Annotated in this window: 53 protein-coding genes, 1 tRNA gene and 1 pseudogene (2 of these 55 only partly in view); 34 read left to right on the forward strand and 21 right to left on the reverse strand. The window is 67.9% G+C overall.

The annotated features are described in order from the left end of the window. From H7X47_RS26415 to H7X47_RS03030, 11 genes and pseudogenes are all read right to left on the reverse strand, one after another. Nucleotides 1-82, reverse strand: partial view of a hypothetical protein gene (locus H7X47_RS26415; protein ID WP_322096444.1) — the 5' portion only. It extends 65 nt beyond the left edge of the window; only the first 82 of its 147 coding nucleotides appear in the window; it begins with the start codon at nt 80-82; its stop codon lies off the left edge, out of view. Continuing rightward, nucleotides 34-852, reverse strand: coding sequence for an ABC transporter permease subunit (locus tag H7X47_RS02985; protein ID WP_322096445.1), 819 nt, complete (start codon nt 850-852; stop codon nt 34-36). Before H7X47_RS02985 ends, H7X47_RS26415 begins: the two co-directional genes overlap by 49 nt. Before the next feature lie 9 nt (nt 853-861). Further along, nucleotides 862-1,875 carry an ABC transporter permease subunit gene (locus H7X47_RS02990; protein WP_193367108.1) on the reverse strand — a complete coding sequence of 338 codons (1,014 nt, stop codon included), beginning with the start codon at nt 1,873-1,875 and terminating at the stop codon, nt 862-864. Between the two features lie 94 nt (nt 1,876-1,969). Continuing rightward, on the reverse strand, nt 1,970-3,547 hold the full coding sequence (locus H7X47_RS02995) for an ABC transporter substrate-binding protein (RefSeq protein WP_319633512.1): 1,578 nt from the start codon (nt 3,545-3,547) through the stop codon (nt 1,970-1,972). 202 nt (nt 3,548-3,749) lie between these two features. Then, nucleotides 3,750-5,033 carry a glutamate-5-semialdehyde dehydrogenase gene (locus H7X47_RS03000; protein ID WP_193367110.1) on the reverse strand — a complete coding sequence of 428 codons (1,284 nt, stop codon included), beginning with the start codon at nt 5,031-5,033 and terminating at the stop codon, nt 3,750-3,752. A 39-nt stretch (nt 5,034-5,072) separates the two neighbouring features. Next, nucleotides 5,073-6,209, reverse strand: coding sequence for a glutamate 5-kinase (gene proB / locus H7X47_RS03005; RefSeq protein ID WP_193367111.1), 1,137 nt, complete (start codon nt 6,207-6,209; stop codon nt 5,073-5,075). After that, nucleotides 6,206-7,255, reverse strand: a complete 1,050-nt coding sequence (obgE, locus tag H7X47_RS03010; protein WP_193367112.1) for a GTPase ObgE — start codon at nt 7,253-7,255, stop codon at nt 6,206-6,208. The genes proB and obgE overlap by 4 nt, the downstream gene beginning before the upstream one ends. Then, the gene (locus H7X47_RS03015; protein WP_193367113.1) at nt 7,252-7,839 is read right to left on the reverse strand and encodes a GNAT family N-acetyltransferase; all 588 of its coding nucleotides are present in this window, start codon (nt 7,837-7,839) and stop codon (nt 7,252-7,254) included. Before H7X47_RS03015 ends, obgE begins: the two co-directional genes overlap by 4 nt. 125 nt (nt 7,840-7,964) lie before the next feature. Then, on the reverse strand, nt 7,965-8,246 hold the full coding sequence (rpmA, locus tag H7X47_RS03020) for a 50S ribosomal protein L27 (protein ID WP_193367114.1): 282 nt from the start codon (nt 8,244-8,246) through the stop codon (nt 7,965-7,967). A gap of 255 nt (nt 8,247-8,501) precedes the next feature. Further along, nucleotides 8,502-8,804, reverse strand: a pseudogene (rplU, locus tag H7X47_RS26420) (50S ribosomal protein L21); the annotation flags it as partial. Nucleotides 8,805-9,054: 250 nt separating this feature from the next. Further along, complete coding sequence (locus H7X47_RS03030) at nt 9,055-10,083, reverse strand: C45 family peptidase (RefSeq protein ID WP_193367116.1); 1,029 nt, start codon at nt 10,081-10,083, stop codon at nt 9,055-9,057. A 138-nt stretch (nt 10,084-10,221) separates the two neighbouring features. Between H7X47_RS03030 and H7X47_RS03035 the strand changes: the two genes are divergently transcribed. From H7X47_RS03035 to H7X47_RS03045, 3 genes are all read left to right on the forward strand, one after another. Continuing rightward, nucleotides 10,222-10,311 (forward strand) — tRNA-Ser (locus tag H7X47_RS03035). A 289-nt stretch (nt 10,312-10,600) separates the two neighbouring features. Then, a complete protein-coding gene (locus tag H7X47_RS03040) occupies nt 10,601-11,296 on the forward strand; it encodes a hypothetical protein (protein WP_193367117.1) in 696 nt (231 codons plus the stop codon). Further along, nucleotides 11,293-11,997 carry an ankyrin repeat domain-containing protein gene (locus tag H7X47_RS03045; protein WP_193367118.1) on the forward strand — a complete coding sequence of 235 codons (705 nt, stop codon included), beginning with the start codon at nt 11,293-11,295 and terminating at the stop codon, nt 11,995-11,997. Before H7X47_RS03040 ends, H7X47_RS03045 begins: the two co-directional genes overlap by 4 nt. 154 nt (nt 11,998-12,151) lie before the next feature. Here the strand turns inward: H7X47_RS03045 and H7X47_RS03050 are convergent, their stop codons facing one another. Beyond that, the gene (locus H7X47_RS03050) at nt 12,152-12,493 is read right to left on the reverse strand and encodes an META domain-containing protein (RefSeq protein ID WP_193367119.1); all 342 of its coding nucleotides are present in this window, start codon (nt 12,491-12,493) and stop codon (nt 12,152-12,154) included. A gap of 107 nt (nt 12,494-12,600) precedes the next feature. Continuing rightward, nucleotides 12,601-12,900 carry a zinc ribbon domain-containing protein YjdM gene (locus H7X47_RS03055; protein ID WP_193367120.1) on the reverse strand — a complete coding sequence of 100 codons (300 nt, stop codon included), beginning with the start codon at nt 12,898-12,900 and terminating at the stop codon, nt 12,601-12,603. A gap of 178 nt (nt 12,901-13,078) precedes the next feature. On the opposite strand from H7X47_RS03055, the gene H7X47_RS03060 reads away from it, so the two are divergent. Together H7X47_RS03060 and H7X47_RS03065 are read left to right on the forward strand one after the other, a co-directional pair. Continuing rightward, nucleotides 13,079-13,465 (forward strand): VOC family protein, encoded by a 387-nt coding sequence (locus H7X47_RS03060; protein ID WP_193367121.1) that lies wholly within the window; start codon nt 13,079-13,081, stop codon nt 13,463-13,465. 51 nt (nt 13,466-13,516) lie between these two features. Beyond that, the gene (locus H7X47_RS03065) at nt 13,517-13,993 is read left to right on the forward strand and encodes an aminoacyl-tRNA deacylase (protein ID WP_193367122.1); all 477 of its coding nucleotides are present in this window, start codon (nt 13,517-13,519) and stop codon (nt 13,991-13,993) included. An 18-nt stretch (nt 13,994-14,011) separates the two neighbouring features. Here H7X47_RS03065 and H7X47_RS03070 read toward each other — a convergent pair whose 3' ends face one another. Then, a complete protein-coding gene (locus tag H7X47_RS03070) occupies nt 14,012-14,917 on the reverse strand; it encodes a CmcJ/NvfI family oxidoreductase (RefSeq protein WP_227010129.1) in 906 nt (301 codons plus the stop codon). Nucleotides 14,918-15,130: 213 nt separating this feature from the next. On the opposite strand from H7X47_RS03070, the gene H7X47_RS03075 reads away from it, so the two are divergent. Together H7X47_RS03075 and H7X47_RS03080 are read left to right on the forward strand one after the other, a co-directional pair. Then, the gene (locus H7X47_RS03075) at nt 15,131-16,504 is read left to right on the forward strand and encodes a S8 family serine peptidase (RefSeq protein WP_193367123.1); all 1,374 of its coding nucleotides are present in this window, start codon (nt 15,131-15,133) and stop codon (nt 16,502-16,504) included. Between the two features lie 195 nt (nt 16,505-16,699). Next, complete coding sequence (locus H7X47_RS03080) at nt 16,700-19,918, forward strand: efflux RND transporter permease subunit (RefSeq protein ID WP_193367124.1); 3,219 nt, start codon at nt 16,700-16,702, stop codon at nt 19,916-19,918. A gap of 78 nt (nt 19,919-19,996) precedes the next feature. Here the strand turns inward: H7X47_RS03080 and H7X47_RS03085 are convergent, their stop codons facing one another. Continuing rightward, nucleotides 19,997-20,524 carry a GrpB family protein gene (locus tag H7X47_RS03085; protein WP_193367125.1) on the reverse strand — a complete coding sequence of 176 codons (528 nt, stop codon included), beginning with the start codon at nt 20,522-20,524 and terminating at the stop codon, nt 19,997-19,999. A 131-nt stretch (nt 20,525-20,655) separates the two neighbouring features. Then, nucleotides 20,656-21,192, reverse strand: a complete 537-nt coding sequence (locus H7X47_RS03090; protein ID WP_193367126.1) for a GNAT family N-acetyltransferase — start codon at nt 21,190-21,192, stop codon at nt 20,656-20,658. 203 nt (nt 21,193-21,395) lie between these two features. Between H7X47_RS03090 and H7X47_RS03095 the strand changes: the two genes are divergently transcribed. Continuing rightward, a complete protein-coding gene (locus tag H7X47_RS03095) occupies nt 21,396-22,166 on the forward strand; it encodes an SDR family NAD(P)-dependent oxidoreductase (RefSeq protein WP_193367127.1) in 771 nt (256 codons plus the stop codon). Nucleotides 22,167-22,250: 84 nt separating this feature from the next. Continuing rightward, nucleotides 22,251-22,835, forward strand: coding sequence for a glutathione peroxidase (locus H7X47_RS03100; protein WP_193367533.1), 585 nt, complete (start codon nt 22,251-22,253; stop codon nt 22,833-22,835). Between the two features lie 20 nt (nt 22,836-22,855). On the opposite strand, the gene H7X47_RS03105 is transcribed toward H7X47_RS03100, so the two are convergent. Further along, nucleotides 22,856-23,422, reverse strand: a complete 567-nt coding sequence (locus H7X47_RS03105) for a TetR/AcrR family transcriptional regulator (protein ID WP_193367128.1) — start codon at nt 23,420-23,422, stop codon at nt 22,856-22,858. A 171-nt stretch (nt 23,423-23,593) separates the two neighbouring features. Here H7X47_RS03105 and H7X47_RS03110 point away from each other — a divergent pair, with 171 nt between their 5' ends. Both H7X47_RS03110 and H7X47_RS03115 read left to right on the forward strand, forming a co-directional pair. Beyond that, nucleotides 23,594-24,064, forward strand: coding sequence for a nuclear transport factor 2 family protein (locus H7X47_RS03110; protein ID WP_193367129.1), 471 nt, complete (start codon nt 23,594-23,596; stop codon nt 24,062-24,064). Nucleotides 24,065-24,109: 45 nt separating this feature from the next. After that, nucleotides 24,110-24,901 (forward strand): HugZ family pyridoxamine 5'-phosphate oxidase, encoded by a 792-nt coding sequence (locus H7X47_RS03115; protein ID WP_319633514.1) that lies wholly within the window; start codon nt 24,110-24,112, stop codon nt 24,899-24,901. A 38-nt stretch (nt 24,902-24,939) separates the two neighbouring features. Here H7X47_RS03115 and H7X47_RS03120 read toward each other — a convergent pair whose 3' ends face one another. From H7X47_RS03120 to H7X47_RS03130, 3 genes are all read right to left on the reverse strand, one after another. Beyond that, entirely contained in the window at nt 24,940-26,316 is a 1,377-nt protein-coding gene (locus H7X47_RS03120; protein WP_193367130.1) for a TRAP transporter large permease, read from the reverse strand. A gap of 36 nt (nt 26,317-26,352) precedes the next feature. Further along, complete coding sequence (locus tag H7X47_RS03125; protein WP_193367131.1) at nt 26,353-26,892, reverse strand: TRAP transporter small permease subunit; 540 nt, start codon at nt 26,890-26,892, stop codon at nt 26,353-26,355. A 132-nt stretch (nt 26,893-27,024) separates the two neighbouring features. Next, complete coding sequence (locus tag H7X47_RS03130; protein ID WP_193367132.1) at nt 27,025-28,041, reverse strand: TRAP transporter substrate-binding protein; 1,017 nt, start codon at nt 28,039-28,041, stop codon at nt 27,025-27,027. 511 nt (nt 28,042-28,552) lie between these two features. On the opposite strand from H7X47_RS03130, the gene H7X47_RS03135 reads away from it, so the two are divergent. Genes H7X47_RS03135 through H7X47_RS03150 form a run of 4 tightly spaced genes read left to right on the forward strand, consistent with a single transcriptional unit; the run spans nt 28,553 to nt 31,197 of the window. Beyond that, on the forward strand, nt 28,553-29,272 hold the full coding sequence (locus H7X47_RS03135) for a MotA/TolQ/ExbB proton channel family protein (protein ID WP_193367133.1): 720 nt from the start codon (nt 28,553-28,555) through the stop codon (nt 29,270-29,272). Then, nucleotides 29,235-29,714 carry an ExbD/TolR family protein gene (locus H7X47_RS03140; protein ID WP_193367134.1) on the forward strand — a complete coding sequence of 160 codons (480 nt, stop codon included), beginning with the start codon at nt 29,235-29,237 and terminating at the stop codon, nt 29,712-29,714. The genes H7X47_RS03135 and H7X47_RS03140 overlap by 38 nt, the downstream gene beginning before the upstream one ends. Before the next feature lie 11 nt (nt 29,715-29,725). After that, the gene (locus H7X47_RS03145; protein WP_193367135.1) at nt 29,726-30,184 is read left to right on the forward strand and encodes an ExbD/TolR family protein; all 459 of its coding nucleotides are present in this window, start codon (nt 29,726-29,728) and stop codon (nt 30,182-30,184) included. Further along, nucleotides 30,181-31,197 carry an energy transducer TonB family protein gene (locus H7X47_RS03150; protein ID WP_193367136.1) on the forward strand — a complete coding sequence of 339 codons (1,017 nt, stop codon included), beginning with the start codon at nt 30,181-30,183 and terminating at the stop codon, nt 31,195-31,197. Before H7X47_RS03145 ends, H7X47_RS03150 begins: the two co-directional genes overlap by 4 nt. A gap of 36 nt (nt 31,198-31,233) precedes the next feature. Here the strand turns inward: H7X47_RS03150 and H7X47_RS03155 are convergent, their stop codons facing one another. Continuing rightward, a complete protein-coding gene (locus H7X47_RS03155; RefSeq protein WP_193367137.1) occupies nt 31,234-32,841 on the reverse strand; it encodes a sensor histidine kinase in 1,608 nt (535 codons plus the stop codon). Between the two features lie 353 nt (nt 32,842-33,194). Between H7X47_RS03155 and H7X47_RS03160 the strand changes: the two genes are divergently transcribed. The 19 genes from H7X47_RS03160 to H7X47_RS03250 all read left to right on the forward strand — a co-directional run. Then, a complete protein-coding gene (locus H7X47_RS03160) occupies nt 33,195-34,073 on the forward strand; it encodes a lysophospholipid acyltransferase family protein (RefSeq protein WP_193367138.1) in 879 nt (292 codons plus the stop codon). Between the two features lie 50 nt (nt 34,074-34,123). Further along, on the forward strand, nt 34,124-34,336 hold the full coding sequence (locus H7X47_RS03165) for a hypothetical protein (RefSeq protein ID WP_193367139.1): 213 nt from the start codon (nt 34,124-34,126) through the stop codon (nt 34,334-34,336). 127 nt (nt 34,337-34,463) lie between these two features. Then, the gene (locus H7X47_RS03170) at nt 34,464-35,678 is read left to right on the forward strand and encodes an RtcB family protein (RefSeq protein ID WP_193367140.1); all 1,215 of its coding nucleotides are present in this window, start codon (nt 34,464-34,466) and stop codon (nt 35,676-35,678) included. A gap of 108 nt (nt 35,679-35,786) precedes the next feature. Further along, nucleotides 35,787-36,590: a nucleotidyltransferase domain-containing protein gene (locus H7X47_RS03175; protein WP_193367141.1), complete on the forward strand. Its 804-nt coding sequence runs from the start codon at nt 35,787-35,789 to the stop codon at nt 36,588-36,590. After that, nucleotides 36,590-37,990, forward strand: coding sequence for a 3' terminal RNA ribose 2'-O-methyltransferase Hen1 (locus tag H7X47_RS03180; RefSeq protein ID WP_193367142.1), 1,401 nt, complete (start codon nt 36,590-36,592; stop codon nt 37,988-37,990). The genes H7X47_RS03175 and H7X47_RS03180 overlap by 1 nt, the downstream gene beginning before the upstream one ends. Then, nucleotides 37,987-40,551 carry a polynucleotide kinase-phosphatase gene (locus H7X47_RS03185; protein WP_193367143.1) on the forward strand — a complete coding sequence of 855 codons (2,565 nt, stop codon included), beginning with the start codon at nt 37,987-37,989 and terminating at the stop codon, nt 40,549-40,551. The genes H7X47_RS03180 and H7X47_RS03185 overlap by 4 nt, the downstream gene beginning before the upstream one ends. 121 nt (nt 40,552-40,672) lie before the next feature. After that, nucleotides 40,673-42,625 (forward strand): C1 family peptidase, encoded by a 1,953-nt coding sequence (locus H7X47_RS03190; protein ID WP_193367144.1) that lies wholly within the window; start codon nt 40,673-40,675, stop codon nt 42,623-42,625. Nucleotides 42,626-43,002: 377 nt separating this feature from the next. Then, nucleotides 43,003-43,593: a DUF2589 domain-containing protein gene (locus H7X47_RS03195; RefSeq protein WP_193367145.1), complete on the forward strand. Its 591-nt coding sequence runs from the start codon at nt 43,003-43,005 to the stop codon at nt 43,591-43,593. 197 nt (nt 43,594-43,790) lie between these two features. After that, nucleotides 43,791-44,609: a hypothetical protein gene (locus tag H7X47_RS03200; protein ID WP_193367146.1), complete on the forward strand. Its 819-nt coding sequence runs from the start codon at nt 43,791-43,793 to the stop codon at nt 44,607-44,609. Nucleotides 44,610-44,662: 53 nt separating this feature from the next. After that, nucleotides 44,663-45,442, forward strand: a complete 780-nt coding sequence (locus H7X47_RS03205) for a DUF2589 domain-containing protein (protein ID WP_193367147.1) — start codon at nt 44,663-44,665, stop codon at nt 45,440-45,442. Beyond that, nucleotides 45,435-45,692 carry a hypothetical protein gene (locus H7X47_RS03210; protein WP_193367148.1) on the forward strand — a complete coding sequence of 86 codons (258 nt, stop codon included), beginning with the start codon at nt 45,435-45,437 and terminating at the stop codon, nt 45,690-45,692. The genes H7X47_RS03205 and H7X47_RS03210 overlap by 8 nt, the downstream gene beginning before the upstream one ends. A gap of 2 nt (nt 45,693-45,694) precedes the next feature. After that, nucleotides 45,695-46,687 (forward strand): hypothetical protein, encoded by a 993-nt coding sequence (locus tag H7X47_RS03215; RefSeq protein WP_193367149.1) that lies wholly within the window; start codon nt 45,695-45,697, stop codon nt 46,685-46,687. Between the two features lie 156 nt (nt 46,688-46,843). Then, nucleotides 46,844-48,025 carry an AGE family epimerase/isomerase gene (locus tag H7X47_RS03220; RefSeq protein ID WP_193367150.1) on the forward strand — a complete coding sequence of 394 codons (1,182 nt, stop codon included), beginning with the start codon at nt 46,844-46,846 and terminating at the stop codon, nt 48,023-48,025. A gap of 52 nt (nt 48,026-48,077) precedes the next feature. Continuing rightward, complete coding sequence (locus tag H7X47_RS03225) at nt 48,078-49,355, forward strand: acetylornithine deacetylase/succinyl-diaminopimelate desuccinylase family protein (RefSeq protein ID WP_193367151.1); 1,278 nt, start codon at nt 48,078-48,080, stop codon at nt 49,353-49,355. 146 nt (nt 49,356-49,501) lie between these two features. Then, nucleotides 49,502-50,920 carry an ABC transporter substrate-binding protein gene (locus tag H7X47_RS03230; protein WP_322096446.1) on the forward strand — a complete coding sequence of 473 codons (1,419 nt, stop codon included), beginning with the start codon at nt 49,502-49,504 and terminating at the stop codon, nt 50,918-50,920. Between the two features lie 176 nt (nt 50,921-51,096). Next, nucleotides 51,097-52,053, forward strand: a complete 957-nt coding sequence (locus H7X47_RS03235; protein WP_193367153.1) for an ABC transporter permease — start codon at nt 51,097-51,099, stop codon at nt 52,051-52,053. After that, nucleotides 52,046-52,918, forward strand: coding sequence for an ABC transporter permease (locus tag H7X47_RS03240; protein ID WP_193367154.1), 873 nt, complete (start codon nt 52,046-52,048; stop codon nt 52,916-52,918). Before H7X47_RS03235 ends, H7X47_RS03240 begins: the two co-directional genes overlap by 8 nt. Further along, nucleotides 52,915-53,904: an ABC transporter ATP-binding protein gene (locus H7X47_RS03245; protein WP_193367155.1), complete on the forward strand. Its 990-nt coding sequence runs from the start codon at nt 52,915-52,917 to the stop codon at nt 53,902-53,904. The genes H7X47_RS03240 and H7X47_RS03245 overlap by 4 nt, the downstream gene beginning before the upstream one ends. Beyond that, nucleotides 53,901-54,616: the 5' portion of an ATP-binding cassette domain-containing protein gene (locus tag H7X47_RS03250; RefSeq protein ID WP_193367156.1), read on the forward strand. The gene runs 103 nt beyond the window's last position; 716 of the gene's 819 nt are visible here — the first part of the coding sequence; its start codon is at nt 53,901-53,903; the stop codon falls past the right edge of the window. Before H7X47_RS03245 ends, H7X47_RS03250 begins: the two co-directional genes overlap by 4 nt.

The following is a 54,616-nucleotide window of genomic DNA, read 5'->3' on the forward strand; positions in this document are numbered from 1 at the left end:
GAACGGTGATGAGAATGGCCAGGCCCGGGAAGGTCACCACCCACCAGGCGCTGGTGATGAACTCGCGGGCGTCCGACAGCATGGCGCCCCACTCCGGCGTGGGGGGGTGGGCGCCCCGGGCCCGGGAACCCGGCGCCGCCCCCGCCCAAGGATCGCGTTGGAAAAGGACAGCGTCGCCTGCACGATCAAGGGTGCCATGCAGTTGGGCAGCACGGTGACGAACATCAGGCGCGGCAGGCGGGCGCCGGCGACGCGGGCCGAGGTGACGTAGTCGCGGGTGCTCTCGGAAACCACCGAGGCGCGGGTCAGGCGCACGAAGTGCGGCAGCACCACCACGGCGACGGCGATCATGGCGTTGGTCAGGCTGGGGCCCAGGATGGTGACCAGGACGAGGGCGAGCAGGATGGCTGGGAAAGCGAGGATGATGTCCATTGTGCGGGCGATCAGCGTCTCGACGGTGCCGCGGAAGAAGCCGGCAATGAGGCCCAGCGTAATGCCGGCACTGAAGGCGATGGTGATGACGACGGTGCCGACGTAGAGCGAATAGCGCGCACCGTGGATGAGCCGTGAAAGCATGTCGCGCCCGACGGCGTCGGTGCCGAGGATGAAGTCCCAGGAACCGCCCTCCATCCACACCGGCGGCACGAGAAAGTGGCCGCGGTATTGATGGATTGGCGAGTGCGGCGCCACCACGTCGGCGAAGACGGCCAGCAGCACCAGCAGCACGATGATGCCGAGCCCGGCGACGGCGCCGTTGTTTTCGGAGAAGTAGTGCCAGAACTCGCGCAGGCGCTCGGCGCGGACGTTGCGCTTGGCGGCGGGGATCTTCAGAGCTTCGTCGCTGCTCGACATTTGTCCCTCCTAGCGCCGGTAACGGATGCGCGGGTTGATGAGGCCGTAGAGCAGCTCGACGGTAATGTTCACGATCATCACGATGCCGGCGATCAGCAGCAGGCCGCCCTGCACCGAGGGGTAGTCGCGGCGCGAGATGGAATCGACCATCCACTTGCCGATGCCCGGCCAGGCGAAGATGGTCTCGGTCAGGATGGCGCCGCCCAGCAGGGTGCCAACCAAGAGGCCGATTACGGTGATGACGGGGATCAGCGCATTGCGCAGCGCGTGCAGCCCGATCACGCGCGAAGGCGCCAGGCCTTTGGCTCTTGCCGTGCGCACATAGTCCTCGCTCAGCACCTCCAGCATGGCCGAGCGCGTCTGCCGTGCGATGACCGCCAGCGGAATGGTGCCCAGCACGATGGTCGGCAGCACCAAGTGGCTGAGGGCCGACCAAAAGGCGCCCTTCTCGCCCGACAGCAGGCTGTCGATCAGCATGAAGCCGGTCGGTTGGTCGAAGAAGTAGAGAATGTCGATGCGTCCCGACACCGGAGTCCAGGACAGCGGCGGCGTGGAGAACAGGATGATGAGGATCAGCGCCCACCAGAAGATCGGCATGGAATAGCCGGTCAGCGCGCTGCCCATCAGGGTGTGGTCGAACCAGGAGCCGCGTTTCACCGCGGCGATGATGCCGGCGGGCAGGCCGAGGACGGTGGCGAAGATCATGGCGCAGATGGAAAGCTCCAGCGTCGCCGGAAAGAGGGTGAAGAACTCCTCCAAGACCGGTTGTCTGGTGACCAGGGAATTGCCGAGGTCACCCTGCAGGACGTCGGCAACGTAGAGAAGGTACTGTTGCCAGATGGGCTTGTCGAAGCCGAGCAGGGCCATCAGCTCGGCATGGCGTTCCGGCGTCACCCCGCGCTCGCCGGCCAGTAGCGTCGCCGGGTCGCCGGGCAGCAGCCGGATGAAGGCGAAGGACAGCACGGTGATGCCGAAGAAGGTCGGAATCATCTGCGCGAACTTGGTGATGAGAAAGCGGAGCATGTCGTCTTGGCCCGGGGCGACTCGCAGGGCGGCTGAAGCGCGAACGGGAGGAGCTTAAAGCTCCTCCCGTCCGTTTCTGATCAGCGTGACCGGCTTACTCTTCGATGTCGACGCCGTAGAAGACGTGACCGCCGAAGGGGTCGATCTTGAAGTTCTTCACTTCCTTGCGGATCGGCTTGAAGACGACCGAGTGCGCGATGGTCGCCCAGGGGGCCTGTTCCTTGAACACGGTCTGGGCCTGCTTGTAGAGCTCAGCGCGCTTGTCGTTGTCGCTCACGACCTTGGCCTTCTGGATCAGGTCCTCGAAGGGCTTGTAGCACCACTGGGCGCGGTTCGACCCGCCGACGCCGTCACAGCCCAGCAGCACGGCCAGGAAGTTGTCCGGGTCGCCGTTGTCGCCGGTCCAGCCCAGCAGTACGGCACCGTCGCGATCCTTGCTCTTGGAACGCTCCAGGTACTCACCCCACTCGTAGCTGACGATCTCCGCCTCGACGCCGATCGCGGCCCAGTCGGCCTGGATCAGCTCGGCCATGCGGCGGGCGTTGGGGTTGTAGGGACGCTGCACCGGCATCGCCCAGATCGCGGTCTTCAGGTTGGTGACCCCGGCTTCCTCCAGCAGCGCCTTGGCGGTGTCCGGATTGTAGGCATCGTCAACCGTGGCCTCGTTGTAGGACCAGATGGTCGGCGGGATCGGATTCTTGGCGATCTTGCCGGCACCCTGGAAGACGCCGTCGATAATGGCCTGCTTGTTGATGGCCAGGTTCAGGGCCTTGCGCACCGCGGGATTGTCGAAAGGCGGCTTCAGGGCGTTGTAGGCCAGGTAGCCGACGTTCAGGCCTTCCTGCTGCAGCAGGTTGATGTCCGGGTCCGCCTTCATGGCCTCGATGTCGGCCGGGTTCGGATAGGGCATCACATGGCACTCGCCGGCCTTCAGCTTCTGGTAGCGCACGCTGGCGTCCGGCGTGATGGCGAAGATCAGGTTGTCGATGTCGGCCTTGCCGCGCCAGTAGGCCGGGTGCGCCTTGTAGCGGATCACCGCGTCCTTCTGATAGGCGACGAGCTGGAAGGGACCGGTGCCGACCGGCTCCAGGTCGACCTTCTCCGGCGTGCCGGCTTCCATCATCTTGTCGGCATACTCGGCCGAGAGGATGGAGGCGAAGTCCATCGCCAGGTTGGCGATCATCGGCGCTTCGGGACGGTTGAGGACGAACTTCACGGTGTAGTCGTCGACCTTCACGATGTCCTTGATCAGGTCGGGCATCGACATGCCGTTGAAGTACTCGTAAGCGCCGCCGGAAACACCGTGGTAGGGGTGGTTCTTGTCCCACTGGCGGGCGAAGGAGAACACCACGTCATCGGCGTTGAAGTCGCGCGACGGCGTGAAGTTCTCGGTGGTCTGCCACTTCACACCCTTGCGCAGGTGGAAGGTGTATTCCAGACCGTCATCGGTCACGTCCCAGGTCTCTGCCAGCGCCGGCTCGATGTTGGTGGTGCCGGTGGTGAATTCGACCAGCTTGTTGAACACCTGACGCGAGGACGCGTCGAAGGTGGTGCCGGCGGTATACAGCGATGGGTTGAAGCCCTCGGGGCTGCCTTCCGAGCAGAAGACCAGGGTCTTCGCCTCGGCAGCGGCGGTCACGCTGGCGGCCATAATCAGGCCGAGCGCAGTCATGCTAAGCGTTCTCTTCATTAAGTAGTCTCCCTGCAGTAGCCGTTAGTGACTTGCTGTCTTAATTGCGGCTTGGGCGCAATATCGCGCCTTCTCTGAATTGGCAAGCTAAATAGCCCGTCGATCATATGTCAACGAACAAACCCGCCCGCCGCCGCCGGCGGTGGGGATAAGCGCGGCCGGCGCCCGAAGGATGCCAGCGCTGTCAGGGCCGGGTCTGGCCCTGGCCCTGCACCTTATACTTGTAACTGGTCAGCTGCTCGGCGCCGACCGGGCCGCGGGCATGCATCTTCCCCGTGGAGATGCCGATCTCCGCTCCCATCCCGAATTCTCCACCATCGGCGAACTGAGTCGAGGCGTTGTGCATCACGATTCCGGCATCCACCTCGTTCATGAAACGGGCCGCGGCGGCGGCGTCCTCGGTGACGATGGCCTCGGTATGGTGGGAGCCGTGGCGGTTGATGTGGGCGATGGCCTCGTCCAGGCCGGAGACCACCTTCACGGCGATGATCGGCGCCAGGTATTCGGTGTCCCAGTCCGCGGGCGTCGCCGCCTCGGCCTGCGGCATCACCCGGCGCACGATCTCGTCGCCGCGGATGGCGCAGTCGGCTTCGCTAAGGGCCTTCAGCAGGTCGGCCAGCAGGGTCTCGGCCAGGGCCGCGTCGACCAGCAGGGTCTCGGTCGCCCCGCAGATGCCGGTGCGCCGCATCTTGGCGTTGACCACGATCTTCACCGCCTTTTCCGGGTCGGCGGCGGTGTGGACGTAGGTATGCACCATGCCGTCCAGGTGGCTGAACACGGGGATGCGGCTTTCGCGCTGGATGCGTTCGATCAGGCCCCGGCCGCCGCGCGGCACGATGACGTCGACGCTGTCGCTCATGGTCAACAGGATGCCGACGGCGGCGCGGTCGGTGGTGGGGATGCGCTGGATCGCGGCCTCGGGCAGCCCGGCTTCCTTCAGGCCCGCCTGCAGGCAGTCCAGGATGGCGCCCGACGAATGGAAGCTCTCGGAGCCGCCGCGCAGGATGGCGGCGTTGCCCGACTTGAGGCACAGCGCGCCGGCGTCGGCGGTCACGTTGGGCCGGCTTTCGTAGATAATGCCGATGACGCCCAGGGGCACGGAGACGCGGGCAATCTTCAGGCCGTTGGGACGGTCCCACTCGGCCAGCACGCGGCCCACGGGATCGGGCAGCCCGGCGACCTCCTCGACGCCCTTGGCCATGGCCTCGATGCGCTCGGGCGTCAGCTCCAGGCGGTCCAGCAGGGCCGGGGTCAGGCCCTTGGCCCGGGCGGCGGCCATGTCCTTGGCGTTCGCGGCGGCGATCTTCTCCGCGTTGTCGCGGATCGCCCGGGCGGCGGCCATCAGGGCGCGGATCTTCACCTCCGGGTCGGCAAGGGCCAGCGCGGCGGCGGCGGCGCGGGCCGCGGCGCCCAGCGCCGTCATGGTGCTCTGGAGGTCTTCCTCTTTGAGGGCCGCTTCGGCGGGCATGGCTCCGTTCTCCCGGTTTAATCCAGTAAATTCAGGCTGTTAGGACACCACCAGGTCGTCCCGGTGGATCAGCTCTTCCCGGCCACGGTAGCCGAGAATGGCTTCGATTTCACGGCTCTTGTGACCCATGATCCGGCCTGCATCGGCGGCGGAATAGGCCGCCAGCCCGCGCGCCACCTCCTGGCCCGCGGGGTCGCAGACCAGCACTGCGTCGCCGCGCTCGAAGCGGCCTTCCACGGCGGTCACCCCGGCGGGCAGCAGCGACTTGCCGCTCTTCAGCGCCTTCAGGGCGCCGGCGTCGACGACCAGCTTGCCGGCCGGCTTCAGGCTGCCGGCGATCCAGCGCTTGCGCGCCGTGCGCGGCTCCACCGAGGCCAGGAACCAGGTGCAGCGCGCACCCTCGTCGACGGCCTTCAAGGGATGCAGGCGCCGCCCGTCGGCGATGGCCATGCGGCAGCCGGCGCCGGTGGCGATCTTGCCGGCCGCCAGCTTGGTGACCATGCCGCCGGAGGAGTAGCCGGTGGGCGCGACCCCGGCCATGGCCTCGATCTCGGCGGTGATCTCGGCGACCTCGGGCAGGAACGCGGCTTCCGGATTCTGGCGCGGGTCGGCGCTGTAGAGCCCGTCGATATCGGAGAGCAGCACCAGGCTGTCGCAGCCCAGCATGGCGGCGACGCGGGCGGCCAGGCGGTCGTTGTCGCCGACCCGGATCTCGGTGGTGGCGACGGTGTCGTTCTCGTTGATGACCGGCAGGGTGCCGAGGCGCAGCAGGGTGTTGAGGGTGGAGCGGGCGTTCAGGTGGCGGCGGCGCTCCTCGGTGTCCTCCAGGGTCAGCAGGATCTGCGCCACGGTGACGTCGTGGCGGGCGAGGGACTCCTGGTAGGCGTGGGCCAGGCGGATCTGCCCGGTGGCCGCGGCGGCCTGCTTTTCCTCCAGGCGCAGCGCCTTGTGGGTCAGGCCCAGGTGGCGCCGCCCCACGGCGATGGCGCCGGAGGAGACCAGCAGCACCTCGGTGCCGCGCTTCCTCAGCGCCGCCACGTCGTCGCTCAGCGCGTCCAGCCATGGCCGGCGGATCTTGCCGTCGTCGTCGACCAGCAGGGCCGAGCCGATCTTCACCACCAGGCGGCGGGCGTCGGCCAGGGCGGGATGGCGGTCCCGGGCAGCCTGGCCGGTCATGGCCGGAAGCCTTCCCGCTCTTCGCCGGGGGCGGCTTCTTCCTCGGCGCGCTTCTGCCGCTCCGCCTCGATGTGGGTCCAGAGGCGCGCCAGCATCGCGTCGACGCCCTCGCCGGAGACGCCGGAGAGGCACAGCACTTCGGCACCGGATTCCTGTTCCAGGGCCTCCCGCTTTTCGGCGCGCTCCTCTTCGTCCAGGGCGTCGATCTTGTTGAGGCCGATGACCTCGGTCTTGTCGGCCAGGCCGCCGCCGTAAGCCGCCAGCTCCTCGCGGATCGTGCGGTAGGCGGCGACCACGTCCTCCTGGGTGCCGTCGATCAGGTGCAGCAGCACGCCGCAGCGCTCGATATGGCCCAGGAAGCGGTCGCCCAGGCCGCTGCCCTCGTGGGCGCCTTCGATCAGGCCGGGAATGTCGGCGACGATGAATTCGCTCTCGCCCCGCCGCACGACGCCCAGGTTGGGGTGCAGGGTGGTGAAGGGGTAGTCGCCGATCTTGGGCTTGGCGCGCGAGACCACGGAAAGGAAGGTCGACTTGCCGGCGTTGGGCAGGCCGACGAGGCCCGCATCCGCAATCAGTTTCAGGCGCAGCCAGACCCACATTTCCTCGCCCGGCCAGCCGGGGTCGGCGCGGCGCGGCGCCTGGTTGGTGGAGGACTTGAAGCGGGTGTTGCCGAAGCCGCCGTCGCCGCCTTTCAGGAAGACCAGGCGCTGGCCCGCCTCGGTCAGGTCGGCCAGCACGGTCTCCTTGTCTTCGCTCATCACCTGGGTGCCGACCGGCACCTTGATGGTCAGCTCCTTGCCGGCGGCGCCGGTCATGTTCTTGCCCTTGCCGCCCTCGCCGCGCGGGGCCTTGAAGTGCTGGCGGTAGCGGAAGTCGATCAAGGTGTTGAGGCTGTCCACCGCCTCGAAGACGACATCGCCGCCGCGCCCGCCGTCGCCGCCATCGGGGCCGCCGAACTCCACGTACTTCTCGCGACGGAACGACATGCAGCCGTTGCCGCCGTCGCCGCTCTTCAGGAAGACCTTGGCTTCGTCGAGGAATTTCACGACGCGATCTCCTGCGCCGCCGCCTGCGCGCGCGCCTTTTCCCAGGTCTCGCGGGTCAGCAGGAAACGGTTGGCGTCGACGAAATCCTGGCGCGCCTCGCTCCACTGCCGGGCGATGCCGTTGGCGGCGAAGCCGGCTTTTTCCAGCACCCGGCCGGAGGCGGGGTTGTCGGCGAAGTGGCCGGACTGCAGGGCTTCGGCCTCCAACTTCTCGAAGCCGAAGACCACCAGGGCCCTGGCCGCCTCGGTGCCGAGGCCGCGGCCCCAGTAGTCCGGCGCCAGCCAGTAGCCGATCTCCCAGTTGCCCTTTTCCAGGTAGCGCAGGCCGCCGGCGCCGATGGGCTGCTCGGTTGCCTCCTTCAAGGCCAGGCAGAAGGTGTATTCCTGGCCGCTGTCGCGCTGGGTCTGCTGGGCGGCGATCCAGGCCGCCGCCGCGCCCTCCGGATAGGGGTGGGGGATGCGCGAGGTCATGCGCGCCACTTCCCAGAGGCTGACGTAGCCCTGAACGGCCTCCGCGTCCGCCGCCTCGAAGGGCCGCAGGATCAGGTGCCCGGTCTCCAAAGTGACTTCCAGTCGGACGGTCATCTCAACGGTACTTTCCTGCCGAGTTCCAGGAGGAGAGGACAAAGAAAAAGGGAGATGGCGACCCATCTCCCTCCTTCGTCTCGGCTGCTAGCGGATGGGCGCCCCGGTGGGCCCCCACCGGCGTTCTATTCAGCGGCGCTCGGCGACGGCTGCTCCACGGCATCGACGGACACGTAGGTCCTGCCGCCGCGCTTGGTCTCGAAAGTGACCGAGCCTTCGACCTTGGCGAAGATGGTGTGGTCCTTGCCCAGGCCCACGTTGCGGCCCGGGTGGAACTTGGTGCCGCGCTGGCGCACCAGGATGTTGCCGGGCACCACGGCCTCGCCACCGAACTTCTTGACGCCGAGGCGGCGTCCGGCGGAATCGCGTCCGTTGCGGGAACTACCGCCAGCCTTTTTGTGTGCCATGGCTTAGTCGTCCTTCTTCTTGGCCGCGGCCTTCTTGGCGGGAGCCTTCTTGGTCGCGGTCTTCTTGGCGGCGGCCTTCTTCGCAGGCGCCTTCTTGGTCGCGGTCTTCTTGGCCGCCGGCTTCTTGGCGGCAGCCTTCTTGGCCGGGGCCTTCTTCGGCTCGGCCTTAGCCTCCGCCTTGCCCTCGTCCTCGTCGGCCTTCTTCGGCGCGGCGGCCTTCTTCGGCTTGGCGGCGGGCTTCTTGCCGTCGGTCAGGATGTCGGTGATCTTCACCACCGTCAGGTCCTGGCGATGGCCCGCGGTGCGGCGGTAGTTGTGGCGCCGCTTCTTCTTGAAGACCAGCACCTTGTCGCCACGGGTCTGCTCGACGACTTCGCCGGCCACGCAGACACCCTCGACGAAGGGCGCGCCGGCCTTGGTTTCGGCGCCTTCGCCGACCATCAGCACGGAGTCGAAGGCCACGACCTCACCGGTCTCGCCATTCAGTTTCTCGACGACGATCACATCGTCCTTAGCGACTTTGTACTGCTTGCCGCCGGTCTTGATCACTGCAAACATTTTCGCGGGCTCGCCTAATTCTCGGCCGAATTTCTAGCCTTTGGAGACCTTCTGGCGCGGATGCCGCGGCCGGGAAGGCCCAAAATGAAGCGCCGCGGCCCAGGGAGCCACGGTCGATGGGCGCGCACTATAGCTCTCACGCCCGGGCTGTCAACGCGATTCTGGCCTTATTTTGTGCCTCTTTCCGGGCCCTTGGACACCTGCTTTTCCAGGGTCCCAGGCCCGGCGGGAAGGGGCCTCCCGGAAAAGGTTAACAGGCGATCTCGGTCACCGCCGTCGCCGGGACGGCCCGGTCCGGTCCGGCGGCCTCGAAACCCTGGGCCACCAAGCGGCCGCTGGCCGGCTCGGCATAGAGGGCGAGGCGGGTGGTGGGGTTGAGCACCGGCGGCTTCAGCCAGGCGAGGTCGGGGCCGGCCGCCGCGGCCTCGGCGCGCATTACCTCGGCGCGGCGGTCGGAGACGGTGCCGCGGGCGCGCGCCGGGGGCATGTCGGCGGCGTTCCAGTGGTTGGCTGCCACCTGTGGCCCCTCGTGCACCACCGCATGGTCTTCCAGGCGCTCGATCACCGCCTGCTCCCCCGGTTCGCAGCCGGCCAGGGAGAAGATCGCCGGCAGGGCCAGCGGCGTCTCCGCCAGCATGGACTTGGCGGCGGCGAAGTCGGGGGCCTCGTCGAAGACCCGGCGCAGCAGGTGGCCCGGCGGCAGGGCGCGGGACTTCCACAGGCCGTAGCGGTCACAGGCCCAGTCGATGACCTTGCTGGGGCTGCGCCGGCGTAAGGGGGCCTGGTTGAAGGCGGCGGCGAAGCGGCCGGGGGCCAGGCCCTGGATGCTGCCGGAAAAGCCCGGCCAGGTGATGTTGATCCAGTCGCCGGCGGGGCCGCGCTGGCGGGCCGCCACCAGCTCGGCGCCCAGGCCCTCGAAGGGCCAGTCCAGCACCCGGGTCAGGCGGTTGGCGCGGCCGTCGGGGCTCGGCCCGACGCTGCAGGTACAGGCCCACTCGTAGCTCATGTTGAGGAAATGGGCGCCGGGACGGCCGAGGGCCGCGGCCACGGCCGCGATCTCTTCCAGGTAGGGGTTGGCGCTCCTCTCCAGCCAGCGTTGCGACAGGCGGTCGGCCAGGGCGATCGCGGGCCTGGGGTAGCGCCGCTCGGCGGCGGTGATCAACGCGGCCAGGCGCGCCGGCTCCAGGTGCAGCAGGTCGCCCGGCCCGGCGACGGCGTGCAGGGGGATCTCGGGCAGGACCGCTTGAGGGTCCCGCGGCTTTGCGGGCCGCTGCAGCATGACTCCTCCAATATGAGGCCAGAACCGCCCGGGCGCCAGGAGATCAGCCTTCGCTTGCCAGGGCGGCGACGCTTCGCTAGTAAAGGCGCGCCGTTCGCGGCGGGGCCGGTTCCGGCGCCCGCTGCGCCTCGAGTCTGCGGAGAGGTGCCGGAGTGGTCGAACGGGGCGGTCTCGAAAACCGTTGTGCGCGCGAGCGTACCGAGGGTTCGAATCCCTCCCTCTCCGCCATAACAAAAGGCCCCGGTTTTCCGGGGCCTTTTGTTATGGGGCAGGGGGCGCGGTGAACGAAGCCTGGTTCGTGCCGGCGTCAGCAGGACGCCGGCGACGCCGAGCCGGACGGCGAGGCGCCCGCCGAATGAAATGAGGGGGGCGGCGGTCAGCAGACCGTCGTCAAACCCTCCCTCTCCGCCATAACAAAAGGCCCCGGTTTTCCGCCAGCCGTTTACTTAAGGTGGGGAAAATTTCAGATCTGCTGACCGATACTCCCCGGAATCCAACGGGTTCCGTGGAGGTCGTTGTGAAGAAAAAATCTTCTTCAGAAGAAGGGGGCTCGAAAGGCGCAAGAGGGCCCCTCGGCGAAAGGACCTTCCGCGGGTCCCGCCGCCGGTCCACGACATTCAAGTCAATTGCTGCAGAAATCCTGGCTGTGAAAACTTCGGTGCCCCCGCTGAAGGTCGTCACCTTGGGCCGGCTCTCCCTGACCAGGCCGCAGGCCAGGGACGGCTCCCAGCTGCGCCAGGTTGAGCCACATAAGCGGATTAAGGTGCTCAACGCCTGGCGCATCAAGGACGACTTGCACGCCGCCTGGCTGATTAAGCGCGCCAGCGTGCATGCGATCGATCGCTTCTTTATGCAGATCCGCCGCCTCATCATGATGCTGGAGCGGCCCATCAGCACGCGCAGCAATGACGGCCGAGTGTGGCGAGGTTACAGTGCCTACAATCCGCGTATCATCCAGAAGCTTCTGGATATATACCGGGTCTACTTTAACTACGTGGCCGTCGGTAAGGATAAGCGGACGCCAGCCATGCGGTTGGGTTTGGCAATGGGACCGGTGAAAGTGGAAACGATCCTCTACTATGACCCGCTCGAAAAGCCGGTGCTTGATGAGCGGCCCAAGCCTGGTAGGCGTGCAGCGCCAACCGGATCATTGGCGCTTCCGAGACGAAAATCCCTCGTTACGCCCATGTTCAGTCAGGAGGGCGGTCAATGAATGACTATGCTGGACGGCGAGATGAAATGGGTAGCATGAAGCGACAATTGTGCGAGTTTTCGCTCTGCTGCTTCCTGCTTCTTGGTGTGCTGTCCGACATTGCCGCTTCTGCCGAAGCCGGTAATTCGGAAAACCTGGATGTCTCCGTCGGCACCAAACTCAATGAGTCCTTCCGGGTTGCCGCAATATCCAGCAATCCCGAACGGCTGCTATCGCTACTCGGAGAGTACCCGACGGTGACGGACGTCGTCTTCCCGGATGGCGACAGTCTCCTAGGTACAGCTGCCTACGAGGGTAACATAGAGGCCGTGGAAGAATTATTGCGCCGGCGAGCAGATCCAGATCTCGGACAAAGGCGGCCCCTTGCTGCAGCACTTCTTGGTGGGACTGGCGAGGAACCTCGATCTCGATTGATCCAGTATGAAGTCATCTCGCTTCTTCTGAAGGCGGGAGCTAACTATGAGATCTTGTTCCTCGACGAGGTATCCTTCGTCGAAGCATTAATATTAGATGTATGTGATGCAGAAACCTATTCGGAGGATTTGCTATTCTCTTTCAATAATAAGCACACGTACTTTACAGTTCATAAAAAATACCTAGAGAACTCGCGGCGTTTAAAATCGCTAGCCAGGGCCAATCTTCTTGATGCTTTTTGTTATTCCTTCTTCGCCGATCGCATCAGCATATCGCGAGGAACCTGACTCGCATTCAATGGGCGGCCCTGCCAGTACGATTTTGTTCGGTTGTAAGTCCGATAGATAAGGGCCGCAGCCTAACTCGGCTGCGGCCCTGTTTTCCCCAACTTTAGTAAACGGCTGGCGGTTTTCCGGGGCCTTTTGTTATGGGGGCAGGGGGCTAGCGCCGCGCGGTGAGGCTGTCGCCGTCGGCGGTGGAGAGGATCAGCGCGCCGGTCTCGGAAAACTCGAAGCGGGTGACTTGGGAGAGGATCTGCAGGAACTTCCGCTCCTGGTCTCCCAGGGCCGGCAGGCAGGCGCGCAGCGTGTTGATGCCCTGCCCGACGGAGAGGCTGTCGCCGGAGAGCTGGTAGGGGAGCGAGTAGCTGTTGCAGCCGGTGAGGCCGGTGATGCAGCCTTCGCTGCCGAAGGTCATGGAGACGCGCGAGAAGTCGATGATGCCGCGCCCGCCGATGTCCTCGACCACCCACTCGCCGCTGCGCAGGCGGCCAGGGCGAAGCACGCCGCCACCAGGCAACCGGGGAACCGAAGAGTCATCGCTGCGGCCTCCAAGAGTCACGCGCCATGCGTTTCACTCTAGCCGGTTTTGCCACCGATTGCGGTGGCGAGTCAGCGCTTGCGCACGAACTCCGTGCGCAGGACAAGGCCCTTTATCCCCTCGTAGCGGCAGTCGATCTCCTGGTCATTGTCCGTGAGGCGGATCGACTTGATGACCGTGCCCTGCTTCAGGGTCTGATTGGCCCCCTTCACCTTAAGATCCTTGATGAGGGTGACCGAATCGCCATCGGCGAGGATGTTCCCCGAGGCATCGCGAACCACGGCCTGATCGCTTTCGGCGGTCATCTCCGAGGCCGGACGCCATTCGCCTGTCGCTTCGTCGTAAACGTACTCGTCGTTCTCGTCGGCCATGTCCTACCTCTGTCGCAAAAAAATATTCGCACAGGCTTCGTGCAGGAACAGGCTTCAAGGTCCGCTCAGCATCGATCGTCCCGCGAAGCCCGCTTATACTACTTAGTAGAGCTGTGCAATATCCACGGCAAAGGGCGAAAGCGCTCCGCTCATCCCGTCTCCGGCAAGCGAGGTCCCCATGACCATCGAGCTGAACCACACCATCGTCTGGTGCAACGACAAGCAGAAGTCGGCCGCTTTCCTGGCGGAGATCCTCGGCCGGCCGGAGCCCGAGCCCTTCTACCATTTCCTGGTGGTGGAGATGGACAACGGCGTGTCGCTGGATTTCATGGAGAAGACGGGCAAGGTCGCGCAGCAGCACTACGCCTTCCTGATCGGTGAGGGCGACTTCGACGCCGTCTTCGCGCGTATCACCGAACGGGGACTGGCGTACTGGGCAGACCCGGGCAAGCAGCGGCCCGGCGAGATCAACCGCAACGACGGCGGCCGTGGCGTCTACTTCGACGATCCCAACGGCCACCTTCTGGAGGTGCTGACCCGCCCCTATGGCAGCGGCGGCAATTGATTCGCCCCTGCCGCGGTTCTAGACTTTTCCGGTCGCAATGGATCGGAGGGCATGACCATGACGATCACGTCGACACTGCAAAGCTATCTCCGGGAAAACGGCGTCAAGCCCCAGACCGTGACGCACGAAAAGACGCTCTCGGCGTCGCGCACGGCGCAGGCGAGTCACGTCTCCGGGGATTGCGTGGCCAAGGGCGTTCTGGTGAAGGATGCCGAGGGCTACCTGCTTGCCGTGATCCCGGCTACACACCACCTGGAGATGGACAGCCTGTCCCGCCTGACAGGCCGCGAGCTGCGGCTGGCCGACGAGGACGAGGTGGCCGACGCCTTTCCCGACTGCGCGCTGGGCGCGGTGCCGCCGATGGGGACGCCTTACGGGCTGGAAACCGTCGTCGACGACAGCCTCGCCAGCCAGCCGGAGACCTTCCTGGAAGGCGGCGACCACGCCACCTTGCTGCAGGTGACGGCGGAAGACTTCGCCAAGCTGACGCGCGGCGCCCGGCACGGCGCCTTCAGCCACCACGTCTGAAGGCGCGCAACGGCAAGTCTATTCGATGACCGCGAAGGTCCTGATCTCAATGCTTTCGCGGGGCGGGGTGTCGCTGCGCTGCTGCGGCAGCGCAAAGGCGCTGTGCGGCGTGAAGCGGGCGCGTCCGTCGTCCAGGCTGTCCCAGCCCTTGATCAGCAACACTTCGTCGCGCGTCATTTCCGGCGCGTAGAACCAGCGCTGCCCGGGCTCATGGGCCAGGTGGTAGATCTCGCCGACGCGGTCGGGGAAGACCTGGTCGGTGGCGACCAGCGCCCCGGGCCGCACGCTGGCGGCGTCGGCCAGGGCCAGCGGGGCGCGCCGCACCGGGCCGCGGATCGGCCGCCAGACGTTTACCTGCACAATGCGCGCGCCCTTGGCGGTGAGGCGCGCCACCTCGGCCTCGCCCAGCACGTCCGCCGCGCGGCGCGGGCCGCTGACTGCCGTGTAGTCGACGTGCACCCGCCCGGCCGGGCCGCGCGCGCCGTCGCGGTTGGCCGCGCCGGCCGCGGCGTCGGAGCGCCGGGTGGCGTCGAAGATGGCGACCCGGCTGGCACCCAGCTCGTGCTTCAGCAGCGCCTCGATCTCGGGGTAGTAGACCGCCTCGACGGCCCGGTCGTCGTAGAGGTCGTCGACGGCGGTCGGCGCCGGGCGCAGGACAAAACCCTCGCGGTCCAGCGAGAAGCTCTCCGCCAGCGGGCGCAGGTCCAGGATGTCGACCTCGCGCGCCTCGGTGGCGAAAAGTTCGCGCGGCGCGCCGCCGGTCAGCGCGGAACTTTCCAGCACCGGCTTTTCGGTCTGGGGAACGATGAAATTGAGCGGCGCCGTCACCGCCGCCGTCGACGGAACGCTGGACGGCGTGGTGGAGGCCGTCGCAGGCGTCGCTCCGGTTTCGCGGGTCAGGACGGCAGGGGCACTCCCGGTCATGGCTGTCTCCTCATCTTGGCGGCGGGGCTGGCTGGCGCCGCCCGCTTCAGGCCCGAAAAGGCCGGGCATTACAGATGAGTCTTGGCCGGAGAATGAAAATCGGCCTCTCAGGAAAGGGATCAGTGCCTCGCAGGCACAAATAAAGCGTCCTTGTGCCGCCGCGCCGCCTATGGCGAAGTCGGGTCTCCTTCATTGGCGGAGCGCGGCGGCGGCATGATCTGCAGGGAAAACGCGAGGTGGCGCCGGGTGCGGCGCGGGGCGCCGCGCCCGCTGCTGGCCGCCGCCCTGCTGCTGGCGGCTGCCCCGGCCGCGGGGATGGCCGCAGAAGTGACCCCGGAAGCCCGGCAGGCGGTCCTCGCCGCCGCGGGGGCGCTCTGCCCCGACGGCGTCGAGGCGCCGGAAGTGCTGGAGCTCCGGCTGCCCGGTTACCTGCTGAGCGACGTCGAAGAGACGGGACCGCCGGAGGGCTGGCTGCGGCGCGAGATCCGCCTAGTCAACGGCGAGGCCGACCTGGCGCTGCTGGTGACGGCGCTCAGGCCCGGCGGCATCCTGCGCCGCCTGGTGATCGAGTCGCGGGCGCTGTCCGGCGACCGCCCGCTGCTGCTGGCGATGACCGGCGGCGACTGCGACCTCCAGCTGGCCCGCGCGCTCAGCTATCACGGCAAGACTGCGTCCGAACTGCTGCTGCTGGCGCCGGACCTCGTGACGGTTGTCGGGCGTGAGGCGCTCGATCCCCCAGTCCCGGAGGCGCTCCCCGAGGGGCCGCCGCCCGGGGGCATCGACGCCGGCGGCGTGATCGTCGCCCATGTCGACAGCGGCGTGAACTACCTGCTGCCGGAGATCGCCGGGCGCCTGGCGCGCGACGCGGCGGGGCGCAGCCTGGGCTACGACTTCTGGGACATGGACCTGCGGCCTTTCGACGGCGACACCGGCCGTTCGCCCTTCTTCCCGATCCGCCACGGCACCGAGGTGGCAAGCCTGCTGCTGGCCGAGGCGCCGGCGGCGCGCCTGCTGCCTTTCCGCTACCCGCGCCCGGATATGTCCCGCATGGCCGCCGCGGTGACCGCCGCCGCCGAGGCCGGGGCGGCGATCATGATGCTGCCCCTGGGCAGCACGCGGCAGGACGACTGGCTGGCTTTCGAAGCGGCGGCCCGGGCCCAGCCGCAGATGCTCTTCATCGCCTCCGCCGGCAACGACGGGCGCGACATCGACGCCCGCACCGCCGCAGAGGGGCGGACGGGCGGACGCCCGCTCTACCCGGCCGGCCTGGACCTCGACAACATGATCGTGGTGACCTCCTCAGACCTCGCCGGTGTTCCGGCGCCCGGCTCCAACTGGGGCGCTGTCAGCGTCGACCTGCTGGTGCCGGCGGAACACCGCCGCGTCACCGGCTTCGACGGCAAGCCGACCGAGGGCTCCGGCTCCAGCTTTGCGGTGCCGCGGGTCGCGGCCCTGGCCGCACGCCTCAAGGCCGCCCATCCCGACTGGCAGGCGGCAGAGCTGAAGCGCGCGATCTTCGCGCGCGCCGTCGCGCCCCCGGTCGAGGGCACGGTGGCCGTCGGCTGGATCCCCGACCCGGGAGACTAGGCCCCCGGTGCCGCAGGCGGCGGCCCAGCGGGGATGCCTGCTGCCCGCAGGCCGTATGTATCACCAGAAAAACCCCGGATTTCCGCGATTTTGGCGCTGTCGCTTGCCGGAGGAAGCCGTTGCGCTAGATCGGAAAGCAACCGCATAATCCTTAGCGCTGGCTTCGGGTGGCCGGCTTTGGCGGGTAGCAACTGAATGGATTTCATCGGCTTCGCGATCAAGCGGCCGACGGCGGTGGCCGCGGCGGTGCTCATCGTTCTGGCGCTCGGCCTCGTCGCCCTGCAGACCATTCCCATTCAGCTGACCCCGGACGTGCGCCGACCGGTGCTGCAGGTCACCACCTCCTGGAGCGGGGCCTCGCCCCTGGAGGTCGAGCGCGAGATCACCAACCGCCTGGAAGAGGAACTCGCCGGCGTCGAGGGCGTGGTCGAGATGTCGAGCGATTCCGACCTCGGGCGCAGCCGTATCACCCTGGAGTTCAACGTCGGCCAGAACATGGACCGCGCCTTCATGCTGGTGTCCAACCGGCTGGGCAACGTCTCCGACCTGCCGGCGGAAGCCGGCGAACCCGCGATCCGCACCTCGGGCTCGGAAGACGTGCCCATCGCCCGCCTGGCGATGACGCGGCTGGAAGGCAACACCCGCGGGATCGACACCTACGGCGACCTGGTCGAGGACGTCATCGCCGACCGCCTGCAGCGCGTGGCCGGCGTTTCCCAGGTCGACTATGCCGGCGGCAGCGCGCGCGAGCTGCAGGTCATCATCGAGCCTTCGGTGCTGGCCGGCTACGGCCTGACCGTGCCCCGGGTGCTGCAGGCCCTGCGCGAGGCGAACGTCACACTCACCGCCGGCGCGGTCGAGGAAGGCAAGCGCCGCTACATCGTGCGCACCGATTCCGAAACCGCGACGGTCGAAAAGCTGCGCAGCGTGGTGCTGCAGACCACCTACGATTCCGACAGCGGCCCCTCCGGCGGCGGTCGCCTGGCCGACGTCACCGTGGGCGACATCGCCCAGGTTCGCCTGGACTACGAGGACCCGACCAGCAACCGGCGCTTCAACGGTCAGCCGATGATCCGTCTCAACGTGGTGCGCGAGGGCGGCGCCAACGTCATCGAGACCATGGAGGGGCTGCGCGAGGCGGTGCGTGAGCTGAACGAAGGGCCGCTGCGCTTCGAGGCGGTCGAGCTGGTGCTGTTCTACGATGAGACCGTCTACATCAACTCGGCCATCAAACTGGTTGAGCAGAACATCTTCGTCGGCGGTGCGCTGGCGGCGCTGATCCTCATCCTCTTCCTGCGCTCCTGGCGCGCCACGGCGGTGGTCGTGGTCTCGATCCCCATCTCGGTCATCGCCACCTTCGTCGCCATGGCGCTGGTGGGCCGTTCACTGAACGTCATCTCGCTGGCCGGCATCGCCTTCGCGGTGGGCATGGTGGTCGACGCGGCCATCGTGGTGCTGGAGAACATCTTCCGCCTGCGCCAGGGCGGCGCGCCCTCGGCCGCGGCGGCGCGCGAAGGCGCCAGGCAGGTCTGGGGCGCGATCCTGGCCTCGGCGCTGACCACCGTAATGGTCTTCATCCCCATCCTGCTGCTGGAGCTGCCGGCGGGCCAGCTGTTCCGCGACATCGCCGTGGCCATCTCGGTCTCGGTGCTGCTGTCGCTGCTGGTCGCCGTCACCGTGATCCCGACCCTCTCCAACAAGATGCTGGGGTCGCGTAAGACGAAGGGCGGCGCGCAGAACGACTTCGCCGGCCGCTTCCACCTGCCGGTCATCGACCCCCTGGCCGGGCTCTTCGTGCGCGGCGTGCTGGGGGTCATCCGTCGGGTCATCTCCAGCCGCGTGGCGGCCCTGGGGGTGGTGGCGGTGATCTGCGGCGGCGCGGCGCTTTCCACCTACCTCTTCATGCCGCGGCTCGACTACCTGCCGGACGGCAACCGCAACTTTGTCTTCTCCCGCGTCCAGCCGCCGCCGGGCTACAACCTCGCCACCACCTACGAACTGGCCGAGCGCATCGAGGCCGCGACCCGGCCCTACTGGGTCAGTGAGGCCAAGGGAGCGGCCAAGGAAGACGATCCGCCACACATTCAGAACTTCTTCTTCGTCGCCCTGCGCAACATCATGTTCGTGGGCGCCAGCGCCACCGAAATCGACCGCGCCGGCGAACTGGTGCCGATCCTCAAGAAGGCGGTCTCGGCCGACCCCGGCACCCGGGGTTTCGTCTCCCAGTCCTCGATCTTCGGGCGTTCAATCGGTGGCTCGCGCACCATCTACCTGAACGTGACCGGCCCGGACATCGAGCAGATCATCGCCGTGGCCGGGCGCGCCGACGAGTTGGTCGAGAAGGCTTTCGCCGACACGAGGGGCCTGCAGGTGCGCATCGACCCGGGCCTGGAGCTCGGCGCGCCGGAGATCCGCGTGACGCCGGACCTGCGCCGCCTCGCGAAGGCCAAGCTGACGGCCCGCGACCTGGCCATTTCGATCGACACCATGAACGACGGCACCCGCGTGGCGGAGGTCAACCTGGGCAGCCGGCGCATCGACGTCACCCTGATGGGGCCGGAAGGGCTGGTCACCAACACCCAGGGCATCAACGCGCTGCCCATCGTCACCGGCACCGGGCTGGTGCTGCCCGCCGACTCCCTGGCCGACATCGAACTGACCAGCGGGCCCACCGAGATCCTGCACGTCGACCGGGAGCGTGCCATCACCGTGATCGTCACGCCGCCGAAGTCGATGCCGCTGCAGGACGCCATCGAGGTGGTGCGGGAAAAGGTCGTGGCCCCGCTGGAGGCCGGGGCCCTGGGCGGCGGCATGAAGCTGAGCCTCAGCGGCGCCGCCGACGACTTGTCTGAGACCTGGGGCGCCTTGCAGCTCAACCTGGTGGTGGCGCTGATCATCGTCTACCTGGTGATCTCGGTGCTTTACGAGAGCCTGGTCTACCCGCTGATCATCATGCTCTCGGTGCCGCTGGCGACGGCCGGCGGCCTGCTGGGCCTGGCCGCGCTCAATACCTACGTCGCCCAGCCGCTGGACATGCTGACAATGCTGGGCTTCGTCATTCTCATCGGCATCGTGGTCAACAACGCCATCCTGCTTGTCGACCAGGCACTGCAGAACAGCCGCAGCGGCATGCCGTCATCGGAAGCCATCCTGCAGGCGACGCGCAACCGCATCCGGCCGATCTTCATGTCGACCCTGACCTCGATCTTCGGCCTGCTGCCGCTGGCGGTCTTCCCCGGCGCCGGCTCCGAGCTCTACCGCGGACTCGGCTCGGTGGTGATCGGCGGCCTCAGCCTCTCGGCGCTGCTGACCCTGGCGATCATTCCGCCGCTCTTGTCGCTGCTGCTGCCGAAGGACGGCGCCAAGGGCGCCGCCGGCAAGTCCGAACAGCCCTTCCAGCTGGCCGCGCAGTAGGCTGCGTTCCGCCGTCACTGGCCGGCGGCGGCCCAGTCAGGGTGTCCCGGTCGAATTATTCCGGTCGGATTATCCCGGTCAGCCGCCGTCCAGCGCGCGAAGGGCGGCGGTTTCGACGCGGCGGATCCAGACGTTCTTGCAGTCAGTGTAAGCATGGGTGTCGTCCGGGTGCAGCATCTGGCAACGCAGCTTTTCGGCTTCGTAGGCACGGGCGAGATCGGGGTCGGCGCGCAGGTAATCGCGAAATGCCAGGTGGCGCACGATCTCCGGTGAGCCCTGGCGGTAACAGTGGAGCTGGAAGAGACGTTCACCGCTGTGCGGATCGTCCCTACTGCAGTAGCGCCGGCCGGGCAGCCCGAGTTCGCCACGCCAGTGATACCCCAGGCCTTCAATCGCAGCCTGTTGCGCGTCAAGGCGCTCCAGGCTGGTGACGACGGGGATCAGGTCGATCACCGGCTTTGCCCGAATTGCGGGGATGGCAGTAGAGCCGATGTGGTGCACGCACAGCAGCAGGTCCCCCAGGGCGCCGCTAAGCCTTGTGGCCTCCGCCTCGGCCATTTCCGGCCAGCGCGGATCATGAGACACCAGGTCTACCTGTTTTGGCATCGGCGGGCTCCGGCGAAAGGTGCCGCCAACCTATCTGGAAGTGACGCCGGCACCAAAGCCTTTGCGGGCTGCTTTTCTGAGATATTGCGTTGCAGGTGTGGCAGGTGGTCAAACGGCCGTCGTCCAGCCCGCTACTCCCGCCACAGCTCCGGCCGCATGAGGCTGTCGCCGCAGATGACGCTGCCGCGCAGCCTGCCGAGGACGACGCCGTTCAGCGCCTGCACCCTCCAGGCCTCGGCGTGTTCTTCGGGGATGGGGTAGGGGGCGGCGAGCCCTTGGCGTCCCGCCGCCTGGAAGCCGAAGCGGTTGTAAAAGGCGGGATCGCCGAGCACGAAGACCAGGGCGACGCCGCGCTCGCGCAGCCGCGCCAGGCCCGCTTCGATCAGCCGGCCGCCGACACCCCGGCCCTGCGCCTCGGGCAAGACGGCGAGCGGCGCCAGGATCGCGGCGGCGCAGTCGCTTGCCGGACCGGTGAGACGCACCCTGGAGAACAGCACATGGCCCAGGACCTTCCCGTCGTCCTGCGCCAGCAGCGACAGGGTCGGCGCGGCCGTGGGGTCGGCCAGTATGGCGCGGGTCAGCTCGGCTTCCTCTGCCTGGCCGAAAGCCGCCTCTTGAAGGCGCATCACGGCGGGCAGATCGTCGGCCGAGGTCTCTCGTATCTGCATGGCGGGGCCTGTCGAGGCTCGGGAAAGGGGATTTCAAGGCAGAGCAGCCTGCGCACCGCTTTCGGGAAGGGATGGCTGCAGGCTAAGATAGCCGAAAAGCAACCTGACAAGAACCGCGCTCGGGAAAGGCCTGCAGGACAATGGAAATGACAATCGAAAATCTTGAGAACGCCGGCAAGCGGCCGGGCCGCGGCGTCTAAGTCATGCCGGACCGGCTGACCCTCTTTGATCTCTCCGGCCGCGTGGCGCTGGTCACCGGTGGTTCCAGCGGCATCGGCCGGCGCCTGAGCGAGGCGCTGGCGGGCGCCGGGGCCTCGGTGGTGCTGGTCGCCCGCCGCGCCGAACAGCTGGGCGAGGCCGTGGCCGCCATCAAGGCGGCCGGCGGCGCGGCGACGGGCCTGGCCCGCGACCTGGCCGATCCGGCGCAGATGGAGGAGGTGGCGCGGGCGGCGGCCGGCGACTTCGGGCCGCCCGACATCCTGGTGAACGCCGCCGGCATCAACCTGCGCGAGGCGCCGGAGGCCATCACGCCCGAGAGCTGGGAGCGCACCATCACCCTGAACCTCACTATTCCCTTCTTCCTGGCGCGGGCCTGCGTGGCGGGCATGAAGGAAAAGGGCGGCGGGCGCATCGTCAACATCGCCTCGCTGCAGTCCGAGCGCGCCATGCCCAACGGCATGGCCTACGGCGCCTCCAAGGGCGGGGTGGCGCAGCTCACCCGCGCCATGGCCGAAGCCTGGTCCGGTGACGGCATCACCGCCAACGCCATCGCCCCGGGCTTTTTCCCGACCGAGCTGACCGGGGCGGTCTTCGAGGACGAAGAACGGGTGGCGGCCCTGGCGGCACAGACCGCGATCGGGCGCAACGGCCGCCTGGAGGATCTGGACGGCATCGCCATTTTCCTGGCCTCCGCCGCCTCGGCCTACGTTACCGGGCAGATCGTCTATGTCGACGGCGGCTTCACCGCCAAGTGATCCGGCGCAATTGACCGGACCGGCCGGCAGCCTATCTGGAAGGGAAAGCCTCTTGGCCCAATCGGCGGAGCCTGCGCTATGCCTATGACGCCCCCCCGTTCGCTGTTCTTCGCGCTGCTGGCGTTCTTCGCCGGACCTTTCACCGGCCCGGCGGCGGCTGCGGACCCGGCGGTCTCGGCCTACGACTTCGTCTTCACCTCCATCGAGGGCCAGCCGCTGCCGCTGTCGGACTTCGAGGGCAAGGTAGTGCTGCTGGTGAACACCGCCTCGCGCTGCGGTTTCACCCCGCAGTACGAGGGGCTGCAGGCGGTCTGGGAACGCTACCGCGACCGGGGGCTGGTGGTCCTCGGCGTGCCGTCGAACGACTTCGGCGGCCAGGAGCCGGGCAGCGAGGCGGAGATCAAGCAGTTCTGCGAGGTGAACTTCAACGTCGACTTCCCGCTGACCAGCAAGGAACACGTGGTCGGCGAGGAGGCCCATCCCTTCTACCGCTGGGCGGCCGCGCAGCTCGGCTTCGCCGCCAGGCCGCACTGGAACTTCCACAAGTATCTCATCGGGCCCGACGGCCAGCTGGTCGACTGGTTCGCCACCACCACCAAGCCAACCGCTTCCAAGGTCACGCGTGCCATCGAGACGCAACTCGCCAGGGCTGCCGAGCCGGCGAGCTGAACCGCCACTGTTGGCCGGGCCTAGTGGGCCAGGGCGTTGTCCAGCAGGGTCTTCGCGGCGTCCTTGGCCTGGGCCGCGGCGGCGCGGCAGCCTTCGACCTGGGCGGCGACGATGGCGCCTTCCTTCAGCACCAGAAGCTGGCGGGCCAGCAGGGCCGGGTTGTCGGCGCCGCCTTGCGCGGCCAGGCTCCGCAGGTGGTCGTAGATCAGCGCCTTGTGGGTTGCCGCCTGGGCATGGATGGGGTGGCCCGGCTCCTGGAACTCCGAGGCCGCCTTGATGAAGAGGCAGCCGCGAAAGCCCGGCTCCTCGAACCATTCCTCCAGCGCGTCGAACATGGCCAGCATCTGGCCGCGCGGCGTCTTGCCCAGTCTTTCCATGCGCCCGAACAGCCAGTCTCGGAACTGCGCGTCGCGCCGCTGCAGCACCGCGAGGATCAGGGCTTCCTTGCTCTGGAAGTGCTTGTACATGGACGTCTTGGAAATGCCGGTCTCTTCCACCAGGCGGTCCATGCCGGTGGCATGGAAGCCGTTGGCGTAGAACGCCTTCAGCGCCTTGTCGACCAGCTCGTCACGTTTCGTCGGGCGCATGGGACTTCCCCCTAAACCATTTCCGTCAGTATAGCCGCTTCCGGTCGCCGTCGCTGTCGCCAAGGCGCCGCGCGCGGCGGATTTCCTTGACAGGGTGTACCGATCTGTACATATAGGCGCCCAGAGTGTACCGATCTGTGCACTTTATGCAATCCTCCCGGAGCGCCGATCATGGAGACTGGAAGACCGCCCCTGCCGCCCTTCACCGAAGAGACGGCCAGACAGAAGGTTCGCCTGGCAGAGGATGGCTGGAACAGCCGCGACCCGGCGAAGGTCGCGCTGGCCTACACCGAGGACAGCCGCTGGCGAAACCGGGCCGAGTTCGTCACCGGACGCAGGCAGATCGTCGACTTCCTGTCCCGAAAGTGGGCGCGGGAGCTGGACTACCGCTTGATCAAGGAACTCTGGGCTTTCACCGGGAACCGCATCGCCGTGCGCTTCGCCTACGAGTGGCGTGACGACAGCGGTCAGTGGTACCGCGCCTACGGCAACGAGAATTGGGAATTCGAGGCCAACGGCCTGATGCGCCGCCGCCTCGCCAGCATCAACGACTTGCCGATTGCCGAAGGCGAGCGCAAGTTCCGCTGGCCGCAGGGACCGCGTCCGGCGGATCATCCTGGCCTGTCCGATCTCGGCCTCTAGCCCTTTGGCGGTTGCGTTGCGGCGTCGCCGGGCGGGCCTATACTCATGCGCATGAGCGATGCCGCCAAGACGCCGGGGCCAAAGAAAGCCCCCCTGTTGCCGGTCGACGCCGAGGCGCGGCGCTTGGCGAAGGACCTGCTGCGCCGGGCGCGCCACGGGGCGCTGGCGACCCTGGACCCGGCGACGGGCGAGCCCCTGGCGACGCGCACGGCGCTGGCCAGCGACATGGACGGGGCGCCGGTCGTCCTGACCTCGACCCTCTCGGCCCACACCCAGGCGCTGCTGCAGGACCCGCGCTGCTCGATCCTGGTGGGGGAGCCGGGCAAGGGCGATCCGCTCGCCCATCCGCGCCTGACCGTCATCGGCAGGGCCCGGCGCGTTGAGGCGGGGGAGACGCGCGAGCGTCTGAAGTGGCGCTATCTGGCGCGCCATCCCAAGGCGGAGCTCTACGTCGATTTCGCCGACTTCAGCTTCTGGCGCCTGGAGGTCGCGCGGGCCAGCCTCAACGGCGGCTTCGGGCGCGCCTACGCCATGACCCCCGAAGACGTGCTGACCGATATGAGCGGGCTGGAAGGCCTGCGGGATTTCGAAGCGGGCGCCGTCGCCCATATGAACGAAGACCATGCCGAGGCCGTGGCGCTCTATGCCCGGGCCTTCTGCAAGGCGCCGGCGGGGAATTGGGTGCTGACCGGCCTCGATCCCGAAGGCCTCGACCTCGCTCTGGGCGACCGCGTCGAGCGTCTCTGGTTCGAGCAGCCGCTGACGGCGGCGGAGGAGATGCGACCCTTGCTGGTGCGTCTGGCCAAGGAGGCGCGGGAGAAGCTCGGCGGCGCCTAGGCGCCGCCTTCAACGGCCTTCCGTGCAGCCGATCCCGTTCAGCTGGGCCGGAAAATCATGGTGATTTCCGGGAACAGCAGCACCAGCGTCAATATGATGAGCTGCAGGCCGATGAAGGGCAGGAAGCCGCGGAAGATATCCGGCAAGGTGATGTGCGGCGGCGCCACCGATTTCAGGTAGAAGGCCGCCGGGCCGAAGGGCGGGCTGAGGAAACTCACCTGCATGTTCACGCAGAACAGGATGCCGAACCACACGGCGACGAAGCTCGGCGCGGCGGCCAGCGCGCCGGTCAGCCCCAGTTCCTCCACCGGCAGCTTCAGTACGATGGGCAGGAAGACCGGCATGACCAGCAGCACGATGCCGACCCAGTCCATGACGGCGCCTAGGATCAGGAAGATCACCATCATCATAAGCAGGATGCCGAAAGTCGGCAGCTCCGTGCCGATGATCAGGTTGGCCACGTAGGTCGGGCCGCCGGCGATGGTGTAGGCGCCGGCCAGCGCCGTGGCGCCGAAGGTGATCCACAGGATGGTGCCGGTCGACTTCCAGGTGCGCATCAGGGCTTCCTTGAACAGGAGCCATGACATCTCGCCGCGAATGACGATGATCAGCAGCACCGCGACCACGCCCATGCCGGCGGCTTCGGTGATTCCGGTGAAGCCGCCGTAGATAGATCCCAGGACGACACCGACCACAAAGAGCGGCGCGATAAGCCCCGGCAGGGCGCGCAGCCTGTCGGCCATGGTGACGTCCTCGCCGCCTTCCGGCAACGGCGCCTGTTCCGGGTTCATCTGGGTACGGAAGATGATGTAGGCGATGTAGCAGCCGCCGAGGATGAAGCCGGGCACGAAGGCGGCCTTGAAGAGGGCATGGATCGAGGTCTCGGTGACCAGCCCGTAGATGATCAGCACGATGGAGGGCGGGATCATGGTGCCCAGGCTGCCGGAGGCGCAGATGGTGCCGATGGCGAGGTTCTGGTTGTAGCCGAGGCGCAGCATGTTGGGCAGCGCGATGAGCCCCAGCAGCACGATCTCACCGCCGATGATGCCCGACATGGCGGCCATGATGATGGCCATGATGGCGGTGACGATGGCGATGCCGCCGCGGGTGCGGCTGAGCCAGACGTTGAGGCTGTCGAACATCGCCTTGGCGATGTTCGATCTCTCCATCAGACAGGCCATGAAGATGAACAGCGGCACGGATATCAGCACGTAGTCGGTCATCAGGCCGTACATGCGCTGGGCCAGGATGTTCAGCGGCCCGGTACCGAAGGAGCGGAACAGCAGGTCCGGTCCGAACTTCATCATCAGGACGGCGACGGCCAGGAAGCCGGAGGCGAAGCCCAGCGGCATGCCGATCGCCAGCAGAACGAAGATCCCGACGAGCAGGATCAGTGATATCGTTCCGATATCCATAGACTGTCATTCCCCCCAGCGCGACCGACTTCAAGGTCAGTCGACGTGTTCTTCCAGCACTTCCTCGGCGAGGTCGTGAACCTGTTTTTCTTTCTTCCAGTCGACGATCAGGTTCATCACCGCCTGGATCGCAATCAGCGTGATGGTCAGCAGCACCAGCGGTTTCATGGTGGCCGGGATCGGCGGATCCCAGGCGGTGCCGAAGGTCTCCCAGCGCATCAACTTGACATAGGCCTCGTTGAATCCGCCCCAGACGATGCCGGCAGCGAAAAGAACGATCAGCAGCGTTGAGATGGCATCGAAGGCGCGCTGCCAGTTGCGCGGCACCATGTCGTAGAGAATGAAGATGCGGATGTGGCCGCGCTGCTGCATCACGTAGAGCCCGGCCAGCAGGTAAACGGCGCCGGCGGTCCAGAGCGACATCTCGTTGACCCAGAGCGTGGGCTTCTCGAAGACGTAGCGCATCACCACTTCGTAGAACATGATGGCGACGATCAGCGCCACCAGGAACATCGCGACCCGGCTGATGCCGACGCTGATGCGGTCCATCCAGCTTTCGATAGGGTGTTCGACCATCTGCAGTCCCCTGGCTGCTTGGGTGCCTGAGGCGAGGCGTGGAGTCGCCGCAGCATAGCACAGCACGTTGCAAGAGCGGGCCCCGCAGGTCTTCGACCTGGGGACCCGCCTTGCCGGTTCAGCGATCGGTGATTATTTCACCAGGCCGAGGGTCTTCAGGAAGGCGACGTGGCTGTCAACCAGCGCGCGCGCTTCCGGGGTCTTGTCCGCCCAGCCCTGCCAGGCGCTTTGCGCCGCATTGCGGAAGGCCGCGCGGTCCTCTGCAGACCAGTCGTAAAGATTGACGCCCTTCTCCCGCAGCATGGCGGCGGCCTCGTTGTTCTTCACCTCGAAGGTGAGGGCCGTCTGGAAGGCCAGCTTCTGCATCGCCACGTCGATGATGCGCTGCAGGTCTTCCGGCAGGGCGTCCCAGGCGTCCTTGCGGATGGCCAGATGGTCGGACGGCATGGAGTGGAAGCCGGGATAGGTCGCGTGTTCGACCAGATCGTAGAGGCCCAGGCCGACGTTGTTGGCCAGGCCCGAGGCGTCGGCGCCATCGATGATGCCGGTCTCAAGCGCGGTGAAGATCTCGGTGAAGTCCATCACCACCGGCGAGGCGCCCAGATTGGCGAAGATCTCGGTCTCCAGGCCCGGCGGCGAGCGGAACTTCCAGTCCTTCAGATCTTCAGGGCCGCGGAGCGGCTTGGAGGAGGACATGGATTCCTGACCGTAGATCCACCAGCCGATGAGCTGCATGTTGTATTCGTTGTAGAGTTCGTTGGCTGCCTTTTCGCCGCCGCCATAGTAGAACCAGGCGTACTGCTGCCAGGGCGTGTCGTAGCCGCCCATGATGTCGCCGACGAACTGGAAGGCGGGGTTCTTGCCGGTCTGGTAGGCGCCACCGGTCATGTCGCCGTCCAGGATGCCACTGGCCGCGGCGTCGAAGGTCTCGACCGACTTCACCACCGAGGAGGAGAAGAACATCTCGATATCGAGGCGGCCGCCCGACATGGTCTCCACGTCGTCGACGAACTGTTGGGCCAGCTTGCCGGAGGTGGTCTCCGGGGCGTAGTGGGTCTGGATGCGTAGCGTGTAGTCCGCCGCATAGGCTGACGAAAGGCCAAGCACAGAGGTCGCCGCCGCGACTGCGGCGAATTTCAGCACCTTCATTAGTTCCTCCCAGTTCTTCTGCTTCTTGCGCGATACATCGCCGCGCGGGCTATGGCACGAGTCCCCCGTGCCTTCGAAGGGTGAGCCTAAGCCAATCGCGGCGCGACGACAACACGAACTTGGTATCGCTACCATCAAGGCGGTGCAAGGGCTGTCGCCGACGGGGTGACGGCGCCGCCCCGAGTGCCCGCGCCGAGCCCCGGCCCGCGCCGTCGCCGCGGTGGAGAGGGACGGGCGAGGGGGCGGAACCGGCAAATCTCCTCTGGAGCCGACCGTCAAAGCGTGATAGGAACTGCGAATGCCAATGACTCGCAATCTCATTTAGAGCCGATCGGGGGCGGGCGCCGGGCGGAGGCGGCCAGGATAGCGCCGGATAAATGGCGGAAACCGGCGGATTGTGGAGGGGGATCGTGTGACCCTGCGTCAGCACAGGAACGCAGCGCGGGGCGCCGCGCCCTTCATCAAATAGGGTCTCTCGGAGGCGCGAAGCGCGGGAAGGTTTGTTGCTGCGATGAGCGAAATTCTCGAAAACGCTGCCTCGGCGGCGGCCGGGCTGCCGGACCGCCTGAACGAGTTCCTGCAGGCCGGCGGTCCGGTGGTGCTGATCCTGCTGGCCTGTTCGGTCGTGGCGCTGGCCATCGTGCTGCTGAAGCTGTGGCAGTTCCAGGCACTGCGTGCCCGCGACCGCCTGGCCGCGCAGCGCGCCGTCACCCTGTTGCGCGCCGGCCGACCGGCGGAGGCGCTCAGCCTGCTGGCGGGGCGGCGCGATCCCGTCGTCGGGGTGCTGGCGCGGGCCATTCGCGGCCGCCAGCGCCGCGACCTGCCGGAGGCGACGGTGCGCGAGGAGGTGCTGCGCAGCGGCAACGAGGTGATCGAGCTGCTGCGCTCGCACCTGGGCGCCCTGGAGGTGATCGGCGGCGTCGCGCCGCTGCTCGGGCTCTTCGGCACCGTGCTGGGCATGATCGGGGCCTTCCGCCGCCTGGCCGAGGCGGGCGACCGGGTGAACCCGGCGGTGCTGTCGGGCGGCATCTGGGAAGCCCTACTGACGACCGCCGTGGGCCTGGCCGTCGCCATTCCCGTCGTCGTCCTCTGCAACTGGTTCGAACGGCGCGTGGAGCGCGTCGCCCACGAAATGGAGAACCTGGTGACCCAGGTTTTCACCCAGGATCTCTCGCCCGCTTCGGAAGGTCACCATGACAGTGCCGGCCTCCGCCTCGCTGCCGCCGATTGAGGGGACGCCGATCCGGGGGCTGGGCGCCACCGCTTTCGGCGGGGCGCCGCGCCGGCGCGCGCGCATCGGCCTGACGCCGCTGATCGACGTGGTCTTCATCCTGCTGGTCTTCTTCATGCTGGCCTCCAGCTTCCTCCAGGACCGGGCCATTCAAGTCGACGCTCCGGCCGCCAGACTGGCCGGCGCTTCCCCGGAAGGCGCGCTGCTGCTGGAGCTCCGCGCCGACGGCCTGCGGCTTTCCGGCCGGCCGCTCAGCGAGGCGCGGCTCGCCGAGGAACTGCGGGCCCATGCCGCCCGCAATCCGCGCCAGCGGGTCATGCTCCGGCCGGCCCCGGGCGTCTCCCTGCAGCGGGCGGTGAGCCTGCTGGACCTGGTGCTGGCGGCGGGCCTGCCGGAGGTTTCCTTTGCTGGTGCGGGCGCTGGCGCCGGACCGGCGGGTTGAGGAGGCACGTCATGCGGTTTCGTCGCCCGACCCGCAAAGCCGACAGCGAGGAGCGCGTGCTGCCGCTCATCAACGTCGTCTTCCTGTTGCTCATCTTCTTCATGCTGGCCGGCCGCCTCAGCGAGGCCGAGGTCTTCAAGGTCACGCCGCCGGTTTCGGCGGGCGCCGGGGGGGCGGGGCCCGCCGGGGGGGGCGGGGCGCAGCGGGTCCGGCTGCCGCGCGCCGCCCACGGCCGCCTGGCGCTGAACGGTGAAGCGGTCGACCCGGCGGCGCTGAAGTCGGAGCTGGCCGCGCGCTACGGCAGCACCGCCAGGCTGCCGGTGACCTTGAAGGCCGATGCCGCGGCGGAGGCGCTGGATGTGATCGCGGTCATGGAACGCCTGCGCGCCGCCGGTGTCGGCGAGCTGGAGCTGCTGGCCCAGGCGCCCGAGAGGGCGCCCCGGGCGATGCCGCAGGGCGCGCGGCCATGATCCTCGCCGGACGCGCCTGCCGCGCCGGCGCGCCCCTTCGCGCCGGACATTGGGGGCTGGCTCTCGGCGTCGCCCTGACGCTCCACGCGGCGCTGGCGCTGCTGCTGTTCCAGCCGCCTGCACCGGGCGCCCTGGCCGGCGGGCGGGGCGGTATCCAGGTGGGGCTCGGTCCGGCCGGCGGCGCGGCGGGCGCGCCCGGCACCACGTCGGTCGAAGAAGCGCCCGGTGTCGAGGACCCCTTGCCGCAAGCGCGGGATATCCTGCCGCCGTCCGCCGAGGTGCGGCCCCCTGAGGCGGCGCCCCCGGAACCGCTGCAGGACGCCGCCGTCGCCGAGGCAGCGGCGGGCGCCACGCCTCCTGAGGAAACCCCCATTGTGGGAGCGCCCGTCGACGCAGCGCCGGTCGACGCAGCGCCGGTCGAGGAGGCTGTCGCGGAGGCGGCGCGCAAGACGCCCCCGAAGCCTGTCGTGAAACCGCGCGCCAGGTTGAAACCCCGGGCCGTGGCGGCGCCGAGCGAACCTGATCGGCAGGTCCAAGCCGAGCCTCAACCCGCGCCGCAGCCGGCAGGCCCGCAGACGGCAGCAAAAACCGCCGGGCCGTCCGGCGCGGCGCCGGCGCAGGGCAGGCCGGGCGCGGCGGTGAACGGCACCAACGGCAAGGCGGGGACCGGCGCGACGGCGGCGGCGGGTACCGGCAAGAGTTCGGGCGGCGGCGGCACGCCGGGGGACTATATCGACTACAAGCAGCGGATCATGTCCTGGCTGGAGCGGCACAAGGAATACCCGCGGCGCGCCAAGCTGCGCCGCCAGGAAGGCGCGGCTCATCTGGTCATCGCGGTCGACGGCTCAGGCAAGCTGCTCGACTACCGCATCGACAAGAGCGCCGGCTACAAACTGCTGGATCAGGAGGTCGTCGCCATGGTGCAGCGTGCCCAGCCACTGCCCGCCGCGCCTTCGGGGGCTGGGACGGCACGCTACGAGTTCAGCTTCCTGGTCGACTTCGGCCTTCGGTGAGAAGGACTGCGGTGGGCGTCGCCGCTCCGGGGGCGTTCAGCCTTCCGCGGCAGCCCGCCCGGGGCTGATCTGCGCCGGGCCGCGGGCCAGCACCCGCGCCGCCGGCAGGCGCAGCACCGCCGTGGTGCCTTCGCCGAGCACGCTTTCCAGGTGTAGTGAGCCGCCGTGCAGCTCCACGAAGGAGCGGGCGATGGGCAGGCCCAGGCCGGTGTTCTTCACGCCGCCGGCGAAGCTGGCGTTGTGCTCGTAGGGGCGGAACACCAAGTCCAGCTTGCTGGCGTCGATGCCGATGCCGTTGTCGGTGAAGCGCACCTCCAGGCCGCCGTCCCCGCCCGCCCCGTCCAGGCGCAGCGCCACGGTAATGCGGCCCTGCTCGGGCGTGAACTTGGCCGCGTTCGACAGCAGGTTCAGCGCCACCTGCTTCATCAGGCGCGCGTCGGCCAGCAGCGGCACTTCCGGCAGCGGGCAGTCGAGCGTCATCTCCTTGCCGCTGCCCTGGTTGGTGGCGGCGACCATCTGCAGCGTTTCGTTCAGCAGTGCGCGCAGGTCGATCTCCGATTCCTGCAGCATCATCTTGCCGGCTTCGATCTTGGCCAGGTCCAGCAGGCCGTCGATGAGTCCCAGCAAGTGCTGCGCCGAGGTGTTGATGTCGGTGATGTATTCCAGGTAGCGCTCGTTGACCGGCCCGAAGACGCCGAGGCGAATGATGTCCGAAAAGCCGAGGATGGCGTTCAGCGGCGTGCGCAGCTCGTGGCTCATGTTGGCCAGAAACTTCGACTTGATGCGGTTGGCGCGCTCGGCTTCGTAGCGCGCCTCGATCGCTTCCTCGTTGCTGCGCTCCAGGGCGGCGGTGCGCTGGCGCACGCGCTTTTCCAATTCCGAATTGAGGCTCGCCAGGCGGGCCTCCGCCTGCACGCGACCGGTGATGTCGGTTTCCGTCACCACGATGACCCCTTCGCCGGTGCGCGGGTCGCGGCCGCTCTGCGCCTGGACCTGGTGCCAGCGCGGCCCCTGGGCGGTGCGCACCTTGAGGTCGCGCGAGAAGGGATGCCCGCCGGCTATGCTCTGGCGCAACGCTTCGGCGACCAAGCGGTCGCCGAGCTGGCGGTCGAGGTCGCTGTGCGCATCGTCCTTCTTGTCGTCGCTCTTGCCGAAGGTGTCGATGGCGGCCGGGTTGCGCGACAGCAGGCGCCCTTCCAGGGAGAAGGTGCTGACCATCAGCGAGGTGTAGCGCGTCGCCTCCAGAAGCCGCAGCGTCTCCTCGTTGCTCTGCAGGTCCAGCGGCGCAGAACTCTCGATCAGCACGGCGTCGCGGCCGTCTTCGATGACGATCGGCGACATCGCCAGCAGGACCGTCACCGGCATGTCGTTGGGATAGAGGGTCCAGGTCTCGCTCGCCACCTCGCCAGGCGACGTCTTGCTGATCACCTGGGACAGGCGCTGGCGCACCGCCTGGTTGTCGCTGCCGAAGTCGCGTGCCAGCAGTTCCTCCAGGCTATCGGCGCGCCAGAACTGCACGGCGCGGCGGTTGGCCCACCACATGGCGTGGCGCTCGACGTCGAAGATCCAGACCGGCGTGCTCAGCAGGTCAAAGCTTGCGAGTTCCTCGTGCTTTGAAAAGTGCTGTTTCGCTGTAGAACCCATGAAGGCTCAAACCCCAGGATTGATCGGCGGCGAATTTGGCCGGGCACCCTGTCCGAGCTCCCGGCGGCGGAAATTTTATGCGGCCTCACGAAGGCGGGGCATTCTGACCGATTGAATAAAATTTTCGGTATTTGAGTATGTTGCCGCCGCCGCTGAATGAGGAGCCATTTGCCTCGCGCGGCTATGGCGAGTCAAGTGCGCAAAGGCCGCAGGTCGACCGGTCGCTTTCCGCGCTTTCGATTCGGCCCCGGAATCCCGGCGACTTGGTGGTTCATGCAGCTGTCACTTTTTCGTCAAACCGGGGTCACCCGGCAGGGTTAAGAAACCGGATTCATGACCCTGCCGTGACCGCCATGCGATTCCTGTCCCCCACACCCGATTTCACCTACGCGACTCCCGAGGATGCGGCCTGGCGCCGCCGGGTCATCCACGGCATCGAACAGCTCACCGGCAAGCCCCGTCTGTGGCGACTCTATGCCGACTACTGTCGTACTCCGGCGGCGCAGGACTTCTTCGCCGAGGCGGTCGAGCGCCTGGCGCTGACCGTCTCTTTCGAGCGCCGCGACCTGGCGCGCATTCTGCGTGAAGGCCCACTGGTCGTTGTGGCCAATCATCCCTTCGGCGTGGTCGACGGCATCGTGCTCGGCTACCTGCTTTCGCGGGTGCGTCCGGACTTCCGCATTCTCGTCAACTCGGTGCTCTACCGTCTGCCGGCGCTGCAGCCCTTCCTGCTGCCCATCGACTTCGCCGAAACGCGCGCGGCGCAGGCGACCAACCTGGCGAGCCGCCGCCGGGCGCGCGCCGACCTCGCCGCCGGGCGGGCCGTCGCCATCTTTCCCGGCGGCGCCGTCTCGACCGCGGCCTCGCCCCTGGGCCGCGCCGTCGATCCGGCCTGGAAGCCCTTTGTCGGCCGCCTGGTGCAGGAAAGCCGGGCGAGCGTGCTGCCGGTTTTCTTCGAGGGGCAGAACAGCCGCGTCTTCCAGTGGGCCAGCCGGGTCTCCATGACCTTGCGACTCTCGCTGCTGTTCCACGAGGTGGTGAACAAGATGGGCAGTGAGGTGCAACTGCGTATCGGCGCACCCTTGACCTATGGCCAGCTGGCACACTTTCGGGACCGCCGCGCGCTGACCGACCATCTGCGCAATCTCACCTACGCGCCTCAGCACGAGGAGGTGACCTCCTTCATGCCGCCCTTCGAGCCGCCGCTGGGACCGGTCTTCCACCTGCGTTGAAGCAGGCCGAAGTCATGGCGTTTTGTATGAGGCTTCGGATCTCGCGGCGCGTGAAACTTGACAGCTTCATCTCCTGCGATCATAACAGGCGCGAATTTCGCGGCGACAGGCGCCGCAACCACGACAAACCTGTGACGAGTGACATGGAAACGGTCTGCCACATCATGCAGAGAAAACTGCCAGACGCCGGCGCTTTATATGCGCTGCGCGCAAGCGCGTTCAATCTGCCGTGCTTGGGAGTGGGCCGTCCGGTCATGCTGTAACCGCAGCATCACAGCCGTAGTCGACGAACCCTCCCGCAGCCGTGCGCCGGGAGGGTTTTTCTTTGCCCAGAAGCTCCCGGATCGTGACGGCGAGAGACGATAACCGCCGAAGACAAGGAGCAGGATCATGGCGGAGTACGAGACTTTCGAGACCGGCCGGGCCCCGGTAAAGGCCTGGGTCAAGGGTGTTCCGGTGGAGGAGGCCGCGCGCCGCCAGCTGGAGAACATCGCGCGCCTGCCGTTCATCCACTCCCACGTGGCGGCCATGCCCGACGTGCATCTGGGCAAGGGCGCCACCGTCGGCTCGGTGATCGCCACCAAGGGGGCGATCGTGCCGGCGGCGGTGGGCGTCGATATCGGCTGCGGCATGATGGCGATGCGTACCTCGCTCAGCGCCGCGCAGCTTCCCGACAGCCTGGCTGCGCTCCGCTCGGACATCGAGCGGGCGGTGCCGCACGGCGGCATCGGCGTGAAGGGCGGCTGGAAGGAGGGTATCCCCGATTCCGTCGGGCGGCGCTTTATCGCCAGCGGCCTGGCCGATCGCCTCGCGGTGATCGAGGGCAAGCACGAGAAGATCACGGGGGCGAACCACGTGGTCCACCTCGGCACGCTCGGTACCGGCAACCACTTCATCGAGGTCTGCCTCGATGAGGAGCAGCGGGTCTGGGTGATGCTGCACTCCGGCAGTCGGGGCATCGGCAACCGGATCGGCAGCTACTTCATCACCCAGGCGCGCGAGGCCCTGCTGCGCCGTGACGGCGCGGCCTCGGTGCCCGACCGCGACCTCGCCTGGTTCGAGGAGGGCGAAGCCCTCTTTGACGACTATGTCGAGGCCGTGCACTGGGCACAGGACTTCGCGCGGGCCAACCGCGAGGTGATGATGGAGCGGATCCTCCGGGTTCTGCGCGATCACTTCCCGGCCTTCCGTGTCGAGAAGGAAGCCGTCAACTGCCACCACAACTACGTGGCACGCGAGCGGCACTTCGATGCGGATGTCTGGGTGACGCGCAAGGGCGCGGTGCGTGCCGGCGACGGCGAGCTGGGGATCATCCCCGGCTCCATGGGCGCGCGCTCCTACATCGTCCGGGGGCTCGGCAAGGCCGAGTCCTTCTGCTCCTGCTCCCACGGGGCGGGGCGGACGATGAGCCGCTCGGAGGCCAAGCGCCGCTTCACCCTGGCCGACCACGCCGCCGCCACCGAGGGCGTCGAGTGCCGCAAGGACCAGGGGGTCATCGACGAGACCCCCCAGGCCTACAAGGACATCGACGCCGTCATGGCCGCCCAGCGCGACCTGGTGGCGGTGGAGCACACCCTGAAGCAGGTGCTCTGCGTGAAGGGATGATACCCGGACCGGCGGCCCAAGCCCAGAAACCTGGGGAACGCCGGCCCGGAACGGGGCCGGCGGATCTTTCCACCGCCGGCCCCGGAAGAGGAAAGAACGAGCAAAGCCATGACACCCCTTACGACCATCGCGCGGAACACCCGCGCCCTGATCGGCGAGAAGCTCGATGCAATCGAGCGGGAGCACGAGGTGCGCCTGCTCTTCGCGATCGAATCGGGCAGCCGTGCCTGGGGCTTCCCCTCGCCGGACAGCGATTACGACGTGCGCTTTGTCTATCTGCACCGGCCGGAGTGGTATCTCTCGGTGCAGGCGCGCCGCGACGTCATCGAACTGCCCATCGAAGGCGACCTCGACATCAACGGCTGGGACCTGAAGAAGGCCCTGCAGCTGTTGATCAAGCCGAACCCGGTACTCCTGGAATGGCTGCGCTCGCCCATCGTCTACCGCGCCGACGGCGAGGCGATGGTGAAGCTGGCCGACCTGGCGGAGCGCACGGCGCATCTGCGGCCTTCGGCCCATCACTACCTCCATCTCTGCGCCAGCCAGTACGCGCGCTTCATCGCCGGCAAGGACTCGGTGAAGTTGAAGAAGTACTTCTACGTGCTGCGCCCGGCGCTGGCGCTGATGTGGCTGCGCGCGCATCCTACGCGCCCGCTGCCCATGAACCTGGGCGCGCTGCGGGCCGGGCTCGACCTGCCGCTTGCGCTCTCGCAGTTCCTCGACGAGCTGCTGGCGCGCAAGGCCGAAACGCGGGAGCTGGGCGAAGGTCCGCGCCTGCCGCTGCTCGACCGCCTGATCGAGGCGGAGATCGCCGCGGCTGAGGCCTCACTGCTGGAGCTCACCGCGCCGCCGCCCGACCTCCACGCGGCGGCCGACGCGCTGTTCCGCGACATGGTGCTGGAGAGCCGCTGATGCTTCTAACTATTGAGACGACTCACCGTCCGGCCACGGATCTCGGGTTCCTGCTGCACAAGAATCCCGACCGCTTGCACGAGAAGAGCTTGTCCTTCGGCCGGGCGGTGATGTGCTTTCCGGAGGCGGACGAGGACCGTTGCCGTTTCGCGCTCACCGTCGAGGTCGACCCCATCGGCCTGGTGCGCGGCCGCGCGCCGGGGGCGTCCCTGCACGACCACTATGTGAACGATCGGCCCTATGCCGCTTCTTCGTTTCTCTCGGTTGCCATCGCCCGGGCTCTGAACACGGCCTTTGCCGGCCGCTCGAAGCATCGCCAAGAGCTGGCCGAGACGCCGATCCCGCTTGCGGTCACGGTCCTGCCGCTGGCCGCGCGTGGCAGCGAAGATCTCGCCAAGCGCCTTTTCGAACCGCTTGGCTACGAAGTCGAAACCCTGGCCCACGCCTTGGACCCGGCCCTGCCAGATTGGGGCGCCAGCCCCTATATCACGCTGCGCTTGGAGGGAAGTCTCACGCTGCGGGAGCTGCTGACGCACCTCTATGTGCTGGTGCCGGTGCTCGACAACTCCAAGCACTACTACGTCGACGACGACGAAGTGGAGAAGTTGGTGGCCAAGGGCGCGGGCTGGCTGGAGCAGCATCCGGAGCGCGACTTCATCGTCAACCGCGCGCTGAAACGCCGGCGCCGCCTGGTGCGGGAGGCCTTGGCGCGCCTGACCGAAGAGGACGAGGCGGACGATGCCGACGAGCCGGCGCGCCAGGACGAGGCTGAGGACGCCCTGGAGCGGCCGATCCGCCTTAACGACCTGCGCATGGCGCGGGTGACGGAGGTTCTCGCGGCGTCTGGTGCGCGGCGGGTGGTCGACCTCGGCTGCGGCGAAGGGCGCCTGCTGCGCGAGCTGCTGGCGAGCCGCCAGTTCGAGGAGGTGGTGGGCGTTGACACGTCCTTGCGCAGCCTGGAGCGCGCGTCGCAGCGCCTGAAGCTCGACCGTATGCCGGAACGCCAGGCGGCGCGGCTGAAACTGCTGCATGGCGCCTTGACCTATCGCGACCGGCGCCTTGAAGGCTATGACGCCGCGGCGCTGGTCGAAGTGATCGAGCACATCGACCAGGACCGGCATCCGGCCCTGGAGCGCGCCCTTTTCGAATTCATGGCGCCGCCCCTGGTCGTTGTGACGACACCCAACCGGGAATACAACGCGCTGTTTGAGAACATGCCGGCAGGTGCACTGCGCCACGGCGACCACCGCTTCGAGTGGACGCGCGCGGAGTTCGAGTCCTGGGCGCACGGCGTCGCCGAGCGCTTCGGCTACGCGCTGCACCTGGAGGGCATCGGCGAGGTGCATGCCGAGCTCGGGGCACCGACACAGATGGCGATCTTTGAAAGGGGGCGGCAGTGAAGACCATCAATCTGCCGGAATTCTGCCTGGTCGTGCTGATCGGTCCTTCGGGGGCCGGCAAGTCGACCTTTGCTCGCAAGCACTTCCTGGCAAGTGAGGTGATTTCCTCGGATTTCTGCCGCGGGCTTGTGGCTGATGACGAGAACGATCAATCCGTTACCGGAGCGGCCTTCGATCTGGTGCACTTCATCGCGGAGAAGCGGTTGCAGGGTCGCCGCCTCGCGGTGATCGATGCCACCAACGTGCGCAGCGAGGACCGGGCCAGCTACGTCCGTATTGCCCGCAAATTCCACGCACTGCCTGTGGCCATCGTTCTCAATCCGGGCGAGTCTGTTTGCCAGGAGCGCAATGCCGCTCGGCCGGACCGACAGTTCGGACCGCATGTAGTGCGCAATCACATCCGAGCGCTGAAGCGCGGCATCCGCAAGCTGCAGAAGGAGGGCTTCCGCCAAGTGCACGAGTTCCGCAGCAGCGAGGAGATCGAAGTCGTCGAGATTTCACGCCAGCCGTTGTGGACCGACAAGCGCGCCGAGTCCGGCCCCTTCGACATCATCGGCGACATCCACGGTTGCTGCGACGAGCTGGAAAGCCTGCTCGCCGGGCTCGGCTATGAGGTCCACTTCGAGGGAGAGGGCGAGGCGCGGCGCTGCACTGTCGCCGCGCCGGCCGGGCGGCGCGCGGTCTTCGTCGGCGATCTCGTCGACCGCGGGCCGCGCTCGCCTGACGTGCTGCGTCTCGTCATGTCGATGGTGCGGGCGGGAACGGCCTTTTGCGTGATCGGCAATCACGAGAACAAGTTCCTGCGCTGGCTGAACGGGCGCAACGTGAAGCCAACCCATGGCCTGGCGGAGACCATCGCCCAGATGGAGGAAGAGCCCGAGAGCTTCCGCGAGGAGGTGCGGACCTTCCTGGACGGCCTGCTCAGCCACGCCTGGCTCGACGGCGGCAAGCTGGTGGTGGCCCATGCCGGGCTGCGCGAGGACATGATCGGACGCGCCTCGGGTGCCGTGCGCTCCTTCTGCATGTACGGCGAGACGACTGGGGAGACCGACGAGTTCGGCCTGCCGGTTCGCTACAACTGGGCCGCCGACTACCGCGGCAGGACCACGGTGGTCTACGGTCACACACCGGTCCCAGAAGCCGAATGGTTGAACGACACCATCTGCATCGATACCGGCTGCGTCTTCGGCGGCAAGCTGACGGCTCTGCGCTGGCCGGAGCGCGAGCTGGTTTCGGTGCCTGCGGTCCGCACCTACTTCGAGCCGGCGCGCCCGCTGCAGCCGCAGGCTAAGGCCCGTGAGGCCCAGGCGGAAGCCGACGACATGCTCGACCTGGAGGACGTGCGCGGCAAGCGCCAGATCGAAACCCGCTTTGGGGGGCGGATGACGATCAACGAGGCCAACGCCGCCGCGGCCTTGGAGGCGATGACGCGTTTCGCGGTCAATCCCAAGTGGCTGGTCTACCTGCCGCCGACCATGTCGCCGTCGGAGACGAGCCGGCGCGAGGGCTTGCTCGAGCATCCGCTGGAGGCCTTCGACTACTTCCGTAAGGAGCAGGTCGCCACCGTGGTCTGCCAGGAAAAGCACATGGGCTCGCGCGCGGTCATGGTTGTCTGCCGCTCGCCCGAGGTGGCGCAGGCCCGCTTCGGCACCCTGGGGCCGGAAAGCGGCGCCATCTACTCGCGCACCGGCCGCGATTTCTTCCTGGACGGCGAGAAGACGGAGGCGGTGCTGGCCCGCGTGCGGCAGGCGGCGGACCGCGCCGGTCTGTGGGACAGCCTGGAAAGCGACTGGTTCGTGCTCGATGCGGAGATTATGCCCTGGTCGGCCAAGGCGCAGTCGCTGCTGCGCGTGCAGTACGCACCCGTCGGGGTCGCGGCAAGTATGGATTTTGCCGCGCGTGCCGAGGTCTTCCAGGCCGCGGCGGCGCGCGGCATCGATGTCGAGGATCGCGACCTGACCGCCTTGCGCCAGTTCGCTCTTGCCGGGCGCTATGCCGCTGCCTGGCGCCGCTACTGCTGGCCGGTGGAGAACCTCGACGACTATCGCATCGCGCCCTTCCACCTGCTGGCCAGCGAAGGCGCGGTCCACACGGACAAGGATCACCGCTGGCATATGGCGCAACTGGCCGCGCTGACCTGTGGTGATGATCCGCTGCTCATGGCGACATCGCATCGCTTCGTCGATCTGGACGATCCCGAGGCGGTCGACGGAGCCGTCTTCTGGTGGGAAACGATGACCGAGGCGGGCGGCGAGGGCATGGTGGTAAAACCTCTCGACTTCTTCGCCAAGGGGCCGCGCGGCTTCGTGCAGCCGGCGGTCAAGTGCCGCGGCAAGGAGTACCTGCGCATCATCTACGGGCTGGACTATGACCAGCCGGGAAACCTGGAGCGTCTGCGCAACCGGGGACTCGGGCGCAAGCGCGCGCTGGCGCGCCGTGAGGCGGCCCTGGGACAGGAGGCGCTGGAGCGCTTCGTCGCCGGCGCACCGCTGCGCCGCGTGCATGAGTGCGTCTTTGCCGTGCTGGCCTTGGAGAGCGAACCGGTCGATCCTCGCCTTTAAGGGTCTGCCTGCTCCTTAAGAGGTAGCGGCGGCTCTTTGGCGCTAGGCTGCTTGACGGCGCGGGGCGATTGGCCGGACACTCTTCCCAATCCACAAAGAACAGCGACGGGGAAGGTGTGTGATGCCGAGATCCCAAAGCGGCGACGGCAAGACCTACGGGGGTGTCGTCAAGGACCCCCTCGACCTGCGCGACCTGGTCTACGAAAGCGGCCTCTTCGAGCTGCCCTTCGCGATCGACAACCGTCCCTTCGTGCCGGTGATCCTGGACCAGGGGCAGGAGGGCGCCTGCACCGGCTTCGGCCTGGCCGCTGTGGTGAACTTCCTGCACCACAACCGCTCCGACTTCACCGCCGCCCGGCGCAAGACCTACAAGAAGAAAGAGAACGGCGCCAGTGCGCGCATGCTCTACGAGATGGCCAAGCGCTACGACGAGTGGCAGGGCGAGAACTACGACGGCTCTTCCATCCGCGGCGCCATGAAGGGCTGGTCGCGCCACGGGGTCTGCACCTGGGGCGACTGGCCCTACGACGCGCGCAAGCCGGGCAAGCTGACGCCGCAGCGCCAGCGCAACGCGCTAAATCATCCACTGGGCGCCTACTACCGGGTGCGCCACCTCTATCTCAACAACATGCAGGCCGCCCTGACCGAGGCCGGCATCCTCTACGCCAGCGCCTCGGTCCACGAAGGCTGGCAGCAGGTCGGCGCCGACGGGATGATCCCCTACAGCAAGAACAAGATCGGCGGCCATGCCTTCGCCATCGTCGGCTACGACGACCGCGGTTTCTGGATCCAGAACTCCTGGGGCCCGCGCTGGGGCGCCAAGGGCTTCTGCCACATCGGCTACGACGACTGGCTGGAGAACGCCTTCGACTGCTGGGTGGCGCGCCTCGGCGTGCCGGCGCTCAGCTTCGCCGGCGGTGATTCCATGGTGCACGGCCGGGCCTCGGAGTTCGGCTTCATCCCCGACGAGTCGGTGGTGCTGGACACCATCCGCCCGCACTTCGTGAACCTGGGCAACGACGGGAACTTCTCGCAGTCCGGCATCTACTCCAGCGACAAGGCGGAGGTCGACGAGGTGGTGCTCGGCGGCTTCAAGAAGACCTCCAAGAACTGGGCCGGGCCAAAGAAGCTCGCCATCTACTGCCACGGCGGTCTCAACAATGAAAAGGCCTCGGCCTCGCGCATCGCCTCGATGCAGCCCTACTTCCTCGGCAACGAGATCTACCCGCTGCACTTCATGTGGGAGACCGGCTTCCTCGATTCCGTGAAGGGGATCGTTCAGGACGCCTTCCGCCGCGGCCGCTTCGAGGGTTGGGCCGACAAGATGAAGGACCGCTTCTTCGACCTGCTGGACGAAGGCGTGGAGCTGGCCTCGCGGCCCCTGGGCAAGCCGGTGTGGAGCCAGATGAAGGACAACGCGATGCGGGCCTCCGGCGCGAACGGCGGCGCCCGCTACACCGCGGCGCGCATCGCCGCCACCTTCGCGGAGCTGGACGGCAAGGCGGAACTGCACCTGGTCGGCCACAGCGCCGGCAGCATCTTCATCGGCCACCTGCTGCCGGTGCTGGTGGAACTGGGGCTGCCGGTGAAGTCGCTGACGCTCTTCGCCCCGGCCTGCACCCTGGAGCTCTTCGACGCCAACATCTCCGGGCACCTGGGCCGGGAGGTGGAGCGCTTCGCGCTCTTCAACCTGACCGACGAGGTGGAGCAGGACGACAATGTCGGCGGCGTCTACCACAAGAGCCTGCTCTACCTGGTGACCGAGGCCTTCGAGACGCGCCACCGCGTACCGCTGCTGGGCATGGAGGCGGGCTTGACGGCGCGCAAGAAGAGGGACAACGCCAGCGCCGCGGAAGAGGCGGAGCGCAAGCTGGTCGAGCGGGTGCGCCGTTCCATCGGCAGCGAGGTCAAGCCGGGCAACGAGAAGACGGTGATCCGCACCCTGGGCCTGCCCCAGGCGGTGAAGCCGAAGTCGAAGAGCACCAGCCACGGCGGCTTCGACAACGACGAAGACACCCTCAACTCCATGCTGCGCGTCATCACCGGCAAGCAGAAGCTGGCGAAGGAGTTCTAGGCGCCTGACAGTCTAGAGGGACGCCTTTCGGATTCAGTTCTGGAAGGCCGCCGCTGTGCGGAGAATTCACGCGGCGGCTGTCGCCGGGCCGTTTTTCCTTCGCCAAGACCTCGGCGGCTCAGGACTGGCGCGCCCGCGCCTCGGGACTTCACGGCAATACAGTATGGTGAAAGGGGGCGGTTTCATTTCTCCGGGGCCACATTTATATCACAGAGTTACTTTGAAACTACGCGGATGGAAGTAATCCCTTTGTGCCGGAAAGCTAATTGCTGCCTTAAAACCAGCCGGATATACTCTGTCGACAATAGGACGCCGCACCTAGGCCGGGGGATGTGCTGAGCCTGTGGCGGCGGCAGACATAGGGTGGAGGGGAGACCATGGCAGTCGCAGGTGAATTACAGGCACTTCCGTTCGGCTCGCTGATCGGCGGACCGCTCGACGCGGCGATCGAGGCCCAGGCCCGCGCGGCCATGTCGTCGGTCAACTTCATCCGCAACATCGGCTTCGACGACAAGGGCGCGGTCCAGAACATCACCTTCACCGCGAAGAAGGGGAAGACCGAGAGCGAGATCACGGTGCCGCTCCTGACCATCGTGCCGATCCCCTTCATCCGCATCGACGAGATGACCATCGACTTCAAGGCCAACGTCTCCTCCAGCACGGAAAGCGAGGACAAGACGGTCCAGTCGGTGAACAAGCAGGCCAAGGTCAACGCCAGCGCGCGCTACCTCTTCTTCAAGGCGAGCCTGGAAGCCTCGATCTCCTCCAAGAAGGATTCGGAGTCGACCAAGAACTCCAAGTACGCGGTGGAGACCACCATCGACGTCCATGTCCACGCCGTGCAGGACGAGCTGCCGGCCGGCCTCGCCAAGATGTTGAACATCCTGGCCGACACCATCCAGGCGCCGCCGGCGATCGCCGAGCAGCCGGGTGGCGGTGGCGGCGGCGGAGGCGGCGGGGGAAACTGATCGCGCTGGGGCCGTCTGAAGACGGCAAGCTGCCGGGCCGTCCCAGCGCTGTCACGCGTTTCCGCCGGGTGCAGACCCGCCTGTGGTGCGGGCTGATCGGCTGGCTGGGCGGCTGGCGTGCGGGGCGCAACCCGGCGTAGTCTGGGGAAGCGGCGGGGCGAAGGCCCGGCGCCGAGGGGGAGGCAAAGCAAGACCGAATGGCCGATCTTCAGCAGATCGTTGGCGCTATCCTGCGCGACCTGGCGAAAGCGCGCTTCAGCGCCGACCTCTATTCACGCTCGATCTCCCGCTACTACGAGAACGACTACCTGCTGCGCCGCTTTCCGGTGCCGCGCGCCGATGTGGAGGAGGTCGAGCTGGACCTCAAGTTCTCCATCGCCGGCGTGCCCGACAGCGAGGTCAACCACGAAAGCCAGGAAGCCAACGCGGCGGTGCTCTTCGAGCGCTCGGTGGAGCGCCTGGTCGCCACCTTCCTCGATCTCGCCGGGAGGCGCGAGCTGGACGACGACGCGCTGGCCGCGACCCGCAAGAAGTACATCAGCAAGGGCTTCACCTCGACCGTGCTGCGCATCGAGATGCGCCAGAAGGTGCTGCGCTACTTCATCGAGTCCTACACCCACCTGATCGACGACAACGGCAACTTCAACCTCGACATGGCGCTGGCCGACCTGGAGCGGCCCTTCCGCTGGGCGCTGGAGCAGTACGCCCTGGACGGCGTCGCCGCCACCGAGGAGGGCGAGCGGGAGATGAAGCAGGCGCTCTACGGGCTGGTGCAGCCGGTGGTGGCCCATGCGGACATCAAGAAGGTGGTGGCCGCCATGGGCGAGCCGATCAAGACCATCTGGCAGGGCAACAGCGACGCGCGCCTGGAGATCATGGTCGAGGGCGGCCAGCTCTCGCAGCTCGGTGAGGCGGCGCTCTCCAGCCTGAAGATCAAGGCCGTGGTGCGCAACATGGTGTGGACCGAGGTGAAGGTCGGTGACCACGTCACGCGCCACGCCCTGACGTCGGAGTGAGCGCTTGACCTCCGGGTGATCTGAAGCCGGAATAGGCGGCGGGAAGGTGTGAGATGGCGGGCGACAACGGCAATGGCAATGACGGTCAGGTGACCGCGGCCGGCGGCAATGGCAATGGCAATGGCGGCAATGGCGGCAATGGCGGCAATGGCGGCAATGGCGCCGGTGACGGCGGCGCCGGTCCGCGCGCTTCCGGCGACCTGCCGGAGCCGCAGAGCGGCGTGCTCTCCCTCTCCCAGCTGATCGGCGCGCCGATCCACGCCCTGGTCGACGCCGAGGCGCAGTCGGCCATGGCCACGGCCCGCTTCGTGCGCGCCGTCGGCTTCACCGGCCCGAAAGAAGGTGAGCCTGGCAGCATGGGCGACCTCGGCGATCTGCAGATGGCGCGTTTCACCCGCCGGCGCCGCAACGCCGACGGCACCGAGGAAGACGTGGAGGTGCAGATCCCGCTGCTCTCCATGCTTCCCATCCCGGCCCTGCAGATCAAGGATGCGGAGCTGGACTACACCGTGAAGATCGTTCAGACCGAGGCCCTGCCGCAGCGCCAGGCGGAGGTGAACCAGCTCATCAAGCCGCAGGACGCGGGTCCGCTGCGCGAGCCGCCGGCCACCCTGCGCGCCACCTTCGCGCGCGAGCCGCGCGCGGGCGACCGCCGCTCCGTCGACATGCTGGTGAAGATGAAGCTGAGGATCGAGCAGGCCGACATGCCCAGCGGCCTGGCGCAGCTGCTGGCACTGGCCAGCGAGACCACGCGGCAGACGCCGCTGCCGCCGCCCGAGACGCCGCCGGCCCGCTCCGGCAACCGCAAGCGCCGGAGCCGCAACAATGGCTGAGCCGCAACCCGACGCGACGACGCCGGGCCGGATCCCCTGTCCCGACTGCGGGCAGACGCTGGCGCTGCCCATCGCGGCGGTGCTGAGCGGCCAGCCCATCGTCTGCGCCGCCTGCGGCCTGGAGCTCCAAGTGAAGCGCGAGGACTCGGCCGAGGCTCTCGCGGCGCTGGGGCGCTGGTACGAGGAGACCGCGCCGGCCCGCGCCGCCGCCGCTGCTCCGCAATCCGAACCTCGCCGCCGCCGCCGCTAGCCTTGTCCTTCTACGAAAGCCGTTTCCGTCCCTGGCTGGACGACCCCGCGGGCTGGCCCGACTGGCTGCTGACGCCGGAAGAGGCGGCGGGCTTCGCCGCGGACCAGGCCGCCGCCGGCGCCGAAGCCGCGGCGCGCCTCACCAACCTCTACGGCGAGCAGGCCGACACCTTCGGCGCGGCGGGTCTGGTCGAGGCCCTGGCGGCGCAGTCCCTGGACGCCGCCGACCTGCAGGCCGTGGCGCTCGCGATCGCCGCCGCCGACTATCATCGCGAACGGCTGCCGGTGCCGCGGGCCGAGGTCGGCGGCATCACCAACCCCCGCAACCGGCCGGTCTGGGAAAAGCTACGCCCCTACCTGGTGGCGCGCTGCCGGGCGGCGCTGGCGGCCCAGGGCGCCGAGGCGCTGCAGTGGCGGGCGATCCTGGGGCGGGTGCCGGACAACTGGCTGCCGGCGGCCCAGCTCACCCGCGCTCTGCAGCAGGAACTGAACGCCAGCGGCCTGTTCAGCGAGGTCGAGGTGACCCTGGAGCTGAACCCGCCGGTCGCCGGCGGCGGGCGCTGGATCGCCATGCAGTGCCGCGGCACCCTGGCCGAGCTGCGCCGGCGCCTGCCGGCCCGCGAGCCCTGCCTGGTCGAGCTGATCCGCGATGCCGAGGACGCGGCGCCGCAGTGGGCGGTGGCCTACCGCCTGGAGGACGAGCTGAGTCTGGGCCGCGACGGGGTCGAGCGCGTGCGTCTCTGGTTCCACGATCCGCGGCGCGGCGGTGCGGAGGTGAGCCTGCGCATCACGCTGGCCGATGACCGCATCCAGGCGGTCGAGACTCCCGCACCGGAGGCGGGGGCGGCGGTGAAGGCCTTGCGCCTCGTAAAGCTGGAACCGGGGGAACCGCCGCGCTTCGGCTGGCGGCGCTGGTTCAGGCGCGCCCATCCCTGGGGCGCCTTCTGGTGGCTGAAACGGCTCTGGCTGCTGCGCTTCAGCCGCGCGCCCGGTTGAGGCACGGCAAGCACGTCTCGCCCTTCGAGACGCCCGCCGATGCGGGCTCCTCAGCATGAGGGATTTTCTCTTTATGCCATAAAGATTTGACCTCATCCTGAGGAGCCTGGCCGGGCGATAGCGCGGACAGGTGTCTCGAAGGACGCAGGGCGGCTGATGCAATACCCTGATTTCGCGAATCCCGCATTTCTGGAAGACCACATCCGGCGCACGCTGGCGTTCTACGAACCCAATGTCTTCGATCCGGCGGGCGGCTTCTTCCAGCACTTCCGCGACGACGGCAGCGTCTATGACCGGGAGACGCGGCACCTGGTCTCCTCCGCCCGCTTCGTCTTCAACTACGCCCTGGCGGCGCGGCGCTTCGGCGGCGAAGAACACCTCGCCTGGGCCCTGCATGGCCTGGCCTTCCTGGAAGAACGCCACCGCCAGCCTTCGGGCGGCTACGCCTGGGTGCTGGACGGCGACGGCGTGAAGGACGCCACCAACCACTGCTACGGCCTGGCCTTCGTCATGCTGGCCGGGGCCACGGCGCTGCTGGCCGGGCTGCCGCAGGGTCGCCAGAGCCTGGAGCGGGCCTGGGAGGTCATGGAGACGCGCTTCTGGGACGCCGAGCACGGCCTCTACAGGGACGAGGCGTCGCCCGATTTCTCCGAGGTCAGCCCCTACCGCGGCCAGAACGCGAACATGCACGCCTGCGAGGCGCTGCTCTGGGCCTTCGAGGCGACCGGGGAGGCGCGCTATATCGACCGCGCGGCGCTTTTGGCCGACAAGGTGACGCGGCGCCAGGCGGCGCTCGCCGGCGGGCTGATCTGGGAGCACTACCGTCCCGACTGGTCGGTCGATTGGGACTATAACCGCGATAATCCCAAACACCTCTTCCGCCCCTGGGGCTTCCAGCCGGGCCACCAGACCGAGTGGGCCAAGCTGCTGCTGATCCTCGATCGCCACCGGCCCGAACCCTGGCACCTGCAGGTCGCGCGGGACCTCTTCGACCGCGCGGTGGACCTCGCCTGGGACGAAGTCCACGGCGGCCTCTGCTACGGCTTCGACCCGGAGGGCCGGATCTGCGACGGCGACAAGTACTTCTGGGTCCAGGCCGAGAGCTTCGCGGCGGCCAAGCTGCTGGAACTGGCGACGGAGGAGGCCCACTACCGGGATTGGTACCAGCGTCTCTGGCAGTATTCCTGGGACCACATGATCGACCACGACCACGGCGCCTGGTTCCGCATCCTGACGCGCGACAACAGGAAGTACGACGACCTGAAGTCCCCCGCCGGCAAGACCGACTATCACACCATGGGCGCCTGCTACGAAGTGCTGCGGGCGCTGGGCGCCTGAATCGCACAATTTTCCTTGGCGGTCAGGGCGTTGGCGGGTCTAGGCTTGGGCCATGCACGATTCCCTCTTTGCCCGTATCGACGCCAAGCGTGACGATCTGGTCGAACTGACCCGCGATCTCATCCGCTTCCCCACGGTGAACCCGCCGGGCGAGGCCTACACGCCCTGTGCCGAGTTCCTCGGCGATCGCCTGCAGGCGCGCGGCTTTGAGGTCGGCTATCACCGTGGCGAGGGGGCGGCGGGGGACTCGGACAAGTATCCGCGCACCAACGTGGTGGCGCGCAAGGAAGGCACGCGGCCCGGCCCCTGCATCCATTTCAACGGCCACATCGACGTGGTGGCGGTGGGCCAGGGCTGGACGGTGCCGCCCTTCGACGGCCTGGTGCGCGACGGCAAGGTCTACGGGCGCGGCGCCTGCGACATGAAGGGCGGCCTCGCCGCCGCCGTCATCGCTGTCGAGGCCCTCTTGGAAGAACACAACGACCTGCCCGGCGCGCTGGAGGTCTCCGGCACCGTCGACGAGGAGACCGGCGGCTACGGCGGCGTCGGCTACCTGGCCAAGCAGGGCTTCTTCTCGCGCCCGCGCGTCGACCATGTGATCATCCCGGAACCGCTGAACGTCGACCGGGTCTGCATCGGCCACCGCGGCGTCTGGTGGGCGGAGATCGAAACCCACGGCCGCATCGCCCACGGCTCCATGCCCTTCCTCGGCGACTGCGCGGTGCGCCACATGGGCGCCTTCCTGCAGAAGCTGGAAAGCGAGCTCTATCCGGCCCTGGCGGAAAAGCACACCGAGATGCCGGTGGTGCCCGAAGGCGCGCGCCAGTCGACCCTCAACATCAACTCCATCCACGGCGGCCTCAGCGAAGACTTCGACGGCCTGCCGGCGCCCCTGGTGCCGGACTCCTGCCGCCTGGTGCTGGACCGCCGCTACCTGATCGAGGAAGACCCGGAGGAGGTGAAGCGGGAGATCGTCGCCCTGCTGGAAAGCCTGAAGCACGACCGCGAAGGCTTCGACTACGCCCTGCGCGAGGTGCTGGCCTTCCAACCGACCATGACCGACCCGGAGGCGCCGGTAGTGCGCGCCGTTTCCGAAGCGATCGAGGAAGTGCTGGGCAGGCCGGCCGAGCAGGTGGTCTCGCCGGGCACCTACGACCAGAAGCACATCGTGCGCGTCGGCCACCTGGAGGACTGCATCGCCTACGGGCCCGGCATCCTGGACCTGGCGCACCAGCCCGACGAGTACGTCGGCATCGACGACATGGTGGCCTCGGCCAAGGTCATGGCCGCCGCGACTTTGGCGCTTTTGGGGGAGGCGGGCGCCCGCTAAACTCCCGCTATGATAAGAAAAGCGGCCGGTCTTCCCGCCGGACCGCGCGAAAGAACGGAGGCAGAGCAGGACTCATGAAACCGTTTATTGCCCGTGCGTGCGCAGCCGCTCTCATTGCTTGTGGGACCCTCGCGGGGGCGTCCACGGTGCAGGCCGCCAAGGACAGCCTGGTCCTCGCCATGGTGCTGGAGCCGCCGCACCTCGACCCGACGGCCGGCGCGGCGGCGGCCATCGACGAGGTGGTCTACGCCAACATCTTCGAGGGGCTGACCCGCATCGACCGCAACGGCGCGGTGAAGCCGGCGCTGGCCGAGAGCTGGACGGTGAGCGACGACGGCCTGACCTATACCTTCAAGCTGCACCAGGGCGTGACCTTCCACGACGGCACGGCCTTCGACTCCGCCGACGTGAAATTCTCCCTCGACCGTGCCCTGGCCGAGGACAGCACCAACGCGCAGAAGGGCCTCTTCGCCCCCATTGCCTCGGTCGAAGCGCCCGATGCGTCCACCGTGGTCATCACCCTGAAGCAGGCGGCGGGCAATTTCCTCTTCAACCTCGGCTGGGGCGACGCGGTCATCGTGGCGCCGGAGAGCGCCGCGACCAACAACGCAGAGCCCGTCGGCACCGGCCCCTTCAAGTTCGACCGCTGGGTCAAGGGCGACCGCATCGAGATGTCGCGCAACCCCGACTACTGGGGCACGCCGGCCAAGCTGGCCAAGGCGACCATCAAGATCATCCCCGACCCCGCCGCCGCCACCGCGGCGCTGCTGGCCGGCGACGTGGACGCCTTCGCGAATTTCCCGGCGCCGGAGGCCCTAGCCCAGTTCGAGGGCGATCCGCGCTTCACCGTGAAGGTCGGCTCCACCGAGGGCGAGACCATCCTGGCGATGAACAACGGGCGCAAGGCGCTGAGCGATCTCCGCGTGCGCCGGGCGCTCGCCCATGCCGTGGACCGCAAGGCGGTGGTCGACGGCGCCATGTTCGGCTACGGCACGCCCATCGGCACCCACTTCGCCCCGCACCACCCGGCCTATGTCGACCTCACCGGGCGCTACCCCTATGACCGGGAGAAGGCCCAGGCCCTGCTGACCGAGGCCGGTTACGGCGACGGCCTGACGCTCAGTCTCAAGCTGCCGCCGCCCAGCTACGCGCGCCGCGGCGGGGAGATCATCGCCGCCCAGCTCGCCGCCGTCGGCGTGCAGACGAAGATCGAGCAGCTGGAATGGAAGGGCTGGCTGGAGCAGGTCTTCAAGGCCAAGGACTACGACCTCACCATCGTCTCCCATACCGAGCCCATGGACATCGGCATCTATGCCCGCGACGACTACTATTTCGACTACCACGACGCGGACTTCCAGGCGCTGATGACAAAGCTGGAGGCGACCGTGGCGGAGAAGGGCCGCTATGCCATCCTCGCCGAAGCGCAGAAGAAGCTGGCCGAGGACTCGGTGAACGTCTTCCTCTTCCAGCTCGCCAAGCACGGCGTGTGGAACAAGGACGTCATGGGCCTCTGGGAGAACAGCCCGGTGCAGGCCAACGACCTGACGGAAGTCTATTGGAAGTAAGACCCGACCTAGCCTCGGCTAGAAAGTTCCTCCTCCCCCCTTGCGGGGGAGGATTGAGGAGGGGGGTCGGCGTAAGCCGTCAGCGATGGATCAAGCGGAACCACCGCATCCCCCCCACCCTAGCCCTCCCCCACAAGGGGGGAGGGGATATCCTTGCGGCTGCTCCGTAGCGTTCCATGGCCCTCTTCCTGCTGCAGCGCCTGACCGCCCTGGTCGTCACCCTGCTGGTCGCCAGCCTGGTGGTCTTCCTGGTGATGGAGGTGCTGCCCGGCGACCCGGCGGCGGTCATGCTGGGCATCAACGCGCGGCCGGACACCCTGGCGGCCCTGCGCCAGCAGATGGGCCTCGACCTGCCGGCGGCGCAGCGCTACGTCCTCTGGCTCGGCGGCCTGGCCAGCGGTGACCTGGGCACCAGCTACACCTACGGCGTCTCGGTCTGGGAACTGGTGCGCGAGCGTCTCGGCCTCTCCCTGCCGCTGGCCCTCATCGCCATCTGCCTTTCCACGGCGCTGGCCATTCCGCTGGGCGTGCTGGCGGCGGCGCGACGCGGCCGCGCGGCGGACGCGGGCGTCATGGGCTTCACCCAGCTCGGCATCGCGATCCCCAATTTCTGGTTCGCCATCCTGCTGATCCTGCTGTTCGGCGTACACTGGCAGATCCTGCCGGCCGGCGGCTTTGCCGGCTGGGAGGCCGGGGCCTGGCCGGCGCTGAAGACGCTGATCCTGCCGGCGGTGGCGCTGGCCCTGCCGCAGGCGGCGATCCTGGCCCGGGTCACCCGCTCCTCGGTGCTGGAGACCCTGGGCGAGGACTTCGTGCGCACCGCCCGCGCCAAGGGCCTGACGCGCTCTGCCGCGTTGTGGCGCCACGCCGTGCGCAACGCCCTCATCCCCGTGGTGACGATCATGGGCCTGCAATTCTCCTTCCTGCTGGCCGGCACCATCATCATCGAGAACGTCTTCTACCTGCCGGGCCTGGGGCGCCTGGTCTTCCAGGCCATCGCCCAGCACGACCTCATCGTGGTGAAGGACCTGGTGATGCTGCTGGCCGCCGCCGTGGTGGTGGTGAACTTCCTGGTCGACCTGGCCTATGCCGTCATCGACCCGCGCCTGCGCGGAGGCCGGTCCTATGAGTGAGCTAGGACGAAGCGAACCGGCGGCGGTGTGGCGCGAGTACTGGACGCGCGGGCGCGGTTCCGCCGCCTTCGTCTTCGGCTTGGGCGTAACGGCGCTGCTCATCGCCGTGGCGCTGGTCTCCCTGGTCTGGACGCCCCATCCCATCGACGCCATCGATATCCCGAACCGTATGCAGCCGCCCTCGGCTGATCATTGGCTGGGCACCGACCTCTATGGGCGCGACGTGCTGTCCCGCCTCATGGCCGGGGCGGTGAACTCCATCGCCGTCTCCCTGGTCGCCGTCGGCATCGGCGCCGGGCTGGGCGTGCCGCTGGGCGCGCTGGCCGCCGCGCGGCGCGGTCTGGTCGAGGAAGTGGTGATGCGCTTCAACGACTTCACCTTCGCCTTCCCGGCGCTGCTCTCCGCCGTGATGATCACCGCCGTGCTCGGCCCCGGCGCCATTAATTCAATCATCGCCATCGGCATCTTCAACATTCCCGTCTTCGCGCGGCTGACGCGCGGCGCCTCGCTGTCCCTCTGGAAGCGCGACTTCGTGCTGGCCGCGCGGGTCGCCGGCAAGGGCCGGACGCGCATCACCGTCGAACACATCCTGCCCAACATCGCCAGCCTGCTCATCGTGCAGATGACCATCCAGTTCGCCCTGGCGATCCTGGCGGAGGCGGGCCTCAGCTACCTCGGCCTCGGCACCCAGCCGCCGGCACCGTCCTGGGGCAAGATGCTGAACGAGGCGCAGACCCTCATGAGCCTCGCGCCGCACCTGGCGATCTTCCCGGGCCTGGCCATCATGGTGACGGTGCTGGGCTTGAACCTGCTGGGCGACGGCCTGCGCGACCTGCTGGACCCGCGCCTCCGGAGGCAGCGATGACCCTGCTCTCCGTCACCGACCTCTGCGTTACCCTCGACACACCCGACGGGCCGGCGCCCATCCTGCAGGACGTCTCCTTCGAGCTGGCGGCGGGGCAGAGCCTCGGCATCGTCGGCGAGTCGGGCTGCGGCAAGTCGATGACCGCCCTGGCGCTCATGGGGCTGCTGCCGGCCCAGGCGCGGGTTGCCGGCGAGATCGAGTTCGAGGGAGAGAACCTGCTGGCGCTGCCGGAGGCGCAACTCTGCAATATCCGCGGACGCCGCCTCGCCATGGTGTTCCAGGAACCCATGACGGCGCTCAACCCGGTGAAGACCATCGGCTTCCAGGTGGCAGAGGGCCTGCGCTGGCATCTCGGCCTGTCGCGCGGCGCGGCGGAAGCGCGGGCGGTGAAGCTGCTGGCGCGCGTCGGCCTGCCGCAGCCGCGCTTCTCGCCCGACCTCTATCCGCACCAGCTTTCCGGCGGGCAGCGTCAGCGCGTGGTCATCGCCATGGCGCTGGCCTGCGAGCCGGCCTTGCTCATCGCCGACGAGCCGACCACGGCCCTGGACGTCACCAGTCAGGCGGCGATCCTCGACCTGCTGGCCGAGGTGACGGAGGCGGCGGGGCTCGCCCTGCTGCTCATCACCCACGACCTGGCGGTGGTCTGGCAGAACACGGCGCGCATGCTGGTGATGTACGCCGGGCGCGTGGTGGAGCGCGGCGCCACCCCGGCGGTCTTCGAGCGCATGGCGCACCCCTACACCCGCGGCCTCTTCGCCGCTTCTCCGGGGGCCTTGGAGGCCGCCCTGCCCGCCGGCCGGCGCCTTGCCACTATTCCCGGCCAGGTGCCCGATCCGCGCCACCGCCCCGCCGGCTGCGTTTTCGCCGGGCGCTGTCCGCGCGTCCAGGACGACTGCCTGCCCGCGCAGCCGGCCGAGCGCGCCCTCGACGCCGCCCACGGCGTCGCCTGCCTGCACCCCTGCCTGGAAGAGGAGGGCGTGCCATGAGCGGCGACGACGTCCTGCTCAAGGTCGAGAACCTGACCCTCGACTACGCCCTGCCGCGCCGCCGGCTCTTCGCGGCGCCGCCGCGTCACCGCGCCCTCGACGACGTTTCCCTGACCCTGGCGCGCGGCGAGAGCCTGGCGGTGGTCGGCGAGTCGGGCAGCGGCAAGTCGACCCTGGCCCGCACCATCCTCGCTCTGGAGGCGCCGACCGCGGGCCGCGTCACGCTCTGCGGCAAGGACGTCTTCGCCGCGTCGCCGGGCGAGCTGCGCAAGCTGCGCCGCCACGCCCAGATGGTCTTTCAGGATCCCTACGGTTCGCTCGACCCGCGCCGCAAGGTGGGCTGGATCGTCGCCGAGCCACTCGACGCGCTGGAGCGGGTCGGCCGCGCGGAGAAGCTTGCGCGCATCGCCGAAGTGCTGGGCTCCGTGGGCCTGAAGGAGAGCGACGCCGACAGGTTCCCGCACGAGTTCTCCGGCGGCCAGCGCCAGCGCATCGCCATCGCCCGCGCCCTCATCACCCGTCCCGACCTGATCGTCGCCGACGAAGCGGTCTCGGCCCTCGACGTCTCGGTGCAGGCCCAGGTGCTGAACCTCTTCATGGACCTGCGCGAGAGCCTGGGGCTCAGCTACCTCTTCATCAGCCACGACCTGGCCGTGGTCCGCCAGGTGGCCGACCGGGTGATCGTCATGCGCGACGGCAAAATCGTGGAGGA

This window comes from Pelagibius marinus (genome assembly GCF_014925385.1).
Classification (GTDB): Bacteria; Pseudomonadota; Alphaproteobacteria; order Kiloniellales; family Kiloniellaceae; genus Pelagibius; species Pelagibius marinus.

Bases quoted from the DNA above. Each gene is read 5' to 3' on its own strand.
- H7X47_RS02985 (WP_322096445.1), bottom strand. From the start codon at position 852: ATGTCGAGCAGCGACGAAGCTCTGAAGATCCCCGCCGCCAAGCGCAAC.
- H7X47_RS02990 (WP_193367108.1), bottom strand. From the start codon at position 1,875: ATGCTCCGCTTTCTCATCACCAAGTTCGCGCAGATGATTCCGACCTTC.
- H7X47_RS02995 (WP_319633512.1), bottom strand. From the start codon at position 3,547: ATGACTGCGCTCGGCCTGATTATGGCCGCCAGCGTGACCGCCGCTGCC.
- H7X47_RS03000 (WP_193367110.1), bottom strand. From the start codon at position 5,033: ATGCCCGCCGAAGCGGCCCTCAAAGAGGAAGACCTCCAGAGCACCATG.
- proB (WP_193367111.1), bottom strand. From the start codon at position 6,209: ATGACCGGCCAGGCTGCCCGGGACCGCCATCCCGCCCTGGCCGACGCC.
- H7X47_RS03015 (WP_193367113.1), bottom strand. From the start codon at position 7,839: ATGACCGTCCGACTGGAAGTCACTTTGGAGACCGGGCACCTGATCCTG.
- rpmA (WP_193367114.1), bottom strand. From the start codon at position 8,246: ATGGCACACAAAAAGGCTGGCGGTAGTTCCCGCAACGGACGCGATTCC.
- H7X47_RS03030 (WP_193367116.1), bottom strand. From the start codon at position 10,083: ATGCTGCAGCGGCCCGCAAAGCCGCGGGACCCTCAAGCGGTCCTGCCC.
- H7X47_RS03045 (WP_193367118.1), top strand. From the start codon at position 11,293: ATGAATGACTATGCTGGACGGCGAGATGAAATGGGTAGCATGAAGCGA.
- H7X47_RS03055 (WP_193367120.1), bottom strand. From the start codon at position 12,900: ATGGCCGACGAGAACGACGAGTACGTTTACGACGAAGCGACAGGCGAA.
- H7X47_RS03060 (WP_193367121.1), top strand. From the start codon at position 13,079: ATGACCATCGAGCTGAACCACACCATCGTCTGGTGCAACGACAAGCAG.
- H7X47_RS03065 (WP_193367122.1), top strand. From the start codon at position 13,517: ATGACCATGACGATCACGTCGACACTGCAAAGCTATCTCCGGGAAAAC.
- H7X47_RS03070 (WP_227010129.1), bottom strand. From the start codon at position 14,917: ATGACCGGGAGTGCCCCTGCCGTCCTGACCCGCGAAACCGGAGCGACG.
- H7X47_RS03075 (WP_193367123.1), top strand. From the start codon at position 15,131: ATGATCTGCAGGGAAAACGCGAGGTGGCGCCGGGTGCGGCGCGGGGCG.
- H7X47_RS03080 (WP_193367124.1), top strand. From the start codon at position 16,700: ATGGATTTCATCGGCTTCGCGATCAAGCGGCCGACGGCGGTGGCCGCG.
- H7X47_RS03085 (WP_193367125.1), bottom strand. From the start codon at position 20,524: ATGCCAAAACAGGTAGACCTGGTGTCTCATGATCCGCGCTGGCCGGAA.
- H7X47_RS03090 (WP_193367126.1), bottom strand. From the start codon at position 21,192: ATGCAGATACGAGAGACCTCGGCCGACGATCTGCCCGCCGTGATGCGC.
- H7X47_RS03095 (WP_193367127.1), top strand. From the start codon at position 21,396: ATGCCGGACCGGCTGACCCTCTTTGATCTCTCCGGCCGCGTGGCGCTG.
- H7X47_RS03100 (WP_193367533.1), top strand. From the start codon at position 22,251: ATGACGCCCCCCCGTTCGCTGTTCTTCGCGCTGCTGGCGTTCTTCGCC.
- H7X47_RS03105 (WP_193367128.1), bottom strand. From the start codon at position 23,422: ATGCGCCCGACGAAACGTGACGAGCTGGTCGACAAGGCGCTGAAGGCG.
- H7X47_RS03110 (WP_193367129.1), top strand. From the start codon at position 23,594: ATGGAGACTGGAAGACCGCCCCTGCCGCCCTTCACCGAAGAGACGGCC.
- H7X47_RS03115 (WP_319633514.1), top strand. From the start codon at position 24,110: ATGCGCATGAGCGATGCCGCCAAGACGCCGGGGCCAAAGAAAGCCCCC.
- H7X47_RS03120 (WP_193367130.1), bottom strand. From the start codon at position 26,316: ATGGATATCGGAACGATATCACTGATCCTGCTCGTCGGGATCTTCGTT.
- H7X47_RS03125 (WP_193367131.1), bottom strand. From the start codon at position 26,892: ATGGTCGAACACCCTATCGAAAGCTGGATGGACCGCATCAGCGTCGGC.
- H7X47_RS03130 (WP_193367132.1), bottom strand. From the start codon at position 28,041: ATGAAGGTGCTGAAATTCGCCGCAGTCGCGGCGGCGACCTCTGTGCTT.
- H7X47_RS03135 (WP_193367133.1), top strand. From the start codon at position 28,553: ATGAGCGAAATTCTCGAAAACGCTGCCTCGGCGGCGGCCGGGCTGCCG.
- H7X47_RS03140 (WP_193367134.1), top strand. From the start codon at position 29,235: ATGACAGTGCCGGCCTCCGCCTCGCTGCCGCCGATTGAGGGGACGCCG.
- H7X47_RS03145 (WP_193367135.1), top strand. From the start codon at position 29,726: ATGCGGTTTCGTCGCCCGACCCGCAAAGCCGACAGCGAGGAGCGCGTG.
- H7X47_RS03150 (WP_193367136.1), top strand. From the start codon at position 30,181: ATGATCCTCGCCGGACGCGCCTGCCGCGCCGGCGCGCCCCTTCGCGCC.
- H7X47_RS03155 (WP_193367137.1), bottom strand. From the start codon at position 32,841: ATGGGTTCTACAGCGAAACAGCACTTTTCAAAGCACGAGGAACTCGCA.
- H7X47_RS03160 (WP_193367138.1), top strand. From the start codon at position 33,195: ATGCGATTCCTGTCCCCCACACCCGATTTCACCTACGCGACTCCCGAG.
- H7X47_RS03170 (WP_193367140.1), top strand. From the start codon at position 34,464: ATGGCGGAGTACGAGACTTTCGAGACCGGCCGGGCCCCGGTAAAGGCC.
- H7X47_RS03175 (WP_193367141.1), top strand. From the start codon at position 35,787: ATGACACCCCTTACGACCATCGCGCGGAACACCCGCGCCCTGATCGGC.
- H7X47_RS03180 (WP_193367142.1), top strand. From the start codon at position 36,590: ATGCTTCTAACTATTGAGACGACTCACCGTCCGGCCACGGATCTCGGG.
- H7X47_RS03190 (WP_193367144.1), top strand. From the start codon at position 40,673: ATGCCGAGATCCCAAAGCGGCGACGGCAAGACCTACGGGGGTGTCGTC.
- H7X47_RS03195 (WP_193367145.1), top strand. From the start codon at position 43,003: ATGGCAGTCGCAGGTGAATTACAGGCACTTCCGTTCGGCTCGCTGATC.
- H7X47_RS03200 (WP_193367146.1), top strand. From the start codon at position 43,791: ATGGCCGATCTTCAGCAGATCGTTGGCGCTATCCTGCGCGACCTGGCG.
- H7X47_RS03205 (WP_193367147.1), top strand. From the start codon at position 44,663: ATGGCGGGCGACAACGGCAATGGCAATGACGGTCAGGTGACCGCGGCC.
- H7X47_RS03210 (WP_193367148.1), top strand. From the start codon at position 45,435: ATGGCTGAGCCGCAACCCGACGCGACGACGCCGGGCCGGATCCCCTGT.
- H7X47_RS03220 (WP_193367150.1), top strand. From the start codon at position 46,844: ATGCAATACCCTGATTTCGCGAATCCCGCATTTCTGGAAGACCACATC.
- H7X47_RS03225 (WP_193367151.1), top strand. From the start codon at position 48,078: ATGCACGATTCCCTCTTTGCCCGTATCGACGCCAAGCGTGACGATCTG.
- H7X47_RS03235 (WP_193367153.1), top strand. From the start codon at position 51,097: ATGGCCCTCTTCCTGCTGCAGCGCCTGACCGCCCTGGTCGTCACCCTG.
- H7X47_RS03240 (WP_193367154.1), top strand. From the start codon at position 52,046: ATGAGTGAGCTAGGACGAAGCGAACCGGCGGCGGTGTGGCGCGAGTAC.
- H7X47_RS03245 (WP_193367155.1), top strand. From the start codon at position 52,915: ATGACCCTGCTCTCCGTCACCGACCTCTGCGTTACCCTCGACACACCC.